Raw genomic sequence first — 57,671 nt, forward strand, 5'->3', positions numbered from 1 at the left:
AAGAGCTTCATTAAACTTAATCTGTTTAATGGTTGGTAGGCTGGAAGTCATATCGTTAATACTTGACTGCAGCGTTTTAGTATTCGTAGCATCTACATGATCTTTCTTACATGCTGTAAAAAGCAACAGACTGAAAACAAGTAGAAAAGAAAACTTTTTCATTTTTATTTGGTTTGTTGCAAATTTAGTAAAACCTTTATTAATAGTTGATTTTATTTTTTGTTTTGTTTTTCCTGTAGGTCGTCTTTAAAGAAACTGCTGAAAATAGTCTGCATATTTGGGAATGAAGCGTCTTGCCAGTATTGCGTTTTATAATTGCTTATTTCCGTATTGAATTTTACACTTTCCATCTTATTTTCATTGCTGAAGCTTATTTCAGTAGTGTAAAAATTTTCATAGGAAATAACTTGATTATAGTCTTTCTCGCTTTTATGTTTTAGCTTAATAAATTCTATTTCATTAAATTCAAGAAGGTCTTTTAGTGTTTTCTGAGAATTTTTTTCAAAAGCAATATTTTGAATGCCTCTTAAATCAAAAAAACGGAAGCCAAATAATGCAAATTCTTTTTTCTGAAGATATTCTCCTATAACTTCTATTTCATCTTTTGAAGCTCCTTTAAGTTCTTTAATTCTTGTATTCTTCTTTTTAAATTCTTCAAGATTACCTACCTTTTTCAGTTTAGGAGGATTCAGTGAATTTCCGTAGTCCCAGCTTGCTGTTTGTTTTTTTTCCTCTTTTGGATCATTCAGTCTGAAAATTCTGTATTGTTCAACATTTGTACTTTTTAATTTTTTTGTTTTATTATCAAAAATATAGGTAATGACTCCATCCGCATAACCATTTAATTTGCTGTTGACCGTAACATAAGAATTAAAGTTTCCTTTAATAAGAATGTATTTTGCCGGTTTATTATTCTTGATCACGACAGTTTCGATTTCCTTTACCTGATCATTGATTTTCATGACAGGCTCAAATTCTGAATATGAAAGAGTAGCAACCGGAAAATTATTATAGACTAATTGAAATTTCTCTTGGGAGGGTACCAATGTTTGTTTTTCAATTTTACCATCAATATCTGAATAGGCAAGGATACTTCCATCTCTGCCAAATACTGAAACTTTAGAAAGTGGTTTATTGGTCTTTTCTGATATAAAGGTAATAGTCTGCGCACTCGTAAAGACGGAGATCAAGCTAAAGATAATGTAGAACAGGTAAATTCTTTTCATAGAGGGACTTTATTTTGGTATTAAAGTTTGAGCAGCTTTAATGTAAATGATATAAAGAGCAATTATTCACATCACGACATAAAAAAAGACTGATCGTTTGAACAATCAGTCTTTTAGAGTTTTATTTTGTTACAAGTTCCTTAGAAAGGATACTCATAAATTTCAGATTCGTGTAAGAATGGGTTTCCTGTAGGAATCAGTTTAAGCTTAGTTAACGCTGAAAGTACAGTAAACATAAATAATCCAGCTACGAATAGGATTGCTCCTAAAACTAGTAAGAATACTTCCGGAGTTTTCCAGTATGGTCCTACTGTTCCTGGCATTACCATGTTGAAGTAGTCTAGGATGTGCCCTAAAATAACTACTACAGCCATTGTAGTAACTACTTTGTAGTTTCTCTTGATGCTGCTACTTACTAATACCAATAGTGGTAATAAGAAGTTGATGATCAACATCGGTAAGAAAGTAGGAGAGTAGTGTTGGAATCTACCGAAGAAGTAGTTAACCTCTTCCGGAACGTTTGCATACCAATAAAGCATGAACTGAGCGAACCATGTATATGTCCAAAGCATACTTGTAGCGAAAAGGAATACTCCTAAATCGTGTAAGTGGTTATCATTGAACTGTGGTAAGAAACCGTTCTTCTTAAGGTAAACACTTAGTAAGATGATTACAGCAATACCACTTGATAGGCAGCTAACCATTGAATACCAGATGTACATTGTAGAATACCAGTGAGGGTCAATAGACATCAACCAGTCCCAAGCCCAAGCAGCAGAAGCAAATCCGAAGAATGCGATATAACCTACCGACCATCTGTAAAGCATTTGATACTCTACTTTAGACTTAGTCTCGTCTACTTTTTTAGATTGAGCTTTTAATTTCCAAGCGAAGAAAGAAGCACCAATCACATAGATTAGAGTTCTAACTGCATAGAAAGGAATATTTAAAAACTTTTTCTTTTCGAATAAGATCACGTCAAAGTGTGGATTATCTGGATCTGTTAAAGCTGGATCCATCCAGTGGAATAAGTGTCCGTTATGAGTGATGTTTAAGATCATTAAGATAACCAGGATTGCACCACCATAAGGGATAAAAGAAGCGATAGCTTCCATTACTCTTGTAATGATAATTGGCCATCCTGCGTGTGCAGCGTGCTGGATAGAATAGAAGAATAATACACAGCAGCTTACTCCAAAGAAAAATACAGCTACAAAATGTATTGCTGCTAAAGGCTGGTTATGAACCTGCATTTCTGCGTGCTCTAGGTGAGCAGCGTGGTCCTGTGGTCCAACCATTTCACTTGAGTGTGTAGGAGCAGTATGACCAGAAGCATGAACAGCTTCCATCATATGTTCTATTTTCTCAGTAGAAAGTCCTTTATTCATAAAGAAACCAATACCAAACAGAACTAAACCTACAACAAGAAGTATTATAGAAGTTGATTTTAATTTTGGTGAAAAACTATACATTTCTTTTCTTATTTTTTAGTTTCGGTAGTCGTTTCAGTTGCTGGCGCTGCGGCTGCCGGTGCTGCTGCTCCTTTTTTGAAAGCACTCATCACATACATAGCCACTCTCCATCTATCACCAGGGTTTAGCTGTCCAGCATAAGATCCCATCGCGTTTCTACCGTTTGTTAATACATAATGAACAGACCCTACAGTAAGCTCTCTGTCAGCATAGTTTGGTACTCCAGAGAATGCTCCCGTTTGTACAATTGGTCCTTGTCCATCACCTCCTGTTCCGTGGCATGCAGCACAAGTGTGGTCAAACAATACTTTTCCTCTTTCAAGATCCTTAGCTGCGTTAGCTGGGTTCAGAGGAGAAGCTGTTAGTTTTTTAGAAGCATCATACCCTGCGTTGTACTCGTCAACGTTCTTTGGTTTTAATCCTTCTTCAAAAACACCATCTTTATTCTGAGCAACTGATCCTTCTACTGGAGAAAGACCTGTTGCACCATTATTTTTAACAAAAGCAGGAATCTCATTTTCATGATCTGAATACGCATCCTGAGCTTTCATCAATGGATCATAAGCTACCGGAAAATACATGTCCGGGAAATATACCAATGGAGTATTCTCCTTTGGTCCGCAAGAGTTAAGTAAAACTGTTGTTAAACCTAAAACTGCTGTAATTCTTAATACATTCTTTTTCATTTTAAGCGTCTTTAACAGTTATTTCTTCAACTCCAGTTTCAATTAGCAACTGCTTTACAGATTCTACATCTTCAGTTACGAATTCCATCATGAATTTATCATCAGTAGTTCTTGGATCTGGGTTCTGAGCTGGAGCTCCTGGATACATTTTGTTTCTAACTAAGAAAGTTAAAGACATCATGTGAGCAGCACAGAATACCATTAATTCGAACATTGGAACTACGAATGCCGGCATGTTGTGTCCCCAGTCAAAAGCTGGTTTACCACCGATATTCTGAGGCCAGTCGTGGTTCATTACATACCAAGTCAAAGTAGCACCGATAGTAACCCCATAACAAGCATAGATGAAAGCAGCATCAGAAATTCTAGTTTTCTTTAATCCTAAAGCCTTATCTAGTCCGTGAACCGGAAACGGAGTATAAACCTCGTTTATTTTGATTCCTTTATCGTTGAATGCTTTAACGCCGTTCATTAAATCGTCGTCGTCAGCATAAAGTCCGTATACAATTTTAGTGGTGCTCATCTCCTTCTTTTGCTTTATAAGTTTCACCTGAGATTTTCAAAATCGATTTTAATTCAGCCTGTGCAATTACAGGGAATGTTCTTGCATATAATAAGAATAATACAGAGAAGAATCCGATTGTTCCTAAGTATACACCCACATCAATGATCGTTGGCTTAAACATTGTCCATGATCCTGGTAAGTAGTCTCTAGAAAGGTTGATAACGATGATATCAAAACGCTCGAACCACATACCGATGTTGATGATCAAAGCAACGATGAACGTCCAGATAATATTTGTTCTTAGTCTCTTGAACCAGAATGAAGCTGGAATAACAAGGTTACAGATGATCAATGACCAGAATGCCCACCAGTAAGGTCCTACAGCAGCACCTGGAGAAAGATATGTAAAGTCTTCAAATCTAGATCCTGAGTACCATCCGATGAAATATTCAGTTGCATAAGCTACAGTTACCATACCACCAGTTAAGATAATTACGATGTTCATAATTTCGATATGATACATTGTAATATACTCTTCCAAGTGACAAACTTTTCTTGCTACTAACAATAGAGTCTGTACCATTGCAAATCCTGAGAAGATCGCACCTGCAACGAAGTAAGGAGGGTAGATAGTTGAGTGCCATCCTTTAATTACTGAAGTCGCGAAGTCAAAAGATACGGTTGTGTGTACCGAGAATACAAGTGGAGTTGCTAAACCTGCAAGAACCAAAGAAAGTTCTTCAAATCTTTGCCAGTGTTTTGCTTTACCACCCCAACCGAATGCAAGGAATGTATAAATCTTTTTAGTCCAAGGAGTTTTTGCTCTATCTCTGATCATTGCAAAGTCAGGGATTAGTCCCATGAACCAGAATACAGTTGATACTGAGAAATATGTAGAGATCGCAAATACGTCCCAAAGTAGAGGAGAGTTAAAGTTCCCCCAAAGAGAACCGAATTGGTTTGGTAATGGGAATACCCAGTATCCAACCCAAACTCTACCCATGTGAATTACAGGGAAAATAGCTGCCTGTACAACCGCAAAGATCGTCATCGCCTCTGCAGATCTGTTTACAGACATTCTCCATCTCTGTCTAAATAATAATAATACCGCTGAGATTAGGGTCCCGGCGTGACCGATACCTACCCACCATACGAAGTTGGTAATATCCCAACCCCAGTTAATAGTTCTGTTAAGCCCCCATGCTCCAATACCTGTCCCGATAGTATAAGCGATACAGCCGAATCCATAGATGAATAGAACTAGTGCAGCATATAATGAGATCCACCATAATTTACCTGCTCTTTCTTCGATAGGTCGTGCAATATCTTCTGTGATATCGTGATAAGTTTTGTGACCAATAATTAGAGGTTCCCTTATCGGAGCTTCGTAATGTCCTGACATTTTTTACCTATTTATTATTTAAACTTTATTTTTCTACTCTGTTTCTTACTTTAGTATGATAGAACACATTTGGTTTTGTTCCGATCTCCTCTAGTAAATAATATCTTCTGTTAGAGGCATACACCTTTCTAATTGAAGAATCTTTATCATTCATGTCTCCAAATGTCATTGCACCAGTAGAACAAGCTTTAGAACATGCAGTCTGGAATTCTCCATCCTTAACTCTTCTTCCTTCTTTCTTAGCCTCAAGAATAGTATTCTGAGTCATTTGGATACACATTGAACATTTCTCCATTACCCCTCTAGTTCTTACAACTACGTCAGGGTTAAGTACCATTCTTCCTAAATCGTTGTTCATGTTGAAATCGAACTTATCGTTTAGGTTATAAGTAAACCAGTTGAAACGTCTTACTTTGTACGGACAGTTGTTTGCACAATATCTAGTACCGATACATCTGTTGTAAGCCATGTGGTTCTGACCTTGCTTACCGTGTGAAGTAGCCGCTACCGGACATACAGTTTCACATGGAGCGTGGTTACAGTGCTGACACATTACTGGTTGGAAGATTACGTCTGGATTATCAGCCGGGTGGTTCAATGCTCCTCCGTCTCCGAATGCAGTACCATATAATTCAGGTACAGCCATTCCTTCTTTTAATCCTTCGTATACTTCTACTTTCTGTCTTGAAGAATAATAACGGTCAATTCTTAACCAATACATATCTCTAGACATTCTTATTTCTTCTTTACCTACTACAGGAACGTTGTTCTCAGCCTGACAAGCAATAATACATGCTCCACAACCTGTACAAGAGTTCAAGTCAATAGATAAGTTGAAGTGAGGACCGTCAGTATCATCAAATGCATCCCAAAGGTCAATTTTTCTTGCTGGAAGAGCTCCACTGATTGTGTGGTATTCCAAAGGCTTATTCCATCCTTTGTGCTCATCATCGAATGGTACGTTGATGAATTCAGCTAAAGGAACTTCCTTAGCGATTTCGTAACGACCCATTAATGTATTTTGAAGCTGGATACCTGCGAATTCGTGATCTTCTCCTGTTTTCTCGATTTTAACACCTGAAACAGCAAGGTTAGAACCATCGAATAGAGGATAAGCATTTACTCCTGTATCTGCAGTAGCTCCTGAGTTTTTCTTACCATATCCAAGAGCAAGACCTACTGATCCTTCCGCTTGTCCTGGTTGTACGAATACAGGAACATCTTTTATTGTAACTCCATTCACAGTAAGGTTTACGATAGAACCATCTAACTGCATTCTCGCATTAAGATCGTTATCAATACCAAACTTTTCTGCATCTTTTGGAGAAATTGTCAAGTAGTTATCCCAAGCCATTCTAGTGATCGGGTCAGGTAACTCTTGTAACCAAGGGTTGTTTGCCTGAGTTCCGTCTCCCATAGAAGTCTTAGTGTATAATACTAATTCTAAATCAGAAGCTTTGAAATTTCCTAATTCAGCAACAGCCTGAGCAGCGTTTCCTCCTGCATAAGATAATGTTGTTGAGTTAGTAGAAGGGTTAATACCGTTGTATAATGCTTTGTTGAAAGAAGTACCACCTAAAAGAGAAGCAGAGTTCGCTTTTAAATAATCGTAGTAATTGTTTGCAGCATTGTTTTTGCCATTCTTCCAAACCAATAGAGATTCTTCAATCTGTCTTGATTTGTAGATCTTCTGGATCGTAGGCTGCATTAATGAATATACTCCTGTCTGTGGTTCGATATCTCCCCAAGACTCTAACCAGTTAGCTACTGGAATAACAGCCTTAGCTGCTTTGTACATTTCATTTTTCTTATCAGCAACAGCGATTACGTAAGGAACTTTAGATAAAGACTTTTTGAAGTCTTCTCCTTTCGGGTGAGCATAGATAGGGTCTACGTTGTTTGTAACTAGTACACCAACTTGTCCTCCGTTTACCCATCCTAGGAATTCCTGGTATCTAGCACCGTTGAATTCTTTTAGGAAGTTTGCTTTACCAGTGAAAGCAACTGAACCTAATTTTTGGTTAATTAAATGAGCCAAAACTTGTGCTCCTTTAGAACCGTCAGCGAAAACTACAGCTTTGCTGCCTTTTGCTTTCAGTTCATTGGCAATTTCAGTTGCAGTCTTATCAGAAGTACCACCACCTACAATTGCGTTGTAAACTTCAACTAAAGTTTTGTTTACAGCACTTGGTTTTAATCTATATCTTGAGTCAGCGTTAGCACCAGTTAATGACATGTTAGATTCCACTTGGATGTGTCTCAACATGTTTGCTCCTGGTTTTCTAGCTGCTGCATAAGAAGACTCTAAGCTTGAAGCGTTATAGTCTCCTAAGAAATCAGCTTGGAAAGAAACTACCAATTCAGAACCGTTAAGATCATAAACAGGTAATGCTCTTTGTCCGAATACTTCCTGAGCAGCATCTAGTCCTGCAGAGTAAGGGAAAGCATCGAATGTTACTAATTCAGCTGTAGGATATTTTGCTTTGAATTCAGCAAATAACTTTTTGAAAGTTGGTGAAGCAAAAGAGTGTGATAAAACCACAATCTTTTTGCCTGACGCTTTTGCTTCTTCTAAACCTTTAATAACAAAACTGTCTACTTTATCGAAAGTCTCATCTTTACCGTCTAGTTTAGGCTGTTTTACTTTATCATTATCATAAAGAGAAAGTACACTTGCCTGAGCTCTTGCGTTTGTTTTACCTAAATCACCACCAGCTGGGTTTGGCTCAATCTTGATTGGTCTACCTTCACGAGTTTTTACTAAAACACTAGCAAAGTCGAAACCATCAAAATATGTTGAAGCGTAATAATTTGGGATTCCTGGAATAATATCGTGTGGTTTTACCACGTAAGGAATCGTTTTGATTACCGGAGCTTCGCAGGCAGCTAATGTTACTGCTGCTGTAGAGAACCCTAGTAATTTAAGGAAATCTCTTCTTGAAGTACTTGATCCGTTTGTCTCAGCATCTCCAAGGAAATCTTCTACCGGAATTTCTTCCTGAAACTCTTTCTGAGCCAGCTTATTATTTAAAGCTGGATCTTTAAGTTCATGAATACTTCTGAATTGTATTTTGTTTGAAGCCATTTATACTTCTAATTTTTTAGTTATTAATAATGACATTTACCACACTCAAGACCTCCAATTGCATCTACAGTGATCTTACCTCCATCTTGTGGATATTGTTTTTTCAACTTGTCGTGTAGATTCTTGAAGTACTCTTTATTATAACCGTTGTTCATATCAACCTCAGTCGTTCTGTGGCACTCGATACACCATCCCATAGTAAAGTCGTTAGCCATCTGAACAACATTCATTGTATCAATTTTTCCGTGACAAGCTTTACAAACAACATCAATTTTGTTGTTAGGGTTCTTCTTGTTGAAAGAATTGATGATTGCTTGTTCACCAGCAATTACGTGCTGAGAGTGGTTGAAGTAAACGAAGTCTGGCATGTTGTGGATTCTTGTCCATTCAACCGGTTGTGTTTTTCCTGTGTACTGTTGTTTAGCAGGATCCCAACCTGTAGCCGCATAGATCTTCTGGATTTCTCCGTCATAGAATGCCTTGTCTTTTCCTGGCTCCATGTAGTGATCTGCGTTGTATTCAGAAATTGTTCTGTGACAGTTCATACAAACGTTCATAGAAGGGATTTCAGATACCTTTCCGTATTTAGCACTAGAGTGACATAATTGACAGTCAATTTTCTGTTCTCCAGCGTGGATTTTGTGAGAGAAGTAGATAGGCTGCTCAGGCTTATAACCTTTGTAAACCCCGATCCACATTAGCCAGTTCCAAACTCCGTAAGCAGCAAGAATAGCAAGAATAGCTAATAATGCTTTTCCAACGTAGTGGAACTTCTCGTACATTTCACTGAAAGAACGAACTCTAGTCTCGTTAAGACCTGTTAACTCTTCAGATTGACCTAGTTTAACTAATTGTCTTAGTTTTACCAAGATCCATACTAATAGACCAGCAATGGCTAAAAGTGAAATGATAACGATGTTTGTTGTGCTTTTGTCTGCAGGAGCTGCAGTAGCTGAACCTTCACCGGCTGTTGCTTTCGCATCATCTTTCTTTGGTTCTGGTTCTGGTGGATTAGTAGTGAAAGCTAAAATGTCGTCTATATCCTTATCTGTAAGATTTGGAAAGACCTGCATTTCAGTCTTGTTGTACTTTTCAAAAATCTCATTGGCGTATTTATCCCCAGAAGCTCTAAGAGCTTTGTTGTCTTTGATCCACTTGTGAAGCCAATCTTTGTCTACACCACCTTCTGTCTTTACACGTTCTACAACCCCTTTTAATGGAGGTCCAACAACTTGTTTGTCCAGCGCGTGACATGCAGTACAATTCGCTTTGAAAAGTTTCTCTCCGTTTTTAGGATCGCCGTCTTGCCCGTAAAATGAAGCACTGGTTGATAGCAATAAGCCTATTGCGATCAACGTTTTTTTATAATGCTTTCTCCAACTAATCATTTAAATTATCTTATGTTAGTAAATTATTGAACATTCAATCAATTCCGCAAAAATAATATTTTTAACAGAAATTTAACGGCATATCCAAAAGGGAAAATATCATTTACGTTTAATTTGTATTGATTCTAAATAACCTGTTTGGTATAGTTTTTTAATTTGTATAAATTTGCGGAAACAAGTTTAAATGAGAAATTTGATCAAAATATTTTCGATATTATCATTATTTGGTTTTTATAGTATTGAAGCCCAGCAGGTTGTTAAAAAAGATACGCTTTCGGGAACGGAGCTTGTCATGACAATGGATTCTAAAATAAGTGCAGCCTTGGAAGGAATCGAAGGCAAATGTTCTAAGGTGGCTACAAATAATTCCACCAAAGATTATAGCAATAATGATTCTGGAATCTCTTCAGGAGCGATTACCAAACCGCCAAAGATTTATGTACCGAATAGGGAATTGACGAACGCTGAAATCTGTAAGAAAAACCCTAGAATTTTAGGCTATAAAATTCAGATTACAACGGTGAAAAGTAATGAAGAAGCGAACGAAGTGAAGTCTTATTTCAGGAAGAGATTTCCTAACCTGAAAGTAGAAACAGATGCATCTTTAAGACCGAATTATAAAATACTGGCAGGAAGTTATTTCACTAAGCAAAGTGCTTCAGGTGATCTTTCAAGGATCAGAGAATACTTTAAATCTGCAGTTGCTGTACAGTATAGAATTTTCTGTGCTGAAGCAAAATAGAATTATAAAACTTCTATATAAGAAATACAAAAGCTGAGAATTTTCTCAGCTTTTTTTATTGATAGTAGGTTTCTAAAAACCAAAAGAATTCTAACATTCTAGAGATATTATTTGAAAGTAAATAAACGAATAATATACTGACTGTTAAGGTTAAGAATGCGGTTGTTTTTGGTGAAGATCTGTAAGCATAGAATAGCCATCCTATGAGAAGTGGATATACGAAAACAAAGTGTCCGCCATAGATATAAGAAGTATGCAATCCGAACCTCATGATGCAATGAATGATAACGTCTATGAAAAATGAAATGGCAATTATCTGTACCCATTTATTTTTAAAATTCTTTAGATAACTCCAACTTATAAGCAGTAATAGTATGGCTATAAAAACATAAGGAAATACTGATGAATAAAGGTCCATATAAAGGGCTTTAAAGTGAAACCCTTTCATATTATGCTTATCCGAAATGGTGAAGCTTGGGAATAATATATTTCCTCCGAAAAAGAAAGAAATAATCATATCCCAGGTTGGCATAGATTCTACATTGGAAAACTTTTCATACTGTTGATTGGTCTTCGAAAAAATATTCTGATACTTGAAATCGATTCTGTTGAGATAGAGTAATGCGTATATGATGATTGCGATTGATCCTCTTAAAATAACGCTTGCGATTTTCTTCCAATCTTTAAAAAGTCCTTTTTCAAATAGTACAGGAATAAAAACCTTTACAATGTTTGTGACGGTAAGTCCTCCGATTGTAATACTAGCAAGTGATAATGCTGCTGCGGGTGTTTTTTGATCCCTTTTTAGCTTTATGGCAGCGTAGTAATTGTAAAGTGAAAGTAAAAATAGAGTGTAAGTGAAATTTTCAGGAGTAAAAGAAAGAATAATATTTGTTGAAAATATTCCGAAGAATAAAATGATCAAAAGACTGTAAAATAAGGGAAGTCTGATGATGTTTTTTAAGTATTTAAAAATCTGAACAATATTTAACGTAATGATAATATTGCTTAACCATGCTAATGTAAGTCTGAAATTGACATCCATTTTTCCACCTGAGATAAAAAGACATAATTCTCTGATCCAAGTGAAAAAGTAATAGGAGAGTGGATGTCTTTCAAAACTACCTCCGGTCATCAGAATGGATTTATTATCAAAGCTGAAATAGGCATCCCATGGAATTCTACTGTCGAAGATGATTCTGTAATGGATAGCAATATAAGAGCCTAGGATTCCATAACAGGTAATAAAAAAGAGGAAAACAGCTAATTCGGTATAGGAGGATGGAAAAACCAACCTGAAAAAATGAATGAATTTTGTTTTGATAAGAGACACGTGTCAAATTTTTTGCAAAAGTAAAATAAAAAACCACCAAAGTAGGTGGTTTTATTAATATTGTTAATTACTAAGAGCTGCATGAAAGCGTAGAACATCCGGCAGTGTCGTCGTAACCGGAAGGTCTTTTGGTCGAAAAATCAGGGAATAATTCCTTATAAGGGTTCTCAAGTGCCTTAGTTAATTTTTCGAGCATCTCTGTTTTTCCGTTTTCAATTTCTTCAATGCATTCATAAAGAAGGTAATTTCTCAAAGTGAATTTCGGATTGGATCTTTCCATCATTTTTAGAGATTCTTCTCTTGAAATTGTATTTGATTTCAAACGCGTTTCATAGTTTTCAATGAAGTTTTTAAGCTTACTAATATTTTCTTCATTCAAAAAAGTGTAGGAAGCGTTACTGAAATGTTCTTTGATGTCCATGTTTGATGTTAATTTTTCCAATTGATTAAAAAATAAAGTGTAATCAAACTGAAGTTCCTGCATCAGCCCCTGCCAATTGGTGAAAAAGTCTTCATCTTCTTTTTTCAGTTCATCAAAACCGAATTTTCTGCAAAGCATTTTATCATGAGCTTCCCAAAAATAATTGCCATATCGGTTTAAAGTATCTTCTAAGAATTTTTCATCTTTGATTATAGAATGGAGAGCATTGGCGAGCTGCCAAAGATTCCACTGGGAAATCTGCCCTTGTTTTCCAAAGGCATATCTTCTTCCTGGAAGATCGGTAGTGTTTGGGGTGAAATTTAAATCATATTCATCCATCATAGAATAAGGACCGTAGTCGATCGTCAATCCTAAAATTGACATGTTATCGGTATTCATAACACCATGTACAAACCCTACTCTGAACCATTCTACCATAAGGTTGGCAGTTCTCGTACACACATTCTCAAAAAAGTCCTTGTATTTTTGAGTGTCTGTGGAAGTAATTTCAGGAAAATAATTTTCGATGGTAAAATCCAGTAATTCTTCTAAAGTATTATATTCTCTTTGGGCAGACATGAGCTCGAAATGACCGAAACGCAAAAAGCTTTCAGCTGTTCTTATGACTACCGCTCCTTTTTCCAATTGTGGATTTCCGTTATACATGATGTCACGAACGACCTCTTCACCTGTGAATGCAAGGCTTAAAGCTCTTGTTGTGGGAACTCCCAAATGAAACATTGCTTCACTCATCAGATATTCTCTTACTGAAGATCTGAGAACTGCTCTTCCGTCTGCATGTCTTGAATAAGGTGTAGCGCCAGCTCCTTTCCATTGAATTTCTGTTCTTTTTCCAGAATTATTAGTGATCTCTCCTGCTAAAATAGCCCTTCCGTCTCCAAGTTGTCCTGCCCAGTTTCCGAACTGATGTCCCGCATAGGCTGTAGCATAGGTCTGAACGTTTTCAGGAAGATGGTTTCCAACAAGGAAATCAATATCTTTTTCTTCATACCTGCCTAATCCTATTTCTTCTGATAATGCTTCATTAAAAGCTATTAGCTGTGGTTTTTCAAAACCAGCCGGCTTGACTGTGGAGAATAAGACTTTGGGAGTATTTCTCTGCATTGGATTGTTGGAAGTATCCCCTGGAAATATTTTAATGAAAGGCTGTTGGATGCGTTCGATATTCATACATCAAAGGTATTAATTATAAAAGAAAAGACCTTCCAAATTATTGAAAGGTCTTATGTATATCTAAAAGAGAATTTATTTATTAAAGTCTACCTCATCGTTAGAATGAAGGTTTTCATTAATGTTTTCTTCTTTCTTTTCTGTAGGCTTTTTAGGTGTAGGATCTGCTGCTCTTGGGTTTTTGATTTCGTCAATCGTTTGAAGACTTCCGTCATCTCCGTATCCGCCGCCTAATCCTTTAAGATTTGAACAACCATCTTTCCAGTCAGAAGGTTTGACAAACTTATCATCAGGGGTTACTCCCAGAGTCTTGTCTGCCCAAACTTTCTTCATGAAGATTGCCCAGATTGGTAATGCCATTCTTGCACCCTGACCTTCACCGGTTCCAAAGAAGTGAGTTGCTCTGTCTTCCCATCCAACCCAAGCTCCTGTTGCCAGTTTTGGTGTGATTCCCATGAACCAACCATCTGAGTTGTTCTGTGTGGTCCCCGTTTTAGCAGCAATTTCAACTGCTTTTGAGATTCCTCTTCTTCCAAGCTCTCCTGATGCAGTACCATATTGTGCAACACCTTTCATCAATTCAATCATTGTGTAGGCGTACATTGGGTTCATTACTTCTTTAGGTTCTACGTTTACTTCTTTGATAACTCTACCATTGGCATCTTCAATTCTCCAGATCATTTCTGGCTTGTTGTAGTTACCATAGTTTGCGAAAGTACTGTAGGCACCTAGCATCTCATAAATTGTAATATCTGATGAACCTAATGCGATAGTATTGTTTCTAGGGATATCCTCAGTTACTCCTAAATCTCTTGCTGTCTGGATAACAGCATCTACGCCTGTCATTTCAATAAGTCTTGCGGCGATTGGGTTTTGAGAGTGTGCTAATCCATCTTTTAAAGTAAGCATTCCTCCTCTTCCTGGTACGTGCCATCCGTTATGGTCGTAAGTTCCGTTAGAAACTGTAGAACAAGGAGTCATACCTAATTTCATAATTGCTGTTGCATATACGAAAGGTTTGAAGGTAGATCCTACCTGTCTTTTACCTTGTTTAATGTGGTCATACTGGAAGTGTTGCCAGTCAATACCACCTACCCAAGCTTTGATTTCTCCGGTTCCTGGAACCATTGACATTAAACCTGCCTGTGCAATTTGTTTGTGGTATCTGATAGAGTCCCAAGGTGACATTTCCACTTCTTCCTCACCATTCCATGTGAATCTTGAAGTTTTGATTGGTTTTTTGAATTCCATCATAATGGAATCATCAGGCATCCCATCTGCTTTTAACAGCTTGTAACGTCCGGTTCTTTTCATTGCCTGAACCATTACATCCTTGATCTGTTTATCAGTAAGGTAATAGAAAGGTCTGTTCTTTCTTCCTCTTTGTTCAGCATCAAATCTTTTCTGAAGATCAGTTAAATGTTCCTTGATTGCCTCTTCTGCATACTTCTGCATTTTAGAATCAAGAGTAACATATATTTTTAAACCGTCTTTATAAAGATTAAGTTTCTTTCCTGTTTCTTTTTCGTGAGACTCAAGATATTTATCGATCTCTTTTCTAAGATAGAACTTGTAATAAGCGGAATATCCGTCAGTAATGCTTTTAATAGGGTGGAAATCTACTTCAATCGGAGTGTTTGCTGCTTTTTCATAAGTTTCTGCATTGATATATCCGGTTTTCTGCATCTGATCCAATACTACATTTCTTCTTTCCTTTGCTCTTTCAGGATATCTGTAAGGGTTATTTTTTCTTGGGTTTTCAAGCATTGCTACAAAAGTTGCAGCTTCCGGTAATGTAAGCTCAGAAGTTTTCTTATTAAAGTAAACTCTCGATGCCATTTCAATACCATTTGCATTAAATAAGAAGTCGAACTTATTGAAATAAAGAGTGATAATTTCCTCTTTAGTATATCTTTTCTCAAGACTTACCGCTACTACCCATTCTTTTAACTTTTGGAATGCTCTTTCAAATTTATTTTGAGAAGCTGTTCCTGTGAAAAGAAGTTTAGCAAGCTGCTGAGTAATGGTAGATCCTCCACCACGACCACCACCGTAAACAACGGCTCTGGCAACTGAGTATAAGTCAATTCCTGAGTGCTCTTTGAATCGCTCATCTTCTTTAGCCTGAAGGGCATAGATAAGGTAAGGAGGAAGGTCCTTATAAACAATAGGCTGAGTTTTTTCTTTCTCAAATTTACCTAATGTTACCCCGTCTGAAGAAATAATTTCAGAAGCGACAAAGATATCCGGGTTTTCAAGTTCTTTTACATCTGGCATTTCTCCAAGGAATCCCTGAGAAACAGAAAAGAAAAGTCCTGAAACTCCTAAAACTACCGCAATGAGTGCAATCCAAATAAATGAAACCCATTTTTTCCAGGAGGTGTCTTTCTTTTTTTTGGGAGGCAGAGGAAATGTTTTCCCCTTGCTTCCTGCATTTTTTTTGTTTTCTTCCATTTATGGTTACGGTTTAGCCGTTTCTATTTTTATCCCAACATCCTCAATTCCTGGTAAATTATCATTTCTCATCGCTTGTGTAAGCCCGATTTCATATTTTCCTTTACCTGGGAATCTGTAATTTACTTTGTACTGAAACAAAGTTTCCTTCGTATCACCAAAGCCTGTACCAAGCCATTCTCCGTTTGGTTTTGCCAGAACATAATTTAAGGTATCTGTTTCCTTTTTCTTGCTCTGCAGGTTCGTGAAATTTACAATAAACCTTATATTACTGTAAGGATAATCATTGTTATTTCTTACGACAAATATAATATTTTTAGGATTCTGCGGATCTGAAATTTCAAGATTAAATTTCTGTTCACTTTTCTTATTCCACTTATTGTCAACGGAATTCATGATTACATCTTCTCCTGAAGAAGAGTTGCAACTAAAGAAAAGAATAAAGGTCAGTAATCCTAAAAATTTACTCATTTTTATCTTTTTTTGGAGGATATTTCTTTTTAAATTTTTTCTTGTTCGGATTGCTTTGTGGAGCTTTTTCAGCACCATGATTAGCTTCAGATTTTACCTTTTCCACAGGGGCTTTAGGCTGTTGCTGTGGTTTTGGCTGTCTAGGCTGATTTCCCGAATTAGCATTAGGATTTTCGGACTTCTCAGATCTTTGAGTTCTTTCCTGTCTTTCAGGTCTGTTTTTCTTAGGTCCTTGTCCTTGAGGTTGTCCTCCTTGTCCCTGATTGCTATTGTTGGGCTTATTCTGATTGTTTCTGTTTCTGTTGTTTCTGTTTTTCTTTTCAAAACGATCCACATTGTTTTCCTGAATAAGGTCAATGCTTTGAGGTGACGTTTCAGGCTGTTTCAGGTCTTCTAAAGGAAGTGTTTTTTCACCTCTTTTATTTTTTGAAATCAGTTTTTTAACAAGATCAATATCAAAATCGTACCAAGCAATCGAGCTGTCTACGTAGGCAAACCACATTTTCTTTTTAAAGACATCTATTTTGATACAAAATGCTTTTCCTTTTTCTGTTTCCAGAGTGGTAGAAGAAGAAGGGAAATTGCTTAATGCATCCAAATAGCTGTCAAGTTCGTAGTTAAGACAACATTTAAGTTTACCACATTGCCCTGCAAGTTTCTGAGGGTTGATACTTAATTGTTGGTATCTTGCTACATTGGTGTTTACAGATCTGAAGTCTGTAAGCCATGTTGAACAACAAAGTTCACGTCCACAAGACCCGATTCCGCCTACTTTTGCAGCTTCCTGCCTGAACCCGATCTGTTTCATGTCGATCTTCGTTCTGAAGGCTCCGGCGTAATCTTTAATCAGCTGTCTGAAGTCTACTCGGTTATCAGCTGTATAATAAAAAGTAATCTTTGATGAATCTCCCTGATATTCAACATCAGTAACTTTCATTTCAAGACCAATTCTTTGAGCTATTTTTCTAGCCTCCAGCTTTACTGCGTCTTCTTTTTTTCTAACTTCCTGCCATACCTCAAGATCCTTTTGGTTGGCTTGTCTGTATATTTTAAGTGCTAATTCTTCAGAAAATTTCTTCTTTTTCATCTGAATTTTTACTAATTCTCCCGTAAGGCTTACTACGCCTACATCGTGTCCCGGACTAGATTCTACTGTAACTACGCTACCTATATGTAAAGGAATATTATTTACATTCTTATAAAACGATTTTCTGTCATTTTTAAATCTAACTTCTACAAAATCACACCTGTTAGGTGCTGGGTTGTTGATGTTAGAAAGCCAGTCAAAAACACTTAATTTATAACTATTCCCGCAGGTATTTACATTTTCACAACCAGTTGCAGTTTTTTTAGGACCGCAAGAATGTGCAGAATCGCCGGATGTTTTACATCCACAACTCATATTACTATTATTTATAATCTTGCAAATTTATGTAATTTTATCTTTATGCGATTCTAAAATACTTAAATAACCTGAATTCGAATAAAACATTTCTATATTTTAAGGAAAGACAAAAGTTTGAATTTGGTAAAAATCAAGTTGTAAGTACTTTACAGATATATTTACGCTTTGTAATTTTCCATGATTTTTAAATCTCTATTAGATAAATCGATCATTTATAATTTCCATTAAGAGTGATATTAAGGTTTCAGGAAAATATTAACACTATTTTGTTAAACTCTAGTTTAATATTAAACAGGTGAGTATTATTTATTATACTTCTTGATTAAATGTCTATTATATATTATTTTACATCTTATTATGTTTAGAATGTTATTTTAAACATAGTTTTCTTTTGGCATATTGTTTAAAATATTAGGAAATATTAACAGACGTATTCAAAATAATTTTATATTTGGATTATATAATAATAGTCTATGAAAAAAATATTAGTATCAACTGCTTTATTGGCGGGCGTTCTATCTTACGCAGGAGGCTTCAGAGTTTCCCTGCAAGGGGTAAAACAATTGGCAATGGCGCATACTAGTGCTCATGCCGAAGATGCAAGTGTGACATTCTTCAACCCAGCAGGTATGTCATTTATCCCTACAAAGCTGAGCGTAGTAGCTGGAGGGTTTGGTGCAGGTAATAAAGTTACTTTTCAAAACTTAAATACCTTACAGAGTACAGAGACGGACAATCCAATAGGAACCCCAATCTATGCAGCGATTACTTATAAACCAATAGAAAATCTTTCCGTAGGTTTTAGTTTTTCAACTCCTTTTGGAAGTACAATTAAATGGCCTGAAAACTGGGAAGGTAAAGAGCTTGTACAGAAAATGGAACTGAAGAGTTACTACTTCCAACCAATGGTTTCTGTGAAACTTGCAGATTGGGTGTCTTTCGGGGCGAGCTATATCTATGCAAGAGGAAAGGTAGACTGGGATAAGGCTGTTACACAATTTAGCGGGCAAGTGAATATCAATGATGAAAAAGCAACCGGACATGGATATGGATTTGGTTTCTATTTTAGACCTGATCCAAAATTAGATGTGAGTATTGCATACCGTTCAGCAATTGATATGAAAGCTAAGAACGGAACGGCTACATTCAAATTCCCAACGCAATCCCCTTATTCTTTATTAAAGTTAAACGCTGCAGGACAGGATGCTTTCACGGCAACCCTTCCATTAGTTGAAGAATATACAATTGGTTTAACGTATAAAATTACTCCAAAATGGTCAGTATCAGCAGACTTTAACTATCACGGATGGGAAAGATACAGTAAGCTTACTTTAGATTTTGCAAATGCACCTATTGGAAACCAACCTTCAGATCCTACGGTTCTTGTAAATCCTAAGAATTTTAAAAATTCCAAAACATTCAGATTGGGTACTCAGTATGCATTCTCTAATATAATCTATGGACGTTTAGGAGCTTATTATGATGAAGCACCTTATACTACAGACAATTTTATTCCGGAAACACCTTCATTTGATACGTTTGTACTTACAGGTGGGGTAGGATTTAAGTTGAAACAATTCGGAATTGATGTAGCAGGAGGATATGCAATGCCTAAGTCCAGAGATGTGAACAATGCTAATATTGGATTCTATGGACAGGCTAAGGCAACAGCATTTTACTTTGGTCTAGGTTTATCTTATAACCCTTTTTAAATTAAAAGAAAGACTATGAAAAAAATTATAATGTCAACAATCGCAGTATCTGCAGTTCTTTTTACTCTATCCAGCTGTAAAACAGATTTTGATACTGATGTAAAAGATATTCAGGTAACAAGCGGAGAAGCTGATTTTTCAAGATATGTTTCATTGGGGAACTCTTTGACAGCGGGATATAGAGACGGTACGCTTTATAGTAGTGGACAAAGTGAATCTTATCCAAGTATGATTGCAGGACAAATGCAATTAGCAGGAGGAGGAGCTTTCAAACAACCTATGATGCCTAATGACGTAGGAGGGTTTACTGGAATTCCTGGTTTTTCAGGAAAATTGACTCTTCAGATGGTTAACGGAAGCTTAGTACCAGTAGAAAGTGCTCCGGCAGCAGCATTAGATAATGTTACAGCGGGTGGTCCATACCAAAATATGGGTGTACCAGGGGCTAGAGTAGCGCATTTATTAGCTGATGGATATGGAAACCCTGCGGGATTAAATCCACTTGCGCCTACTGCAAATCCTTATTTTGTAAGATTTGCATCTACACCTGGTACTTCAGTGGTGAAAGATGCTTTAAAGCAGGATCCTACTTTTATTTCTTTATGGATTGGTAATAATGACGTTCTATTATATGCTACTTCCGGGGGAGCAGATCCTAATGTGCCGATCACTCCTGTAGATGGACCGGTAGGAGTTGGATTTAGCAATACATATGCATTTTTGGCAGATCAATTATTCCCTGCAGGAACAAAAAGAAAAGGTGTTGTTGCAAATATTCCGACTGTTACCAATGTACCTTACTTTACAAGAGTTCCGGCTATGCCACTTACTGGATTAACTGACGCTCAGGTAAATCAATTGAATACAGGCTATGCTACATATAATGCAGGTTTGCTTCAGGCAAAAAGCTTAGGAGCTATCAATGATGCTGAATATCAAAAAAGACTTATCAAGTTTACCGCAGGGGCTGTAGCTAACGGTGCTGTTATTGTAGATAAAGATTTATCAACTGTTCCTGGACTTCCAAAATACAGACAAACTACAGTTAAAGACTTAATTCTTTTACCAGCAAGTAAAGTTCTTACTCCGCAAGCAGGAGGAGGGACATCAGTTCCTTTAGATGATAAATATGTATTGACTGAAGTTGAAACAGCAAAAGTATTGACAGCTACCACTGCATATAATGCTGCTATTAGAAAAGCTGCTACAGATAAAAATCTGGCTTTTGTAGATATGGATGCTAAAATGAAGGAGTTGAACTCTCAGTCCGGGATTATCTGGGATGGTGTAAGATATACTGCAGCATTCGTTACAGGAGGAGCTTTCTCTCTTGATGGAGTTCACCTTACAGGTAGAGGATACGGAATTGTTGCGAATGAATTTATCAAAACGATCAACATGAGGTATAAATCTACATTACCACAGGTAAATCCAAGTAAATATTCAGGAGTTACATTCCCATAATTATTTGATTAAATAAAAACTTAAAAACCACAGGAGTAAATCTTGTGGTTTTTTTTTAAATTTGCAAAATCTTTTAAAAAGTAAAAATGGCCGATCAGTTAAGTTATCTATTTTGTACAAGAACCAGCAGGGACTTGGCAGAGAAAATTGCCCAGAGTTATGGGAAAGAATTAGGAAAAATCAACTTTCAGGAGTTCAGCGACGGGGAATTTGAGCCTGTTTTGGACGAATCTGTAAGAGGAGGAAGAGTTTTCCTAATCGGATCTACGTTCCCACCTGCAGACAATCTTTTAGAGCTTCTTCTAATGATTGATGCAGCGAAAAGAGCTTCTGCAAAGAGCATTACCGTTGTAATTCCTTACTTCGGACTTGCCAGACAGGACAGAAAAGACAAACCAAGAGCGCCGATCGGTGCTAAGTTAGTTGCGAACCTTCTTACTGCAGCAGGAGCAACAAGAGTGATGACAATGGATCTTCACGCAGATCAGATTCAAGGGTTCTTCGAAATTCCTGTAGACCACCTTTATGCTTCTACAATTTTCGTTGATTATATTAAATCCTTAAATCTTGACAACCTTACCATTGCTTCTCCGGATATGGGAGGTGCGAAAAGAGCGAAAAACTATGCCGGTCACCTAGGTGCAGAAGTAGTAATTGCTTATAAAGAAAGAAAAAAGGCAAATGTTGTAGAAGAAATGTTCCTTATCGGTGATGTTACAGGTAAGAATGTTATCCTTATTGACGATATGATTGATACTGCGGGTACACTTTGTAAAGCAGCAGACATCCTAATTGAAAAAGGAGCAAAAACAGTAAGAGCAATGGCAACTCACGGAGTGCTTTCAGGAAAGGCTTACGAAAATATTGAGAACTCAAAAATCTTGGAAGTTATTGTAACTGACTCAATTCCTGTTAAAAATAATTTGTCATCTAAAATAAAAGTGCTATCTTGCGCCCCGTTATTTGCAGACGTTATGACAATGGTTCATGAGCACAAATCAATTAGTAGTAAATTTGTTATTTAATTGATTTCAAATAGCTTGCAAATTAAAATTAGAACAATTTTTTAAATTTTTTATAAATGAAATCTATTACAATTCAAGGTACAAAAAGAGAAAGCGTGGGCAAAAAGTCTACAAAAGCTTTACGTGATGCTGAATTAGTTCCTTGTGTTGTTTATGGAGGTGAGACTCCTTTAAACTTCTCTGCTGAAGAGAAAGCTTTTAAAGGATTAGTATACACTCCTGAAGCACACACGGTATCTATTGAAATTGACGGGGAAACTATTCCTGCAGTTCTTCAAGATATTCAGTTCCACCCAATTACAGACAAAATTCTTCACATTGACTTCTATCAATTATCTGACGATAAGCCAGTTGTTATGGAGGTTCCAGTAAGAATTACAGGACGTTCTAAAGGTGTTGTTGCTGGTGGTGTTTTACGTCAGTCTTTCAGAAAACTAAAAGTAAAAGCTATCCCTGCTAACCTTCCTGACGAAATCGTTGTTGATGTTACTCCATTGAGAATCGGAAACAAACTTTATGTAGGAGGAATCAAAACTGAAGGATATTCTTTCATGCACCCAGACAATGCAGTAGTAGTTGCTGTTAAGATGTCTAGAAATGCAATGAAAGGTGGTGCTGCTGCAATGGATGATGAAGATGAAGAAGAAGCAGAAGAAGTTGCAACTCAATCTCCTGACGTTCCAACAACAGAAGAGAAATCTGCAGAATAAGAATTGCTTATTTCAACAAAATAGAACCCGTCATTTTTTGACGGGTTTTTTTATTGAATTGACAATAAAAATAAAAGGAGATTTTATAGGAAAAGATTGTAAATGTAAAAAGGATTTTATTGAAGCAGTATTTTATATTTCTTTCTCTCATCAGCTTTCTTTATTATAAACCATCGAATATTTCTATCAGCTGACAACTATCACCCTTCAACTCCATGCTTCCTTTCGAAAAAAAAGCCGTAAATTTGAAGAGTTCTAAATAAGAACGGTTTAATTTAAAAAATAAATAAATGTTTGACATTCAGGAAATAAGAAGCCAGTTTTCTATATTGGACAGAGAAGTGAACGGTAAACCATTGGTTTATCTGGATAATGCAGCTACATCTCAAAAGCCAAATTCGGTTTTGGAAGTCTGTCACGCATATTATACGGAGCTTAATGCAAATGTTCACAGAGGAATTCACACATTAAGTCAATTAGCAACAGAAGAAATGGAGCTTTCCAGAAGAAAGATCCAGAAGTTCATTAATGCTGAACATGATTTTGAAGTAATCTTTACCAAAGGGACAACAGAAGGGTTGAACCTTATTGCCTATATTTTAACACAAAAATTGCAGAAAGACGATGAGATTATCATTTCATATCTTGAGCATCACTCTAATATTGTTCCTTGGCAAATGCTTTGTGAAAGAACAGGTGCAAAACTTCGTGTTATTCCTATCGATGAAAACGGAATTCTTCAATTAGATTATCTTGACCAATTCCTAAGTGAAAAAACGAAGGTTGTTTCAGTAAATCAGGTTTCTAACGCACTGGGAATTGTAAATCCTATTGAAGAGATTATTGCTAAAACCAGAAAGAATTCAGATGCATATATTGTAATTGATGGTGCTCAATCTGCTCCACATTTCAATATTGACGTTCAGAAAATGGATTGTGATTTCTTTGTTTTCTCAGGGCATAAAATGTATGCTCCGATGGGAACAGGTGTTTTGTATGGAAAACGTGAAATTCTTGAAGCTTTACCACCATTCCATGGAGGAGGAGAGATGATTGCAACATGTTCTTTTGAAGGGACAACATATGCAGGACTTCCATTTAAATATGAAGCCGGTACTCCGAACGTAGGCGGGAATATTGCTTTAGGGGCAGCCGTTGACTTTATGCAGAAAGTGGGGCATCAGAATATTCAGAATCATGAAAATGCATTGTTGGAATATGCTCAAAGACAGCTTTTAGAACTTGAAGGAATTAAGATCTATGGTGAGAAAGCTCACAGAACGGGAGTAGTTTCCTTTAATCTTGAAGGAATCGGTATTTCTTCCGATGTAGGAATGATCCTGGATAAAATGGGAATTGCAGTGAGAACAGGACACCATTGTACACAACCGATCATGAATTTCTTTAATATTGCAGGTACGGTAAGAGCGAGTTTTGCCGTTTATAATACTTTTGAAGAGATTGATGCTTTGGTAGAAGGTGTTAAAAAAGCTCAGAGAATGTTAAGCTAGTTTTAGAGAAACTATATAAAAAAGCCCTGTCAGTAATGATAGGGCTTTGTCTTTTTATTTTAAACTCTCTTTTTGAGAGTTAAATTTTATTTTATAGAGTTGGTTTCCAGTCCACAACTGCTCTGATGAATGCCTCAGCATTTTCTACAGGTACATTTGGAAGAATTCCGTGTCCTAGATTGGCGATATATCTGTCCTTTCCGAAACGGTTGATCATTTCTGTAACCATTTTCTTGATCGTTTCAGGAGTAGAGTGTAGCCTTGCAGGATCAAAGTTTCCTTGAAGAGTCATCGTATGGTTTGTTAAAGTTCTTGCGAACTCAGGTTTGATTGTCCAGTCAACTCCAAGAGCAGAAGCTTTAGACATCGTCATATCTTCTAATGCAAACCAGCATCCTTTTCCAAATACGACAACATGAGTAAGCGGGCTTAATGCTTCAACAATCTGATTGATGTATTGCCAAGAAAATTCCTGGTAATCCGTTGGAGAAAGCATTCCACCCCAAGAATCAAAAATCTGAACTGCAGAAACACCTTTTTCTACCTTTCTCTTTAAATAAGCAATAGTAGTATCAGTGATCTTTTGAAGTAATAAATGAGCTGCTTCAGGCTGTTGGAAACAGAAAGATTTTGCAATATCAAATGCCTTACTTCCTTTTCCTTCCACACAATAGCAAAGAATCGTCCATGGAGATCCGGCAAAACCGATCAATGGAATTTCATTGTCTAATTTCTGAAGAGTAAGTTCAATAGCATCAAAAACGTATCCTAAAGTATCATTCACGTCCGGAGTTTCAATATTCTGAACCTGTTCCATTGTTCTGATCGGAGTATCCAACCAAGGACCAACGGATTCTTTCATTTTGAAATCGATTCCCATTGCCTGAGGAACTACCAAAATATCAGAAAACAGAATCGCAGCATCTAAAGGAAATCTGCGGATAGGCTGTAATGTAATTTCAGCAGCAAGTTCAGGAGTCTGACATCTTGTAAAGAAATCATATTTGTCTCTTAAGGCAATGAATTCCGGCAGATATCTTCCAGCCTGCCTCATCATCCAGACAGGAGGTCTTTCAACGGTTTCTCCGCGAAGTGCTTTTAAATATAGGTCGTTTTTTATCATAATCTATTTAAACTAATATTACCGTGATTTCCGGTAACAGATATTTTAAAATCTACTTCCAAATTCCTTCTTTATCAACTCAAAGATTGATGCTAAAGTATTTTCCTCAGAAGTAAAAATATTATCATGAGTATATTTTCTCAATTCCCCTGATGTAGTTTCTCCTATCGAGAATAGCTTCATGTCTTTCAGGGAATTTTGCTTTGCAAAACTACGAACTCCGCTTGGACTAAAAAATACTGCAGCATGATATTTTTCAGGTATTAAAGGATTGATTTCCTCCGTGTTGTAGATTGTAATTTTTTTATACTTAATATTTTGAAGCGGAAGCTCCTTGTCCAGAACATTGATGGCTAAATTACCACAAAAGTGAAGAAACTGTTCGTGCTGGCAGTTCCCGATAATGAATCTGGAAAGAGTATCAGCATTTTTCAATACCTTAAATGTTCCAAAGCCGTGTCTTCTCAATGCTTTCTTTGTCTTCTCACCCACGCAGTAAATCTTATTGTAATTTTTTGCCGTGAAATTTTCATTGGGCTTGAATCTGTTTTTAAAAAACGAAGCAACACCATTCACGCTAGTAAAAATCAGGGAATAATTTTTAAGATCAAAAGGACTGATCATAATAGGTTTTGTCTTAATTACCTCAACACAGTCAACCAAGGTATCCTCTCCTAATTCTTTGGATATAATTGATGGGTCTATATTTTTGGTAAATAAGATTTTCATGACTGTTGGGTTAGAAAATAAGAAGGAATTGATAAGTGTAAGGTAACCCTTAGATCTGGCTTTTGATTTCCGCCATTAATTCTTTTCCACCATTTTCAAGAACAACTTTCGCAAACTTTTCTCCAAAATTTTCTGATGGATCATATTCGAAATTCTCATCAATAGCAATACAGTTTTTACCATCTAAAGAGCAAAGTGCTGCTGTAAAGCGAATCTGATCTTCGATAATCTCAGCAAAAGCTCCGATAGGCGCAGTACATCCTCCTTCTAAAGTGCTTAAGAAGTTTCTTTCGATTTCTACGCAGATTTGAGTAGGTGCGTGGTTGATCTGTTTCAGTATTTCATTGATCTCTGGCTTATCAGAATGTCCTGCAACGGCAATTACACCTTGTGATGGTGCAGATATCATTACCGGAAGCATTTCGTAATCGATCTCCATTTTCATTCTTTTGATTCCTGCCAAAGATAATATGGTAGCATCAAAATCACCATCTTCAAGCTTTTGAAGACGAGTCTGGATATTTCCGCGAATGTCTGAAAAATCGGTAGTAGGGTAGTGTCTTAGCCAGAAAGCTCTTCTTCTCAAGCTGCTGGTGGCAAGTTTAAGTTCGTGAAGCTCTTTGTTTTTAGCTGATTCTTTTCTGATCAGGATATCTTGAGGATAGTCTCTTTCCAGATAAGCAATCATCTCAATATTATGAGGCAATTGAGTTGGGACATCCTTTAAAGAATGAACGGCAATGTCTATTTCATCATTCAATAAGGCCACATCAAGGTCTCTTGTGAAAACCCCGGTGATTCCCATTGAATATAATGGCTGATTAAGGTTCTTATCGCCAGAAGAAACGATAGGAACGATTTCCGTTAAATAATTATTGTTCTGAAGATGCCTCGCAACTTCTCTAGCCTGCCAAAGTGCAAGTGCGGAATTTCTTGTTCCGATTCTAATGCTTTTCATTGAATTCGTTGTTTGGTTGTTCAACTAATATTTCGTGCATTAATTTACTAATTTCTTCAGCTTTTAAAGGATTGTCTATGATATATTTTGCAAAACGGTTGGTGATTTTCTGGATCATTTTGTCTGAAAGTTCCATATCCGTGATACCTATATACTTGTTTTTCTTATAAAAGTTATGCATTTCATTGCGTTCCATGTTCTTTAAAACCGCTTTGAAATGATGAATATTTGGTGCTAGTTTTCTTTTTTTCTCCCATTCAATGAAGTCTTTCATCAGTTCCTTGATGATTTTTTCAGCTTTTGGAATTTCTCTTTCTCTTTGCTGAATTGTTTCCTGGATCTGTTTTGAAAGCTCATCTACATCAATGAGCGTTACATTTTCATTTTCCGTCACATTCTTTTCAACGTTATGCGGAATAGAAAGATCAATCACTAATGTTTCCTTTCCGTTAGGGAAATGAGACTGATTGATGATCGGGTGTTTTGCTCCCGTTGCAACGATAAGAATATCTGTATTTTTTAATTCCTTGTCAAAATCAGAATAATCAACGTGAGGAATATTATATTTCTCGGAAATCTTTTCTGCTTTCTCCTGAGTTCTGTTCGCAATTTTAATCTTTGGCTGATAAACATGCTTTACCAGATTATCGACAGTATTCTGTCCGATTTCACCAACACCTAAAAGAAGAATGTTTTTTTCAGTAATTCTCTTCTGGCTGTTTAAAATATAATGAACTGCTGCATAGGAAACAGATGCCGCTCCATTGGAAATTCCAGTCTCATTCTTGATCCTTTTTGAAATCTGAATAGCTGCATTAATGGCTCTTTCAAGATATGGATTAGAATTTTGTCTTTCTTTTTTAAAGCGGTTGTATGCTTTTTTGATCTGACCGATGATCTCAAAATCCCCAATAATCTGGCTTTCAAGTCCGGCAGCGACTCTGAAAAGATGAATCAAAGCCTCTTCTTTGGTAAGGATATTGGCAAACTGAAGAAAATCCGTAAGATTTACCCCGATTGTTTTACAATATTCTTCAGCCACTAAAAGATAATTGGAAGATGTTGTATAGATTTCGGTCCTGTTACATGTGGAAACCACAAATGCATCTCCCAGATCTTCGTTGTGAACCCTGGAGACAAAGTTTTTGATGTTTTCATCAAAGAATGCAAATTTTCCTCTCGTTTCTACATCAGCCTTTTCGTAGCTGATAGAAAGCACGGCAAAATTCGATGTTTGATGGATGTTGGAATACTGTAACATAAGCAGTCGCAAATTTACGATTTTTTTAATTAATCACCCTCTGAAAGTGTATATGATAATTATCGTAAAAAACTATAGTGTGAAAAGTAAATTTTGTCAAAATGAAAAGCTCAAAAGTAAAGCTGGTGAAGGTCTTTTTCTAAATTTGTGTATTGAGCCGTTTGTTTTCTTTGTTTTTCTTCATGTTTTCACGGTCAACATCCTTCGTTAATTTTGGTTGAAATCAAACTCTGTAATTGTCTAAACAGAAAGTTAATAAAGAATTATAAATTTTAATAAAATTTTAACCAAATTATGTTGTGTGGAAATTTCTTTCGTAGTCTTAAATTTATATCTTTGTAAACTTAAAATCAGAAGAAAAATATGAGTTTATTTGATATGTTTACGCAAGAAATTGCGATAGACCTGGGAACAGCTAATACCCTTATCATCCATAATAATAAAATTGTTATAGATCAACCTTCGATTGTTGCAATCGAACGTTCGTCGGGTAAACCTATTGCTGTGGGTGAACAGGCTAAACATATGCAAGGGAAAACTCACGAGGATATCAAGACCATCCGCCCTTTGAAAGATGGGGTAATTGCAGATTTTCACGCTTCTGAACATATGATCAAGGAGTTTATCAAAAAAATTCCTGGAATCAAAGGTAAATTCATACAGCCTGCATTGAGAATTGTAATCTGTATCCCTTCTGGTATTACTGAAGTTGAAAAAAGAGCGGTAAGAGACTCGGCTCAAAAAGTAAACGCAAAAGAAGTAAGATTAATCTACGAACCAATGGCTGCTGCTATAGGTGTGGGGATTGACGTACAGAAGCCTGAAGGAAATATGATCATCGATATAGGTGGAGGTACTACGGAAATTGCTGTGGTAGCTTTAGGAGGTATCGTATGTGATAAATCTGTGAAAATTGCAGGAGATGTATTTACGAATGATATCGCTTATTACTTAAGAACTCATCATAACCTTTACATCGGAGAAAGAACTGCCGAAAGAATCAAAATTGAAGTTGGTTCAGCTGTGGAAGATCTTGATGTAGACATCGAAGATATCCCGGTACAAGGTAGAGACCTTATCACTGGTAAGCCTAAAGAAATTATGGTTGGATACAAAGAGATTGCACGTGCATTAGATAAATCTATTATCAGAATTGAAGATGCAGTAATGGAAACTCTTTCTCTTACTCCACCGGAGTTGGCTGCAGATATTTACAAAACAGGTATCTATCTAGCAGGAGGAGGTGCATTGCTAAGAGGTCTTGCGGACAGAATTCACAAAAAAACAGGTCTTCCTGTATTTGTAGCTGAAGATCCGTTGAGAGCCGTAGTTCGTGGAACTGGTATTGCACTTAAGAATATGGATAAATTCAATTTCTTGATTAAATAATTTTAACTTTTTACGACTATATATCTGAATGGGATTTTTGCTGAGACTATTTTCGAAGAACACACTCTTTGTCTTCTTTATATTCCTGCAAATTATTGCTCTGGTTCTGATATTCTCCAGAAACGCCATGCAGAGATCCTGGATTGCCGGGCAGACAGCTGCATTTAACTCATGGGTTTCCGGATATATTGATGAAGGAGTTTCTTATCTGAAGCTAAAACAGATCAATGAGGATCTTGTGGTTCAGAATAAAACCCTGATGACTGAACTTTATGGAAAAGATGGAGCCAAAAATCCGGTTTTCAAAAGAGTTCATGATACGATCGGAGGTGGTCAGATCTATACTTTTGTTGATGGAGAAATTGTTTTCAACAGTATCAACAGAAGAAATAATTACTTTACAATCAACCGTGGTCGAAGAGACGGTGTATTCCCACAAATGGGGGTAATGGCACCAAGAGGGATTGCGGGAATTGTTATTAATTCTACAGACAGTTATGCATTAGTACAATCTGTATTAAGTGTAAACAAGATCAGGATTAATGCTGCACTGAAAAACTCAGGATATTTTGGTACTTTAACCTGGAATGGAGATAATTCAAGGGTAATGCACCTTGCAGATATCCCAAAATATGTTGCTTTGAAAGTAGGTGATACCGTTGTTACAGACGGAAAATCCGCTATCTTCCCGAAAGGAGTTACAATAGGAACTATTGCCGGATACTCAGTAGATAATAAAACCGGCTTCTGGGATATTTCTGTGGAGCTGAGTGAAAAAATGGGAGCGTTAAATAAAGTGTATGTAGTAAAGAATCTTAAGAAAGCAGAAGTGCAGAAGATTCAGGATACTATGCAGGCTGTAATAAAAAAAGAAAATGATTAGCAGGACTTTATTTACTGATATATTGATTATGATTTTTCTTGTGGCATTACAAGTTTTTGTATTGAACAGGATTACTCTCTTCGGGAAATATACTCCGGTACTATATCCTGTCTTTGTCATGTTTTATCCTTTCTTTAGAAATAAATTCCAGTTTCTTGCCTTAAGTTTTTTAATGGGGTTGGCTATTGATGGATTTCTTTATTCATGGGGGATTAATGCTTTCGCGACAACCTTAATTGCTTATTTCAGGACGTTGATATTCAGAACGTCTACAGATACGTCTACAGACTTTTTCTCTTTTCAGTCCCTTCAATGGGCGCAGTTTTTGCTGTTTTTATTTTCAAGTATTTTCCTGCATCAGCTTTTAGTACAGTATATTGAGTTCTTTAAGTTTAGCAGGTTTTTTGAAATATTATTTAATGTGTTGGTGACAAGTGTAATTTCATTTATATTTATAGTTATTTACGCATTAATATTTAAAATCAAACAAAAAGTTTGAACACACGTTATTTAAAAATCTTTTCCGTCCTGGTTGTAATCGCCCTTATTTTTGTGGCGAGACTTGCGTATTTGCAGTTATTTACAGATCGTTATGCATTAAATGCGGCTAATACTTCCATTAAAATTGAATATGTAATTCCTCAACGTGGAGTTATTTTTGACCGAAACGGGAAGATCATGGTAGGGAATCAACCTGCTTACGAAATTTCCTTTACTCAGGCTTTAATGAAACCTGATTTTGATACATTAGGCTTTTGTAGTCTGATGAAGATCAGCAAAACAGACTTTATCAACAAGGTCAATCTTATAAAAAAAGAAAAATACTATTCTAAGCTGACTCCTATGACTTTTTTAAAGGATCTCAGCAGAGAAGATATTGCAAGAGTACAGGAGATTATTTTTAAATACCCTGCATTTAATATTGTACAGAGACCTCAGCGTCAATATGAAGTTTCTACTTCCGGAAACCTTTTAGGGTATACCAGTGAAGTAAATGAAAGAGAAATTAAAAAAGATTCTACTTACTATTTACCCGGAGATTTTATCGGGAAAACGGGAGTGGAAAAGTCTTATGAAAAGGAGCTTCGTGGCGTAAAAGGAATGAAGTATATCCAGAAGGATATCAGACTTCGAAACATTGGATCCTATAAAAACGGAGCTTTGGACAAAGATGTAATTACTGGTAAAGATATTACATTAACTATTGATTATGATCTTCAAAGAACAGCTGAAGAAATGTTGGTTAACAAACACGGCGCAATTGTAGCTATTGACCCTAATAACGGGGAAGTATTAGTTGCTGCTACCGGACCGGATATTGATCCCAATCTATTTACCGGACCATATAAATCTAAAAATTTATACGCCTTATCAAAAGATACACTTTATGAGAATAAACCTACTTTTGATCGTTCTTTACAGGCGGGCTATCCTCCAGGTTCTACCTTCAAACTGTTAACTGCTTTGGCAGCTATGCAGATGGGAGTAATGGATGAAAAGACTATTTTCCCTTGTGGTGGAGGTTTCTTCTATAAAGGTAAAAGAATCAAAGGTCATGGTGGAGCAGATCCGCTTATTCCTTCTATTCAGGTTTCCAGTAACTGTTTTTTCACATATGCATTTATTGCAATCATCAAAAAATATCCGGGCAATCCTTCAAAAGGTGTTGATGAATGGAAGAAGATCATGAGCAGTTTTGGAGTTGGAGAGTTTTTAAATAATGACTTTGCAGTGGGAGCGAAAGGAAGAATCCCTTCCGGAGATTTTTATGAAAGAAGGTTTAAAGCGATCATGAAAGCAAGCGGTTCCCAAAGAACAGATTTTAAAAACTGGGATGAAATGTCAACCGGAGCTATCTATAATGGAATGGGGCAGGGTGATGTTTTGGTAACTCCTATTCAGCTGGCAAATTATGTGGCTGCTATTGCTAACAAAGGATGGTATTATACACCTCATATCGTAAAAGCAATTGACGGAAAAGCAAACCCTGATCCAAGATTTAAGGTTAAACATAAAACTCTGGTAGATCCAAAACATTTTGAGCCTGTTTTAAAAGGGATGGAAGCCGTAGTTCTGAGAGGAACAGCAAGAGGATTGAAATCCAACGATTTTACACAATTAGCCAAGACAGGTACAGCACAGGTTCCACAGGGAAAAGATAACTCTATTTTTGTATTGATCGCCCCTGCTGATAAACCGAAAATTGTTGTGGTTGCAGTAATGGAGCATGCAGGATTTGGAGCAACTTGGGCAGGTCCGGCTTGTACAGTAATTGCAGAAAAATATATTACAGGTGATTTGAAGAGAGAGAACCTGTATAAGAAAATGATTACTTCGAGTTTCATGCCAGAGTACAAAAGGCAATGGATTGCAGATTTGAAGCGTAAAGGACTTTATAAAGATCCTAAACCGGATTCAATAAAACAAAAAAGAATAAAAGATAGTCTGGAACTCGTTAAACAGCAAAAAGCAAAACTTCAAAAGAAAATAGAAGACGAAGCTAAAAATAATAAAACTGCTAAAAAACCTACTAAGCAATGAAATGGACAGAAGGAATAGATAAATTAGGTCTTGGACTGTATTTCCTGCTTTGCATTTTTGCTATTGCCAATATTTACAGTGTTGATCAGAAGCTGGGAGAAAAACAGTTGATGTTCTTCTGTATATCCGTTTTTGTAGGACTGATCATATTTGTAGGAAGAAGTAAATTTTTCGAGAATATGGCTGGGATTATTTATATAGGCGGAGTTCTTTTGCTAATTGGTCTTTTCCCTTTCGGTAAAGAAATCCTGGGGCAGAAGAACTGGTACAAATTCGGAAGTTTTACCATGCAGCCGGTAGAGTTTGCAAAAATTGGAACGGCATTGATGCTCGCCAATTATGTTTCAGGACCGGATTTTAATCTTAAAAACAGAAAGTCTTTATTGACAGCTTTGGGGATTATCGGTATTCCGGCAGTAGTAGTACTTGCTATTCCGGATGTTGGATCGATGCTGGTTTTCATTGCTTTTTTCATTGCTTTATATAGAGAAGGATTGAGTGGGCTGCTGTTTGGTATAGGGTTCATTTTTGCCTCAGTCTTTTTAATAGCATTGGCAATTCCTCCTGTATATGTAGCTGTCGCTATTCTGGTTATTGCTGGGGTTTTAATTGCGATGAACTATCATAGAATGTCCTGGGATGTAATCTCTATTTCTGGGATTTCAGGATCTATTCTTTTACTTTGCGGGCTGGCATTCGGTTCTCCGTATATTTTAGAAAAACTACCAAAGCACCAGAGAGAAAGAATTGAAGTTCTTTACAAAGGTGAAAAAGCATTTAGAGATACATCAGGGTATAACTTATTATATTCCAAAACGGCGATTGGTTCCGGAGGGCTTACAGGAAAAGGATATCGTGAAGGATCCGTTACTCAGGGGAAATTTGTTCCCGAACAGGAAACCGATTATATTTTCTGTACAGTAGGAGAAGAATGGGGGTTTATAGGAAGCGCTGTCCTTATTTTATGTTATATGGTCTACATTGGGAGAATCTATTACCTGGCAGAGAGGCAGAAATCTGCTTTTAACCGTGTATTTGGGTATTGCTTTGCGTCGATCTTGTTAATGCACTTTTCGATCAATTTAGGGATGGTTATGGGGCTTTTCCCAACGGTAGGGATTCCTCTTCCTTATTTCAGTTATGGAGGAAGTTCATTGCTTGCCTTTTCGATCATGACTTTTATTTTCTTTAAACTTAATTATTCTGATAAAAACAGTTTAGTATAATTTTCAGACTTATTATTGGAAATTATTTTAATCCGCAATGTGTGGAGTGTATTCTTATATCCATTAATCATTTATAATATTATGAAAGAAGCTTATATCGTAGATAAGGATTTTGAAAATACAGATTTTGTTCAGGTTCCCTTGGAAAAAGGAGAGTATGAAAATTGTACTTTCAGAAACTGCAATTTTGAATTTTTAGATCTGTCGGGTTTCAGCTTCCAAGGTTGTGAATTTATAGAATGTAACCTCAGCATGACAAAACTTGCAGGGACGGCATTTCGTGATGTTCTATTTAAAGAAAGTAAGATGCTGGGACTACAGTTTAATGATTGTAATGGCTTTGGTTTATCATTCAGATTTGATGGTTGTATTCTTAATAATTCAGTTTTCTACCAAACAACAATAAAGAAAACGACTTTTAATAATTGCAGGTTGGTCGAGGTCGATTTTACTGAATCCGATTTGTCAAATTCAATATTCTGTGGCTGCGATCTGTCAGGAGCTATTTTTGATAATACAAATCTTGAGAAGGCTGATCTGAGAACATCTGTCAACTATATGATAGATCCTTCTTTAAATAGGCTTAAAAAGGCAAAATTTTCCCTTTCTGAAGTATATGGACTCCTCTATAAGTTAGATATTGAGATAGACAGGAATAGCTAGGTTCTAAACACAGATGCTGGATACGGATATTTTTGAAAATTTTTTTTAACAGGAAGGTATATAAATGTTAATGATCGAATTCAATAGAAGCAGGCTTTAATCTGCTTTTTTATATCTGTATATTTATTGACATTAGCCAAAGTTCAATAGGAAGTATGATATATAAAAAAGCCATCAAAATCTTGATGGCTTCATTATTTAAATCAATTATTTATAAAATTAAAAATTTGCTGGTGTAGCTGAAGTAACAGCGGCTAGGTTGTTGTAAGCTTCTCCTTGCTCGTTAATCACTCTTTTTGCGAATCTGTACTTAGGTCCCCAATAAGAATCATTAAGTGAAGAGATCATTACACCTTTAGATGTTGCTGCATGGATAAATTTAATCTCTCCTTCTTCAGTAACACTTTCTACAATACCTACGTGAGAAATTCTTCTTCCGTGAGAAAAGAAAATCAAATCTCCTTTCTGTAGGTTTTCTTTTTCAATTCTTTCTCCCTCCTGAGCCTGAGAAGCAGCTACTCTTGGTAAAGTAAGACCTGCAGCAGCCCCGAATACAGAAAGAACAAAAGCTGAACAATCAATACCTCTTCTTGTAGTTCCTCCATATCTGTAAGGAGTTCCAAGGTATGTTTCAGCTTCAGTAAGGATACCATCAATGGTTTTATTGTATTTGATTGCTTTTGCAATCTCAGAATTATTAATAGCTTTCTTAGCGTTTGCTATAGATGCTGCCTTTTCAGCAAGGAAAGAGTCGATAAGTTTCTGCTTATCCTGCTCCATTTTTTTGTTATCTATAGAAGCTAGTTTGGCATCTGTTTTGTATTCTTTTGTGTAAGTTGCTGGTTTTGAAACCACATAATTTGTAGCACACGATTGCAATGATACTGTAGTAACTAAAGCAACTAAATAAAACAAAACTCTTTTCTTCATATATATTTGATTATCCGTGTTAAAAAGGAATATTTATTTTCAAAAGCATTACAAAAGTAGAGATTCCGAGCAAAAGACCCCTGATATGATAATTGTCAGGAACTTATTTTAACACTATTTAACATATTATTTACATATGTTAAAGAAAAATAAACCGCAACAGCCTATTTTTGGTAAGTGTGCGGTTTTTTTTATTAAGATTCTTTAACAAACTCTATCGATATTCTTCTATAAATCACGTTTTGTAATCTAAAACTCTAATTTTCAAGGGTGTTAAAAAAACAAAATTAATTTCTTGAAAACCTTGAATTAATGCGGCTTTTAAGGTTGTTTTGTCTGTTGGATTAAATTATATGTCTTTAATGTTAATGATTAGAATTTGGAATAGTGCTTTTGTTTAAAGAATAGTAAATATCTTAACAATTAGTATCTCATAGAAATTGGAATTGGGTCATAAAAAAAATTCCTCAGAAAAACTGAGGAATTTAAACTAATATGGAACTTTACAGATGTTATTTTGTAAACAACATTTCTCTGTATTTTGTCATTGGCCAAAGCTCGTCATCTACCATCATTTCAAGGTTATCAGAAGCATCTCTGATCCCGTCAAATAAAGGTTTTACTTTGTTACAATATGCTTCTGCCTGCTTTTGGCTGTCTGTTATGCTTTTTGCTGCTTCTCTGGCTTTAAGAAGCTCTTCAACGCCAAGTTTAATTATAGAAACATTTTCAGAAATGCTGGTAATTAAACTCATTTGTTCTTTTGCTAAAGATTTGAATTCTTTATCTCCGAAGATTTCTTTAAGACCTTTTACGTTTTCAATTAATCTGTTCTGATAATTTAAAGCCGAAGGAATGATGTGGTTTCTTGCAATATCACTTAATACTCTCGCTTCAATATCGATTACAGTAGAGTACTTTTCTAATTTGATTTCATTTCTTGCTTCAACTTCTCTATGGTTGAAGATTCCCATTTCCTCATAAAGGTCAAGGAATTTTTTATCCATTTCCTGTTTTAAAGCTTCAGGAGTTGTTTTAAGGTTGTTCAAGCCTCTTTTTTCGGCTTCTTTTGCCCAGTCATCAGAATACCCATCTCCTTCAAACATAATGTTTTTACACTGCTTGATGTATTCTCTCAATACATTAAAGATAGCTTCGTCTTTCTTAAGACCTGTTTCAATTAAAGCATCAACTTCTTTTTTGAAATCATTAAGCTGTTTTGCAGCGATAGTATTCATAACCGTCATAGATTCTGCACAGTTTGCAGATGATCCTACCGCTCTGATCTCAAATTTATTTCCTGTAAATGCAAATGGAGAAGTTCTGTTTCTATCTGTGTTATCTAATAGAATTTCAGGAATCTTTCCAACAACATTTAATTTTAATTCTGTTTTCTCTTCCGGAGATAGTTTTCCGTTTGTTACTTTTTCAAGTTCTTCCAATACGCTGAATAACTGGCTTCCGATAAATACAGAGATAATTGCCGGAGGAGCTTCATTAGCACCTAATCTGTGATCGTTGCTTGCAGATGCGATACTCGCTCTTAGAAGATCAGCATATTCATGTACAGCTTTAATAGTATTTACGAAGAATGTTAAGAACTGTAGGTTTTTCTTAGGGTTTTTTCCTGGGCTTAATAGGTTTTCCCCCGTATCGGTAGCTAAAGACCAGTTGTTGTGCTTTCCGCTTCCGTTTACACCAGCAAATGGTTTTTCGTGGAAAAGGATATGGAAGTGGTGTTTGTGAGCTACTCTTGCCATGATATCCATCAATAAAGAGTTGTGATCCACAGCAACGTTTACTTCTTCAAACATTGGAGCCAGCTCAAATTGGTTTGGAGCTACCTCGTTGTGTCTTGTTGTTGCCGGAATTCCAAGCTTCATACATTCGATTTCCAATTCTTTCATGAAATTCATTACCCTTGTCGGGATAGAACCGAAATAGTGGTCATCCAATTGCTGTCCTTTTGCAGGAGAGTGTCCTAATAAAGTTTTACCTGTTAATACAAGGTCAGGACGAGATTGGTATAATGCTGAGTCAACCAGGAAATATTCTTGCTCCCAACCTAAAGTAGGAGTTACTTTCGTTACATTTTTATCAAAATACTGCATTACATTAGTTGCAGCCTCATCTACAGCATTCAAAGCTCTTAATAACGGAGCCTTATAATCTAATGTTTCTCCCGTATAAGAAATGAAGATCGATGGAATACATAAAGTAGTTCCCATGATAAATGCAGGAGATGTAGGATCCCAGGCAGTATACCCTCTTGCTTCAAATGTATTTCTGATTCCTCCGTTCGGGAAAGAAGATGCATCCGGTTCCTGCTGAATCAATAAGTTTCCACTGAATCTCTCGATCGCTCTACCTCCTTCAATAGGTGTAAAGAATGAATCATGCTTTTCAGCAGTTGTACCTGTCAAAGGCTGAAACCAGTGAGTATAGTGAGTTACTCCTTTGCTCATTGCCCAATCCTTCATTGCTACAGCAACCTGATCTGCAATGTGTCTCTGGATTTTAGTCCCTTTTTTTACTGCATCCATAATAGACTGGAATGCTTCTTTCGTTAAATATTCTCTCATTGTTTCTTCTGAGAAAACATTTTGGCAGAATAGTTCTGATAATTTTGCAGGGATTTCGACATTGTTGTCTTTTCTGAAATCCTTAAATGGTAGGGTTTCTAATGCTTTGAATCTTAAGGTTGACATATTTGGATGAATTTTGATAGGGCAAATTTACAAAAAAAATGAAACAAAAATGATTTTACCCTAAAAAATTAAGGGGTATTTTGAAATTTTATACAAATTAAACAATTGTTTGGTGGGTTTTCGATAGGGGTTGTCTATTGTTTCTTGTTTAAAACTAAATATCCAGGACACTTTTGAAAGAGACGAGGCTGGTAAATACATTTTACATGATACATCGTGGAATCCTGTGCGAATTAGGCGGCTGAATTAAAAGATAGTTAAAATAAAATGGGCAAAGATTTTGTATATTTGTGTGAAATTTATTTTATGACAAATTCTAGAGCAAGAGAAACAACAGAAGCTATTGAAAGACTATATATCTCTATGAGGCACTTATTTTATAGAGGATTTTTCAAGCCGGCAGGGGTTTCAGGAGAAAGTATCAGAAGCTTGTTAAAAACCATCAATCCGGAAATTTATGGGACTATGAATATTCCGAGTAAACTTGAACTTGATGGTTTAATGTATGTACTAGACAGGCTTCCGGAAGGGATTGAGGAGTGTGCTTTTATTCATCTTACATCAGATGAAGGGTTTGATAAAGGAAGTTTCGAACCTATTGTTCCTAAAAAGAGAAGAAGAAACTGCTATAGAATAGATGAACACCAGATGAATATAGAGGTTCTTTTGGGACGTTCTGAAATTTATGACATTCTTACCCACCTTACCTTCCTATTTATAGAAGCTGATAAAATCCGTAATCTGGCATTCATTCAAGATGAAAACTGGAAACCTACACGTGCTTTCAAGATTATTGAAGAGGTAGTAAAAGGAGAAAAGAAATTCAGCAGAAAGGAAAAAGAAGTGGCATTGATCCACCTTTCTTCTTTAATAGGTAGATCTTTTGATGAAACATTAAGAGCTTACAATACTTTTGGAGATGATAATAATCCTGACCGTTTATTTAAAATCATTTACAACTTAGGAAAAGTAAGTCTTGAAGACGCAAAAGGAACTACGGAAAGAGAAATTCATTTCAGTGCTATATTAAAAGAAAGAGTAGGACACCACTATTTTGGTGAGAAATGGGCGAATAAAGTAAAAGAAGTTTTATTTGAGAATAATCTTCATATGCGTCCATTACATATTATTTCGGCAAATATGCACTCTGTAAAAAATATGCTGTATGCTAATGAGGCTCTTAAAAAGAAGCATCATAATGAAGTGGATTATAAACTGTATGAAGAAATTTCAAATAAGAAAGACCTTCGTGATAAAGTATTAAAATATGCTTTAGATGAAGGAATGATTCATATTGCAGATAAAAGTGGAAGTAATATTGATGTTCAGATCATTGATCTGAGTAAAACAGACCTGAAAAATACTCCATTCGCTGATTGTAAATTTTCCGGAGATGATGTTGTCATGGTATTTGATTACGCATTCGGAGAGCAGGCTTTTGAAGTAATGGATGAGCTGTTGAAACCTTTTGAACATAAAGGAGAGGTATACATGATGCATGTGAAATCTGTATCCATTATGGGGAAAGCAGGAATTCTTACAGGAGAAAAAGGAGATATCATGATCCCGACTTCTCACATATTTGAAGGAACTGCGGATAACTATCCTTTTGAAAATGCATTGAAGCTTGATGATTTTGTAGATGATGAACTGAAAGCTTTTGAAGGTCCTATGATTACCGTTTTAGGAACATCACTTCAGAATAAGGATATCCTTTCTTATTTTATGAATACTTCTTGGAGAGCGATAGGTCTTGAAATGGAAGGAGCGCATTATCAGAAAGCAATTCAGGTAGCATCTAAGATCAGGCATCATATCTCACCGGATTTATTCGTTTGTTATGCATATTATGCTTCAGATAATCCATTGGAAACGGGAAGTACACTATCTTCAGGTGGTTTAGGTCTTACGGGTGTAAAACCAACTTATCTGATTACTTTAAGAATTCTTGAAAAGATTTTAAGAAGCGGGAAAAAAGAAGCTTCTGCAAAGAAGTAATCTTAATTTTCTATTAAAATACAAACCTCAGCTGTAGAAACAGCTGAGGTTTTTTTGTTGCTACTTTATTCTATGTAAAATAAGTAAGGATTTAAAAAATACACAATCTTATTTAACAAATCAAATAAAAAAGTATCTAAAACCATATTAAAAAGAGAACAAAAACCTTGTTATAACTCCGCGTTTGAGGGTTTTGTTTAAAATACCTACCTTTAGAAAAAATAAAATTTTAAATGAGAAAATCGGCTGCAATCATTTTTGCGTTTATCATTTCACAATTTCAGGCTCAGCAAGGAGCTTATTATCAGCAGGCTGCGAAGTACAAGATGGATATTGATGTCAATGCTGAAAAATTTACCTACCAGGGAAAACAAACCTTAGAATACACGAATAACTCACCCGATGAGTTGAATGTGGTATATTTCCACCTGTATTGGAATGCTTTTAAACCAAATTCTATGATGGATCAGAGAGTTTCTTCGCAAGGGAAAAATGGTGACGGAAGATTGCAAAAAAACGGTATTTCAACACTGTCTACAATTCCAAAAGATCAGGAAGGAGCTCAAAATATTCACTGGATCAAGCAGAATGGGAAAGATCTGAAATTTGAAGTTCAGGAAACTATTATGAAGGTTTATCTTGCTGAATCTATTAAGCCAAATTCTACTACAACTTTTACGATGGATTGGGATGCTGTAATTCCTCAGCAGATCAGAAGAAGCGGAAGAAACAACAGAGAAGGGGTAGATATGACGATGACGCAATGGTATCCAAAAATTGCAGAATATGATTATGACGGATGGGCTACTTTTGATTATCTGGGAAGAGAGTTTCATGCACCATTCTCAGATTTTGATGTAACCATTAAAATTAATAAAGACTATGTTGTTGGAGCAGGAGGAATCCTTGAAAACCCAACAGAAGTAAAAGGATATGATGCTGCAGCTAAAATTAAAGCAGAAAAAGATAAGAAAGCAACCTGGAAATGGACTGCAAAAAATATCCTTGACTTTGCATGGAGTGCAGACAGAGATTATTCTGTGGAAAGTTTCAATGTTCCGGAAGGTCCTAAAGTATATTTAGTATATCAGAAAAATGATAAGACTAAAGCTTGGGGAGAGTCTCAGCCTTATATCACTAAGTATTTCCAGATCATGAACAATCATTTCGGGAAATATGTATATCCTACGTATGCTTTCATTCAAGGAGGTGATGGCGGAATGGAGTACGGAATGTGTACGATGATTCTTGGAGAAGCTAAAAATATTAAAGACTTAATGGGCTTAATGGCTCACGAAGGTTCTCACTCTTGGTATCAGCAAATGCTTGCTACGAATGAATCTGTACGTCCATGGATGGATGAAGGTTTTACAAGCTATGCAGAAGGTTATACAATGCACCAGTTGTTTCCAGAGGAATTACCTAATCCTTTCATTGAAAGATTGAATGCTTACAGAAACTTTGTTAAAAAAGGAATCGAAGAACCAGCGGTATGGTTAGGAGATCACCATGACAACGGAACAGCATACACGTATGCATCTTATGTGAAAGGTGAATTGTATCTTGTGCAGTTAGGTTACATTATGGGTGAGCAGAATCTTGCAGAAACATTAAAGCAATATTATGATCAGTGGAGTATGAAGCACCCATCAGACAGAGATTTCCTTCATATTGCTCAGAAAGTTTCTGGAATGGACTTAAAATGGTTCCATAATTACTGGATCAATACTACGAAGACAATTGATTACGGAATTAAAGATGTAAAATATGATGATAAGTCTACAACGATTACGTTGATCAACAAAGGGCAAGTTCCAATGCCTATAGATTTCAGTGTAATGACTAAGGATAAAAAAGTAGTTACTTACCAGATTCCGTTAAATATGACCCATACATGGAAAGAAAAAGATATCTATGGTGAGTTTAAAACAATGCCATACTGGGCATGGACGCAGAAGGAGTATACCATCACAGTTCCTTATACAAAATCACAGTTAGCTGTATTGGGAATAGATTTCAGCCAGAGAATTGCTGATGTAAATCCTGAAGATAACTTTGTAGAAGTAAAATAAAAAGATAAACATATAGATAAAAGGAGTATTTAGAAGTACTCCTTTTATTTTTTTATAAATTTGGGATTCAAATTTTTTCAAATCATAGCCTGCTAAAATATAAATGAATTCAATTGTAATAAACGTAGGAAACAGTAATATCAGATTTGGTCTTTTTAATGGCGATAATTGTGATATTTCCTGGGTAATCAACACGAAGCCCTACAGAACGGCTGATGAACTGTATGTACAGATGCTGATGCTTTATCAGACTTATAAAGTAGAGCCTAAAGAAATTGATAAAGTAATTATCGGATCTGTGGTACCTCAGCTTACCAAAGTGATGAGCTCTGGAATTAAGAAGATTCACGGAATTACTCCAGTTATTGTTGATAGAACTACTCCGTCAGCCGTAGTGGCAAAATCAAAACAGATGGGAACAGATATCTATGCCAATCTTGTGGCAGCTCATAATCTGTATCCTAATAAAAAGAAAATCGTTATTGATTTCGGTACTGCTCTTACCGCAAGCTGTGTTGCTGAAACCGGAGAAACATTAGGAGTGATTATTGCTCCGGGAATTGTTACTTCTTTAAATTCTCTTATCAGCCAGACGGCGCAACTTCCGGAAATAGAACTTAAAAAACCCAAAACAGTGCTAGGTTTAGATACTGTTACCTGCATGCAAAGCGGCATGGTATATGGTTTCCTTGGAATGGTAGAAGGATTTATTGACCGTATTAACGACGAAGTAAATGAAGACTGCTTTGTTGTAGCAACAGGAGGAGTATCACATGTTTATAAACCTTTAACGGATAAAATTCACGTGATGGATAGACTTCATACTTTAAAAGGACTTTACTTCCTTGGAAAGGATTTATAAGTATTGTCATTAACATTAGTCACGAGTATAATGCAAGAATTAACAGAATTTCCCGGTATAGAAACGGAAAGACTTATTCTCTCTCAGTTGGAAGAGAAAGATATTCCTTTTATTGTTGAGCTTTTACAGCATAGGATTTTTTCAGATCTGACATCCAATATTCCATATCCTTACACGGAAGATGACGCAAAATTTTGGTTGAAAATGTCTAAAGAAGCCTTTGACGAAAAAAGCGGTTATACTTTTGGAATCCGAAATAAAGAAGGACAGCTTATTGGTGCGATAGGGCTTCATGACAGAGAAGATGATAAAGCTGAACTAGGCTATTGGATGGGAATTCCTTATTGGAACAAAGGATATGTGACTGAAGCTGCCCGAACGATTATAGATTTTGGTTTTAAAGAATTAAAACTTAATAAAATTTTTGCAACTCACTTTCCTCATAATCCTGCTTCCGGTAAGATAATGGAAAAGATAGGAATGGAAAAAGAAGCCCTTTTAAAAGAACATGTAAAGAAAGATGATGAGTATTTTGATCTTGTCATGTATTCTATCTTTAAAGATTAATTTATATAAGATTTTATAAAAATGAAAAACAGCCGGAAAGGCTGTTTTTTTATCTGCATGGCTGGCACTCTTGCCCTGGAGTAGGATATGTCCATCCCCCACAACAATCAGGAACTGGGCGCAACAGGCATCCTAGTTTTGAGTGTCCCGTTTCTGGATCTGTATAAATACATTGACCGATTCCAACGCTACCATTAATTTTGGCAGCCTCTTTTCTTGTTAACTTTTTCATTGTTGTTTAAATGGAGTTAATTTATTGATATTTAAAGACCTCCTGTACATGGCTGGCATGCATATTCAGGATTTGGGTAAATCCATCCTCCACAACAGTCTGGAATAGGTTCCAATTGGCATCCAAGTTTTCTTTTTCCTGTATTAGGGTCTGTGTAAAAACATTGTCCGGGTGCGATACCACCGTTGATCTTAGCTGTTTCTTTTCTTGTTAACTTTTTCATATTGTTTTAATTTGAATGTATATCAAATGTAATTAATTATTTGATTACTTGTATCTTATTTATTCAATATGTGGTGAAGAAAAAGAAAGATTTATCTTTTGCTTTTGAAAAAGTTTTTAACAATAGCAGAGCATTCATTTTCCATAACGCCGGTGACTATTTCTGTTTTTGGGTGTAAAGTAAGATGTTTATTGATAAAGCCTCTCTGCTCATCTCTGGCACCAATAACGACCTTTGAAATCTGTGACCATGAAAGAGCCCCGGAACACATAACGCATGGCTCCATGGTAACATAAAGGGTACAGTCTTTTAAATATTTTCCACCTAAAAAGTTGGCGGCAGAAGTTATAGCCTGCATCTCTGCATGGGCGGTAACATCATTTAATGTTTCAGTAAGGTTGTGAGCTCTGGCAATAATACGGTTATTGGAAACTACTACACACCCAATAGGAACCTCATCCTGTTCCAATGCGGCTTCTGCCTCCTGCAGTGCCATTTTCATATAATATTCGTCAGTAAACATAATTAAATCAATCAACCATCGTTAAAGTCAAAGGAATTCTGAAACGGAATCTAGCCGGATCGCCTTTTATCAAAGCTGGGGAAAATTTTTCGGTAATAGAGTAGAGGGCAATCTCTGCCTGTCTGTTAAAAGTAAAATTGTCTCCTTGCGCATGAACATTGCTCACGCTTCCATCTTTTTCTACAACGAAGACAACATCTGTTTTCACGGTTTTTAAATCCGAATTTACCCCGTCTACATAAAGTAAATCTGCAACTTCCTGTCTCAGTGTATTTATTCCACCAGGATAATCTGCAATTTTTTCTACATCAGCAGGTTTATCTGTCAGGGTTTGAGAAATTTTCGTCGTTTTTAAAACCTCAAGATCTTCGATATTTCGAACTCTTAATAAAGCACCAATTAAAGCGGTATTTTCAATACTATCCATCTTTTTCATAAAAAAGACAAAATCTCCTTTAATAGCTTCTTTCTTAAAAGTATTGGTTTCTGCATCAAATTTTTTCTTGAATTCTTTATTCAGCATGCTTCTGTGCTGGTTGTAATAGTTTTTTACAAGCCGGAATTCTTCTTTCTGCTGTGATAAACAAAACGAAGAAATAATACAGCAAATACAAATGAATAAAGTTCTCAATAAAGGTATATTTATGTAAATATACTTAAAAAATGTGAGAAATATTTAAGATATATTAGCTTTCCAGATAACGGTTTAAGGATTCCTGAAGATGGTTTCGTATGTCATCTACTAAAGCTTTCGGCTCCAGAACAGTTACTTCTTTTCCATAGGATAAAATCTCCTGCATAAAGTCGTAAGTAGGATGGAGAAAAAACTCGAAATAGATTTCTTCCGGGGTTTCTTTAGTCTCTTTTTGCGACTGATGAAGAGGAAAACTTCTGATATATTCTCCTTGATGACGGCTGCATTTTAGTACAATATTCTGTGGTTTCTGTTCTGCAAGATTCATCACTCCAAAAGCGTTTTTGAAATGTTCTCTGAAATTATATTTATACTTTTCTCTGAATTGATTTTTTGCCACATCCAGATAATTGATTCTATCCAACCCGAATGATTTTAAAATTTTATCCTTAGTATCAATGGCGATGAGGTACCATCTGTCTTTAGATTCTTTTAATGCTAAAGGATGAACCTTTCTGGAAGTCATCAGCTTATTTTTATAATTGTAATGCTCAAAGCTTACCACTCTTTTATTACGGATCGCAAAGAACAGATCATAAAAATGCTCTATACCAGTTGGTTTACGACTTTCAAAGAAAATAAAGTCTGAAAAATCCGGGTGAAGGTTCAATGCATTGCTTACCTGGAAAGACTCAAGAAGCTTTTGGTTGTATTCATCTACTTCCATGATCGGGCGACTTTCTATATAATATCGGTTGTCACCCTTTTTCTTGTTGTGGATAGAAAGATTGAAAAGATCGGATATCTCACGGATGTCTCTTTGCAAGGTACGGATAGAGTAGCTTTTGATATCCGCATCCTGGAACTCAAAAGAATTTAAAAGATATTCCTCCATCTGCGAATAAGTAGCAGGAGAACTTTCTAATCTTTTAATAATTAAGGCATATCTTGTCAGATAAAAATCTTTCTTCATTTTTCTATTTTTATGTTGCAGCAGAACTGCGTTTCATGGTAAAGTTTTATAAGACAAATATATGCGGTTAATGCGACAAAACGTGTCGTGTTTTATTTTTTTTGAAGAAGAAATATTGAAAACTAATATCATTGTATGCTCTTCAGTGATCTGAAAACTGTTGATATTTTACTTATTGTCCATAATCAATAAAAGAATTCTTATCAATAAATAAATGGAAGGTAATTGGCGTAACTTCTATTTTTGTGATAGGGCTGTTGGCAATAGTGAGAATAGTTTTATCATGTAAGGTTTCTTCAGTAAATGATTTTCCTTTCAAACCAGTCTTTATCATACTTTTTAATGTTTGTAACGGTTCTGGAAATTCCATGAATACATTATCCAAATATTCAGTATTGGCTCCAAAGACAGTTTCTACACCATATTTAAAATCAAATTGTATTTTCTTAATATCTTTTCTTTTAGAAGACTCTTTTTTTGTTTTTATTTCATAGTCTACAATTCCTGTCCAGACAGGTAATGGGTTGGCATACTTTTCCTTGAAAATTATTATTAAAGTAGAAATTAATTCAGAGAGCGTGCATTTTAATAATAATTCCTCCAATACCTCTTCTTTATTTAAATTCTCCATTGCTTTGGGATCATGTTGTTGTTGATCTAATGCAGTAGCTCTGTATTGTTTTGGTGTTACATAATATAACACGTCATAATCTTCATCTGTGATCATTATTTCTCGATTTTATAGTTCATCATCATCTTCCCATTCTTCAGCATAGCCATGCTTGGTATAGGTACAATGTACTTCACCTATTTCTGCATCTACAATAACAAATTGAGGGATAGGTTCTTGATAACCTTCAAGGTAGTAAGTTACCACAAAAATATTCCTTATCTTATCTTCATACTTTCCATAATTTATCATTTTTTGTTCTTGATAATAAATCTCATCTTTCTCATCAATAGAAATATATTCTCTCTTGCGATCTTGTAAGTATTGTTTGACGATTTTTAATGCTTTTTCTTTATCAATGCTCATGCTTTTCCTTGTTTTTCACCAACCTTCTTCCCATATTTTAAAGGCTGTGTCTATTTTTTTCTCAATAAAAGTACTGAAATTTACCTTTAAAGATTTAACATCTTTTTTATTATAATCTGCTGCGGAATAGTCTGCTAGATAAACGGTTGGGTCGTCCCCTTCATCTAAATAAAAAAAATAAAATTGTTCACATCCGTTACTTTCTGCAAAGAGCCAGAAAGGGCGGACTAGTGTATTATTTAATCCCGTTTCCTTAATTTCGTCCTGCATTATTTCATAGTGCCAGTCTGAAGAAATAGTTTCTAAATCTGATGTATCCATGATGGGCAGCGCTCCGCACGAGTTTCCAGCTAAAAAAAGAAATTCGGAGTAAGCCAACGGGAACTGTATATTGAACTTTTGTTCAACTTTTTTAATTTCATCTCCTGAAACTCCTTTAATTTCCCTGATCCCAATTTTAGGGGTTGCATGGAGCTTTTTTAAATATTCTATGGTCATAACAAAATATACTATTTCCAAAATTCCTGAAAGAAATCCTTTTCAATTTTTAAAGCCTCCTCTTCAGTCATTTGAATTGTTTCTTTATTGCTTAAAACCTGTTTTACAAATTCAGGGTTAAGCTTTATATTGGGATATTTTTTTATATATTCAATGATGTACTGTGGCCATAACCATATTCCATCAGTATAGATTGTATAGTAGGCTACAAAGCTTTTATCGTTGTAGTGATCCGTTTCAAATAAGGGATCTTTTGCATTTTCAACACATCCCATTAAAGGAATCACCATACTTCCCTTTTGTAAATACTCAAGTACTTTATCTTTATTGCCATCTATGTGAGTATAGCCTGAAATAAGATCATGAATACTTTCTGATATAGGGAAATCATCATGTTCTTTTATAAATCCAAAATATTTCATTTTACCAGAATGATTAAAGGTAGTTTTTATATCGTGAAAGGTATGGTATTCCAATCTTATTTCGGATATCATTTTTACAATAAGTTTTGTAAAAAAATAAGCCACAGATTTACTGTGGCTTATCGGTTATTAGTCAAGGTATTATTCTATCCAATATTAGGAAAGAAGAGAATTGTTATTTTTTAGACATAGTTCTGGCTGTCCAGCATTTTGTGAATGGTGAATTCAAAGGAAATTGAGAATGTTTAATGAGACTGCTTGCGCGGATTATTGAGCTTTCAAGGTATTAGTGGACAGCGCAGAACTTGTCATATGTAGAAAATATATTAGAATGTGTCTTCTTCGATTACGTCATTTTCAAAATCTTTTCTGAAGAAGTTTTCAATGTCATTGAGATAATTTTCATAATCCATCTCAGCATTTTCGATATCGCTCCACTCGATGGTGTAAAGGTCTTCATTGAAGACTGTGTCGGGATTGTGATCTGGTGTTTTCATGTTTTGTGTTATGATTGGGTGTTGGTTATATTTTGAACACGCTTTTGGCTGTTCTGCATTAATGAATGATGTATTCAAATGTTATCTTGAGTTTTATGTTTATTATTTTTTTGTGACTTTATTTATACTCCAAAAGTAGTAGGGAGAAGCGTCAAAACTTGACGTATTAAAAAAAGATTTTATTTTTTTATATTATAATCTTTAAAGCTTATATTGAGTCTTTATAAGTTAAAAAGCTTATATTTTATTTTTGATGAGCTTCTGTACAATCTGATTCAGTATTTCTCTGTTATCATCAATATAGCTTAATCCGGCTTGTATAAGATTTTCAATATTGGATCGTTTTACATTATCCATTGCAGGAGAAGCATTTTTCAGAGATGGATTCAAACGATAATAATTCTTTTGATTTCTTAAACCTAAAGTCTGGAACATTTGAGCCAGTTGATAATCCACTGTTTCCGCATTAGCAGACATCAGAATATCAATAATTGGGTTTACCCAGCCTATTTTCCCTGCTTTTTCCAGTTTTTTAAAAGAATAAGATTTTGCCTCAATTCCCGTTCCGATTGAGATGATAATCATATCATTCACGCTGGGATGATTCGTTTTCTGATGATTTTTTAAAACCTCTGCAAAAGGTATTTTTCTTGCCTCTGCGTAAGCGCAAAGTGCCGGATTATTTGCAAACATACCACCGTCAATCAGGCTGAAAATCTGTCCGTACATCGATTTGATCTGTACCGGGCTAAAATAAGTGGGTGCGGCTGAAGTCGCTCTGCAAATATCTTTTACATAAAAATTGTCAGTGCTGAGATGAGCTTCCCAGGAATTGAAAAGCTTAGCTCTTCTGTTTTCTATATCATAACTTGTTATCAGACATGGTTTTATTAATTCTTTTAGTTCCAGATTTCCAAAAAAGTCGTTGAGGTTTTTTTGAAGTGCTTCCTGAGAAATCTTTTCATTCAATAATCCGAATGGATTCACCAGTTTTTCCCAAAAAGAAACCTGGAAGATATCACCGCCTTTTTCAGCGTACAGTTCTAATCCCTTTTGAATAGAATATTTTGCTTTACGCAATTCGTCAGGACACAGAATAATAGATGCGATCAGACCTCCTGTGCTGCTTCCAGCTACCAAATCAAAATAATCTCCAAGCTTGGCACTCGGTTTATCATAATACTGGAGCTGTTCTTCTATGTAGCGGAGAATAATACAGGTGATAATTCCTCTTATTCCGCCTCCGTCTAAAGAAAGAATGGTTGTCTTTTTCATGTGATATTTTTAATTGTTTTTTTAAGAATACATTTAAGGTTGAATCAATGGATCTATTGTTTATTAAAAAAATATTTCATTTTAAACAGTTGATTTTCATTGTCTTTTGCCTGTTTTCTTATAAATCAAAGATAGGACGGAGAAGCGACAGAACTTGACGCATTATATAAAAACGATTAAAATTTTCAAAAAAAATAACTCTGAAAATGAATAGTTTACATTTTATTTTTACGATGTCTTTGAGAATTTTCTTCAAATAAAATTGAGTTAGAAAATGACACTGCCAAAGGTTCTGTTTTGTTATAATACAACATATCCGGATTTATCTCTGGACATCTTTATAAGTGCTCTCCAGCTGGTTTTTATCAATCCTTTTTTTGATGGAATATTTTTCTTTTCAAAATGAGGTAAATCTTTGAAGGTTTTCCAGTTTCCGCCCCAGTCCCAGCCGTGTTTTGCGAAGATTTTTACACATTCATACCAATCGGCAACTTTATCATTATCCCAGTCTTTTACAGTGTCCCAGCTTGCTGTTTTTCCGTTAATCATTAAGCAGATATCCACGGCAAGTCCATAGTTGTGAATACTTTGCCCAGCTTTTGCGTTTGTTACCTTTTTTCCTGAAGTAATTCTTCCGATGGCATATAATTTCTCCTGTTCTTCAAAAGACCTTAGCCCTTGGGTAATCCTGATCTTTGCTCTTCCTGTAAGCGCATCATCACATTCTTTAATGATTTGCTTCATTTCATCCCTTACAAACGGATGGAGTTTCTGAATTCTTTCGAGTGTTACTTTGTCCATAATTTTTATTGCTTTGAGACAAAAGTAGGAGTGGATAGCGTCAAAAATTGTCGTGTTTTAATAAAAGATTAATTGAAGAGAAATAATTTTTAAAGAAATGTTTTTGAATACAAAGCTATAAGGCTAATGCGACAAAAGATGTCGTGTTTTAAAATATTATTCATTTGTTTTTCAGGTTGTTAAATATGATGTTAAAACTTGATTAAAAGAAGATTTTATTCTTTAAAAACGATAATTTTGTACATATATTTCCAATACAATCATCATGTATGCGCTGGTAGATTGCAATAACTTTTTTGTTTCCTGTGAAAGGACTTTGTATCCTGAGCTTGAAGGGAAGCCTGTTGTGGTTCTTTCGAACAACGATGGATGTGTTGTGTCCAGAAGTAAGGAAGCAAAAGACCTGGGAATTCCGATGGCAGCACCAGCTTTCAAATACAAGGAACTCTTTAAACAGCATGATGTGAAGTGTTTTTCTGCAAAATTTGAACTCTATAACTACAAAAGTCAGAAGGTAATTGATATTGCCAAATCTTACGTTTTAGATTATGAAATTTATAGTATAGACGAGCTGTTTCTTGATCTTACCGGTTTTAAATATATAGATATTCACGAGTATTGTCTTAAAATTAAGGAGGAAATTTTGGAAAAAGAAAATATTCCGGTGAGTATAGGAATTGCACCCAGTAAAACGCTATGTAAAGTGGCAAACAGAATTGTAAAGGAATTTCCTGAACAGTTTAATGGTGTTTATATTATGGATACTCCTGAGAAAATAGAAAAGGCATTGAAATGGCTCAATATAGGAGATGTTTGGGGAATTGGGCGAAAACTTGCCGTGAAAATGAATGATAGCGGGGTGTATAAAGCTTGGGATCTTCTTCAAAAACCAGAAATGTGGGTACGAAAAATTATGGGAATTCACGGAGTAAGAATGCTGAATGAATTAAAAGGAATTCGTCAGCTGGATCTGGATGCCCCATCACCTAAAAAATCAATTGCAGTTACCCGAAGTTTTATGGAAATGCTTACCGATAAAGAATCTGTTCGGGAAAGAGTGGAAACTTTTGGAATGTATTGCTCGGAAAGACTGCGAAAGCAGAATACCTGCTGCAAAATGATCACCGTATTTGTACAAACCAACCGTTTCAGAAAAGATCTTCCTGAATACAGAAATGCTATGACTCAAATTCTTCCAAATCCTACCAATTCATCTATTTTAATAGGAAGAGTAGTCAACGAACTTTTTGAGGCTATTTATAAAGAAGGATTTCATTATAAAAGGGCAGGAGTGATGGTCAATGATTTTGTTCCGGAAGATCAGAGACAGATCAGCCTTTTTGAGGATGATATTCAAAATCAACACCTTCCTGTAATGAAAGCAATGGATGCCATGAATCGCAAATTCGGAAAAGATAAAGTACGTTTGGGGAGTATGAGTGGTGAGAATACATTTGGGCGAGCTCAGCTATCACCAGAATACGAAGCTTTTTTAAAAAATAATACTTTACCTGAAGCGAACTTTAGATTTCATTAAAGAAAGGATCTGGTTTTAAAACCTGAAAATGAGAATCTACTTTTTCTCATACTTCCAGTTTCTTCCTTTACCTTCCGCAATCCATTCTAAAGCCTGTTCCATTCTTTTATTTCTGGTGGCTTCTGTTTTTGCTTCTGTGATCCAGGTGATATATTCTTTTCTAAATGAAGGAGAAGCTTTTTCAAAAATCTGCAATGCTTTATTGTTTTCACTCAGAGCTGACTGGAAATAATCCGGGATTTCAACTTCTGTTTTTGATGGAGCCGCTTTCTTTAAAGTTACTCCCATATCTGTAAGTTCCATTGCCTCTTTGATCGCTTTTTTAAGCTGAGGTTTTGAGGGAAGATCTTCAACCTTTGTGATTTTTCCTAAACTAAACATAGACGTTTTCTCGATATCCCTGGTGATATCCTGCATGGTTTTCATTTCTTTTTCCAGCCAGAATCCAAAGGTGCAATGTTGCTTGAATGATGCCATTGCACAAAGGTTTTTATCCTTGTAAATAAAATGTGGAAAGCTCCATTTCATCGTTTCTTCTGCATCAGGACAAAATTCATGAACGGTCTCACGAATATAAGTGAGAATAGGTTTTGCAAAATCCTGAGATTTTTCAATGTAAGTGTCTATTTGTGAGCTGTATTTATCCATGTTTTTTTATTGAAATAACTGAACTGTTTCATTGACAAGGAACTTTACCTGATCCGGTCTTCCTCTATCGTTTTTAGGGTTATTGATATAGCTTCCTGTTTTTACAATTACCATATTATGTTCCGGTACCATAATGATATACTGACCTTGTAAGCCAAGAAAATAATAATGCTTTATAGGATTGTCATGATTGATCCAAAGTCCCATTCCATAGATGTTTTCAGATTTTTCTGTTGGAGTTCTCATTTGTTCAATAAATTCAGTATTAAGAATCTGATCTTCTCCCACTTTACCATCGTCCAGGAACAATTGTCCTAATTTTGCAAAATCTCTGGCATTAGAATGAATACAGCAATATGTCTTTTCCATTCCATAATTATCTGTGCTCCATTTTGCATTCTGTTCCATTCCCAAAGGAATCCAGAATTTTTCTGATAAATAATCTGATAATGGTTGTTTTAATGCTTTTTTCAGAGCAAAACCAAGAAGTTGAGTTGATCCGCTTTGATATTCGAATCTGGTTCCGGGCTGCTCTTTGAATTTTCTTGAAAATACTGCTTTTACAAGGCTTTTCCCGTAATAGGCTTTGGCGTTAGGAAGAAAAGGACTGTTGTAATTTTCATCCCAATCAAGTCCGGCTTCCATCTGGGCTAAGTTTTTTAAGGTGACTTCATTACCCAATGGCTTTTCTTTAAACTCAGCATAAAAATCTGAAAACTTTTCATCAATATCATGAATTGTTCCCTCTTCAAGAGCTTTACCCAAAAGCATTACTGTAACTGCTTTTGCCATGGAAAAAGAATTGGTTTGAGAAAGCTGATTATATCCATCCCAGTATTGTTCATGAAGGATTTTTCCATTTTTAATGACAACAAAAGCTGCTGTTTTGGAGTGTTTTAAATCTTCAACTAAATGTTTAGGTAATTCTTTTTTATTATATTCTGAATCCTCTTCCCAAAGTTTAGGAGATCCGGTGGTAATAGGATTGCTGGGAAACAGGTCTCCATCATTAATATAAGCACTTGATTTTCCTTTAAGGTAAGTTTTGGAAATCCCACTGAATAAATAATCATATCCAAAAAAATAAGCCGCTGCTGCTCCGGCTACAGCGCCTCCTATCATGTACTTTAGTATTCTCATGTTGTATCAATCGATCTTTAACAAATTTAAAATAATTTGGTTGAAAAAATAAGAATGAATCATTAAATAAATTGTTTTTGTTTCATTGATGAAAATGATCTTGAAAAACTTATGAGAATCCCTGATCTTCAAATGTTGAGGTTATAACGTTTTACTCCTTAGCTAGAGAAAGTATGGGCACAAAAAAGCCTCGAATAAAATTCAAGGCTAAGTATGATAAATAAGGAATCTTATTATTTGTTGTATTCGTAATTATAAGTATGATTGTTAGATCCAAAAGATGAACTTGTGTACTTCATAATCACTTTAGTTGGATATTTGGCACTGTTAAGTGTATATTCTCCTTTTATTGAGCTTGATCCTGTTAATGAACCTATGTAGTTACGGTTTTGGCTTATCAGGTTATTGTGTCCAAGTTCAGTGTCGTGAAACATATTAATTTTTACATAACCTTTTACATTCCTCATAGGGTTGTTATCATTATCAAAGGTATTGTTCAAATAATAAGTTGTCCCATTATTAGTATATTTAGTGGAAGCTAAATTACCATTGCTTGATAAAGAAGCTTCTACATCATCAAAAACAGCAGTATAACCTCCTGACGGATTTACAGTAGCTCCAGCATATCGATTAAAATTAACTTGAGTACTAGTAAGATACTGATAATTGACTGTATACACTATCATTTGTGAGCTGGTAGGATCTGCTTTAGAAGTCACTTTCTCAGCAGTAAGTTTTCCATTCAGATAAGTAAATTCTCTCTTTTGTTCTAAAGTTGTTCCAGCATATGTTTCTGCTGTTGCAATATTATCACCGGCATATGTGTAAGCAATTCTTCTGTTTTGGGTGATATTTTTCTCTTCAATGATTTTGTCTCCGTCGTATTTGTATTCAGTTACAATAACTTGGTTGTCCTGAGTAGTTTCAGTAAATTTTTTTACAAGATAAGGAGTATTGATCGTATTATCGATACCGTTGATGATTTCAGATACCTCATGTAGAGCTACAACTTGTCATCACTGCTATTGCCAGTGACGACATTATTAATTTTTTCATGGTTAACTTTTTTAAGTTTTTAGTCAGCTAAAATTAATAATTTTCATGACATATCATTCAATAATATTAAAATAAAAAAACGCCCTGAATTTCAGGGCGTTTTTGATTATATTTTAGAAAGTAAATTTCTGAAGTTAGTCTTCTCATCAATGATTCTTCTTAACTCTGAAACCGGAACTCTTTCCTGCTGCATCGTATCTCTGTCTCTGATGGTTACTGTGTGATCCGTCAATGAATCGTGATCTACCGTGATACAGTATGGAGTACCGATCGCATCCTGTCTTCTGTAACGTTTTCCGATCGCGTCTTTTTCTTCGTAGAATAAGTTGAAATCGTATTTCAGATCGTTGAAAATTTTCTCTGCATATTCTGCTAATCCGTCTTTCTTCATTAATGGAAGAATAGCAGCTTTAATTGGTGCTAAAGCTGGAGGTAAAGATAGTACTGTTCTTTCTGAACCGTCTTCCAATACTTCATCTTTCAGGCAGTGAGAGAAAATAGAAAGGAATAATCTGTCTAAACCTACAGAAGTTTCCACTACATAAGGTACATAGTTTTCATTTCTTTCAGGATCGAAGAACTGTAGTTTTCTACCTGAGAATTTTTCGTGTGCTTTTAAGTCGAAATCTGTTCTTGAGTGAATCCCTTCCAATTCTTTGAAACCAAATGGGAAGTTGAATTCAATATCAGCCGCAGCATTCGCATAGTGAGCTAATTTCTCATGATCATGGAATCTGTAGTTGTCATTACCTAAACCTAATGCTAAGTGCCAGTTCAGACGTTTTTGCTTCCATTGCTCGTAGAATTCAAGTTCTGTACCCGGAGCTACAAAGAACTGCATTTCCATTTGCTCAAATTCACGCATTCTGAAGATAAACTGTCTTGCAACAATCTCGTTTCTGAATGCTTTACCAATCTGTGCAATACCGAAAGGAAGTCTGTGACGTGAAGTTTTCTGAACATTTAAATAGTTCACAAAAATACCCTGAGCCGTTTCCGGTCTTAAGTAAAGATCCATTGCGCTGTCTGCAGAAGCTCCAAGCTTAGTTCCGAACATAAGGTTGAACTGTCTTACTTCCGTCCAGTTTTTAGAACCAGTATCAGGGTCAGCAATTTCAAGTTCTTCAATCAAAGCTTTAACATCAGCAAGATCTTCGTTTTCCAGAGATTTAGCCAATCTTGAAAGAATAGCCTCTCTTTTCGCTCTGTATTCTAAAATCTTTGGATTTGTAGCCACAAACTGATCTTTATCGAAAGCCTCTCCGAATCTCTTCGCAGCCTTTTCAATTTCTTTATTCTCTTTATCTTCAATTTTAGCACAATAATCTTCCACCAAAACGTCTGCTCTGAAACGCTTTTTAGAATCTTTATTGTCAATCAATGGATCGTTGAAAGCGTCTACGTGACCCGATGCCTTCCATGTTGTAGGGTGCATAAGGATTGCCGAATCAATACCCACAATATTTTCGTTAAGCTGTACCATAGCTTTCCACCAGTATTGTTTGATATTATTTTTAAGTTCAGCCCCGTTCTGTCCATAGTCATAAACAGCGGATAAACCATCATAGATCTCACTAGAAGGGAAAATAAACCCGTATTCTTTAGCGTGAGAAATTACTTTCTTGAAAACATCTTCTTGCTTTGCCATAATTTTTTTACGTCTGAAATGCAAAAATATGAATTTGGAATCAAAATCATGAGTTTCAATAAAAAAAGCAGTTAATAAACAGACAAATATTTACATTTTAATTTTACAAGAGCCGGGAACCTGCTTTTCACTATATCTTTTGCTTGGCAAAAGGATGCCGTTACAATCAGGGCTAGATCAGTTGAAAATTTCTACTTTTGCACTATGTTAGAAATTCTTTATCGTGACGAGCATATAATTGGCATCAACAAACCCAGCGGATTACTGGTTCATAAATCTTTCTATGCGGGAGAAGCCGATACATACGCTATTCAGGAGTTGAAAAAACAAATTGGGCAAAAAGTGTATCCTGTACATCGCTTAGATCGAAAAACTTCGGGTGTTCTGCTGTTTACGTTAGATAAAGATACCCTTA

53 protein-coding genes (2 of these 53 running past the window's edge) are annotated in these 57,671 nt (G+C 35.7%); 18 read left to right on the forward strand and 35 right to left on the reverse strand.

What is annotated here, in order from left to right; genetic code table 11:
* The 8 genes from BBI01_RS16160 to BBI01_RS16195 form a co-directional block, all read right to left on the reverse strand.
* A protein-coding gene (locus tag BBI01_RS16160) for an NTF2-like N-terminal transpeptidase (protein WP_065395677.1) crosses the window boundary here: on the reverse strand, positions 1–162 show its 5' portion. The gene continues 1,044 nt to the left of window position 1, outside the view; 162 of the gene's 1,206 nt are visible here — the first part of the coding sequence; the start codon lies at positions 160–162; the stop codon falls past the left edge of the window.
* A 50-nt stretch (positions 163–212) separates the two neighbouring features.
* Positions 213–1,226, reverse strand: a complete 1,014-nt coding sequence (locus BBI01_RS16165) for a hypothetical protein (RefSeq protein WP_065395678.1) — start codon at positions 1,224–1,226, stop codon at positions 213–215.
* 140 nt (positions 1,227–1,366) lie between these two features.
* A complete protein-coding gene (locus BBI01_RS16170) occupies positions 1,367–2,698 on the reverse strand; it encodes a quinol:cytochrome C oxidoreductase (RefSeq protein ID WP_065395679.1) in 1,332 nt (443 codons plus the stop codon).
* Between the two features lie 8 nt (positions 2,699–2,706).
* Positions 2,707–3,384 (reverse strand): c-type cytochrome, encoded by a 678-nt coding sequence (locus tag BBI01_RS16175; protein WP_065395680.1) that lies wholly within the window; start codon positions 3,382–3,384, stop codon positions 2,707–2,709.
* A gap of 1 nt (position 3,385) precedes the next feature.
* A complete protein-coding gene (locus BBI01_RS16180) occupies positions 3,386–3,907 on the reverse strand; it encodes a DUF3341 domain-containing protein (protein ID WP_047098680.1) in 522 nt (173 codons plus the stop codon).
* The gene (gene nrfD, locus BBI01_RS16185) at positions 3,894–5,291 is read right to left on the reverse strand and encodes an NrfD/PsrC family molybdoenzyme membrane anchor subunit (protein ID WP_065395681.1); all 1,398 of its coding nucleotides are present in this window, start codon (positions 5,289–5,291) and stop codon (positions 3,894–3,896) included. The genes BBI01_RS16180 and nrfD overlap by 14 nt, the downstream gene beginning before the upstream one ends.
* 25 nt (positions 5,292–5,316) lie before the next feature.
* The gene (locus BBI01_RS16190; protein WP_065395682.1) at positions 5,317–8,376 is read right to left on the reverse strand and encodes a TAT-variant-translocated molybdopterin oxidoreductase; all 3,060 of its coding nucleotides are present in this window, start codon (positions 8,374–8,376) and stop codon (positions 5,317–5,319) included.
* Between the two features lie 23 nt (positions 8,377–8,399).
* Positions 8,400–9,764, reverse strand: coding sequence for a c-type cytochrome (locus tag BBI01_RS16195; protein ID WP_065395683.1), 1,365 nt, complete (start codon positions 9,762–9,764; stop codon positions 8,400–8,402).
* Between the two features lie 184 nt (positions 9,765–9,948).
* Between BBI01_RS16195 and BBI01_RS16200 the strand changes: the two genes are divergently transcribed.
* A complete protein-coding gene (locus BBI01_RS16200; protein ID WP_065395684.1) occupies positions 9,949–10,506 on the forward strand; it encodes an SPOR domain-containing protein in 558 nt (185 codons plus the stop codon).
* Positions 10,507–10,561: 55 nt separating this feature from the next.
* On the opposite strand, the gene BBI01_RS16205 is transcribed toward BBI01_RS16200, so the two are convergent.
* The 5 genes from BBI01_RS16205 to BBI01_RS16225 all read right to left on the reverse strand — a co-directional run bounded on the left by BBI01_RS16205 (position 10,562) and on the right by BBI01_RS16225 (position 17,778).
* The gene (locus BBI01_RS16205; protein WP_228394025.1) at positions 10,562–11,839 is read right to left on the reverse strand and encodes a DUF6080 domain-containing protein; all 1,278 of its coding nucleotides are present in this window, start codon (positions 11,837–11,839) and stop codon (positions 10,562–10,564) included.
* A 70-nt stretch (positions 11,840–11,909) separates the two neighbouring features.
* Positions 11,910–13,451 (reverse strand): protein adenylyltransferase SelO, encoded by a 1,542-nt coding sequence (locus BBI01_RS16210; protein WP_065395685.1) that lies wholly within the window; start codon positions 13,449–13,451, stop codon positions 11,910–11,912.
* A gap of 75 nt (positions 13,452–13,526) precedes the next feature.
* Positions 13,527–15,905, reverse strand: a complete 2,379-nt coding sequence (locus BBI01_RS16215) for a transglycosylase domain-containing protein (RefSeq protein ID WP_065395686.1) — start codon at positions 15,903–15,905, stop codon at positions 13,527–13,529.
* A 6-nt stretch (positions 15,906–15,911) separates the two neighbouring features.
* Positions 15,912–16,376, reverse strand: a complete 465-nt coding sequence (locus BBI01_RS16220) for a gliding motility lipoprotein GldH (RefSeq protein ID WP_065395687.1) — start codon at positions 16,374–16,376, stop codon at positions 15,912–15,914.
* Positions 16,369–17,778, reverse strand: a complete 1,410-nt coding sequence (locus BBI01_RS16225; RefSeq protein WP_065395688.1) for a PSP1 domain-containing protein — start codon at positions 17,776–17,778, stop codon at positions 16,369–16,371. Before BBI01_RS16225 ends, BBI01_RS16220 begins: the two co-directional genes overlap by 8 nt.
* Before the next feature lie 476 nt (positions 17,779–18,254).
* Between BBI01_RS16225 and BBI01_RS16230 the strand changes: the two genes are divergently transcribed.
* The 5 genes from BBI01_RS16230 to BBI01_RS16250 all read left to right on the forward strand — a co-directional run bounded on the left by BBI01_RS16230 (position 18,255) and on the right by BBI01_RS16250 (position 24,203).
* Positions 18,255–19,493, forward strand: coding sequence for an OmpP1/FadL family transporter (locus BBI01_RS16230; RefSeq protein ID WP_065395689.1), 1,239 nt, complete (start codon positions 18,255–18,257; stop codon positions 19,491–19,493).
* Positions 19,494–19,508: 15 nt separating this feature from the next.
* A complete protein-coding gene (locus tag BBI01_RS16235; RefSeq protein WP_065395690.1) occupies positions 19,509–20,957 on the forward strand; it encodes an SGNH/GDSL hydrolase family protein in 1,449 nt (482 codons plus the stop codon).
* 86 nt (positions 20,958–21,043) lie between these two features.
* Positions 21,044–21,982 carry a ribose-phosphate pyrophosphokinase gene (locus tag BBI01_RS16240; RefSeq protein ID WP_047098691.1) on the forward strand — a complete coding sequence of 313 codons (939 nt, stop codon included), beginning with the start codon at positions 21,044–21,046 and terminating at the stop codon, positions 21,980–21,982.
* 56 nt (positions 21,983–22,038) lie between these two features.
* Positions 22,039–22,692: a 50S ribosomal protein L25/general stress protein Ctc gene (locus BBI01_RS16245; RefSeq protein ID WP_065395691.1), complete on the forward strand. Its 654-nt coding sequence runs from the start codon at positions 22,039–22,041 to the stop codon at positions 22,690–22,692.
* A gap of 290 nt (positions 22,693–22,982) precedes the next feature.
* The gene (locus tag BBI01_RS16250) at positions 22,983–24,203 is read left to right on the forward strand and encodes an aminotransferase class V-fold PLP-dependent enzyme (protein ID WP_065395692.1); all 1,221 of its coding nucleotides are present in this window, start codon (positions 22,983–22,985) and stop codon (positions 24,201–24,203) included.
* 91 nt (positions 24,204–24,294) lie between these two features.
* On the opposite strand, the gene hemE is transcribed toward BBI01_RS16250, so the two are convergent.
* From hemE to hemA, 4 genes are read right to left on the reverse strand one after another with little or no spacing between them, the layout of a single operon-like run.
* Positions 24,295–25,326, reverse strand: coding sequence for a uroporphyrinogen decarboxylase (hemE, locus tag BBI01_RS16255; RefSeq protein WP_065395693.1), 1,032 nt, complete (start codon positions 25,324–25,326; stop codon positions 24,295–24,297).
* Between the two features lie 45 nt (positions 25,327–25,371).
* Positions 25,372–26,055: a uroporphyrinogen-III synthase gene (locus BBI01_RS16260; RefSeq protein ID WP_065395694.1), complete on the reverse strand. Its 684-nt coding sequence runs from the start codon at positions 26,053–26,055 to the stop codon at positions 25,372–25,374.
* A 49-nt stretch (positions 26,056–26,104) separates the two neighbouring features.
* Positions 26,105–27,013 (reverse strand): hydroxymethylbilane synthase, encoded by a 909-nt coding sequence (gene hemC / locus BBI01_RS16265; protein WP_065395695.1) that lies wholly within the window; start codon positions 27,011–27,013, stop codon positions 26,105–26,107.
* Entirely contained in the window at positions 27,000–28,274 is a 1,275-nt protein-coding gene (hemA, locus tag BBI01_RS16270) for a glutamyl-tRNA reductase (RefSeq protein WP_065395696.1), read from the reverse strand. Before hemA ends, hemC begins: the two co-directional genes overlap by 14 nt.
* A 363-nt stretch (positions 28,275–28,637) precedes the next feature.
* Here hemA and BBI01_RS16275 point away from each other — a divergent pair, with 363 nt between their 5' ends.
* The 6 genes from BBI01_RS16275 to BBI01_RS16300 all read left to right on the forward strand — a co-directional run bounded on the left by BBI01_RS16275 (position 28,638) and on the right by BBI01_RS16300 (position 34,976).
* On the forward strand, positions 28,638–29,663 hold the full coding sequence (locus BBI01_RS16275) for a rod shape-determining protein (protein ID WP_002982450.1): 1,026 nt from the start codon (positions 28,638–28,640) through the stop codon (positions 29,661–29,663).
* 28 nt (positions 29,664–29,691) lie between these two features.
* Entirely contained in the window at positions 29,692–30,546 is an 855-nt protein-coding gene (mreC, locus tag BBI01_RS16280) for a rod shape-determining protein MreC (RefSeq protein WP_065395697.1), read from the forward strand.
* Positions 30,539–31,045, forward strand: coding sequence for a rod shape-determining protein MreD (locus BBI01_RS16285; protein ID WP_065395698.1), 507 nt, complete (start codon positions 30,539–30,541; stop codon positions 31,043–31,045). Before mreC ends, BBI01_RS16285 begins: the two co-directional genes overlap by 8 nt.
* Complete coding sequence (locus tag BBI01_RS16290; protein WP_065395699.1) at positions 31,042–33,087, forward strand: peptidoglycan D,D-transpeptidase FtsI family protein; 2,046 nt, start codon at positions 31,042–31,044, stop codon at positions 33,085–33,087. The genes BBI01_RS16285 and BBI01_RS16290 overlap by 4 nt, the downstream gene beginning before the upstream one ends.
* Complete coding sequence (gene rodA / locus BBI01_RS16295) at positions 33,084–34,313, forward strand: rod shape-determining protein RodA (protein ID WP_065395700.1); 1,230 nt, start codon at positions 33,084–33,086, stop codon at positions 34,311–34,313. The genes BBI01_RS16290 and rodA overlap by 4 nt, the downstream gene beginning before the upstream one ends.
* Positions 34,314–34,394: 81 nt before the next feature.
* Positions 34,395–34,976 carry a pentapeptide repeat-containing protein gene (locus BBI01_RS16300; protein ID WP_065395701.1) on the forward strand — a complete coding sequence of 194 codons (582 nt, stop codon included), beginning with the start codon at positions 34,395–34,397 and terminating at the stop codon, positions 34,974–34,976.
* A gap of 219 nt (positions 34,977–35,195) precedes the next feature.
* On the opposite strand, the gene BBI01_RS16305 is transcribed toward BBI01_RS16300, so the two are convergent.
* Positions 35,196–35,906 (reverse strand): C40 family peptidase, encoded by a 711-nt coding sequence (locus BBI01_RS16305; protein WP_065395702.1) that lies wholly within the window; start codon positions 35,904–35,906, stop codon positions 35,196–35,198.
* Positions 35,907–36,418: 512 nt separating this feature from the next.
* Complete coding sequence (locus BBI01_RS16310; protein ID WP_065395703.1) at positions 36,419–38,614, reverse strand: glutamine synthetase III family protein; 2,196 nt, start codon at positions 38,612–38,614, stop codon at positions 36,419–36,421.
* Between the two features lie 306 nt (positions 38,615–38,920).
* On the opposite strand from BBI01_RS16310, the gene BBI01_RS16315 reads away from it, so the two are divergent.
* The 4 genes from BBI01_RS16315 (at position 38,921) to BBI01_RS16330 (ending at position 44,113) form a co-directional block, all read left to right on the forward strand.
* Positions 38,921–40,612 (forward strand): DUF6909 family protein, encoded by a 1,692-nt coding sequence (locus tag BBI01_RS16315; protein ID WP_065395704.1) that lies wholly within the window; start codon positions 38,921–38,923, stop codon positions 40,610–40,612.
* Positions 40,613–40,845: 233 nt separating this feature from the next.
* A complete protein-coding gene (locus BBI01_RS16320) occupies positions 40,846–42,684 on the forward strand; it encodes a M1 family metallopeptidase (RefSeq protein WP_065395705.1) in 1,839 nt (612 codons plus the stop codon).
* Between the two features lie 103 nt (positions 42,685–42,787).
* Positions 42,788–43,546: a type III pantothenate kinase gene (locus BBI01_RS16325; RefSeq protein ID WP_065395706.1), complete on the forward strand. Its 759-nt coding sequence runs from the start codon at positions 42,788–42,790 to the stop codon at positions 43,544–43,546.
* A gap of 30 nt (positions 43,547–43,576) precedes the next feature.
* On the forward strand, positions 43,577–44,113 hold the full coding sequence (locus BBI01_RS16330) for a GNAT family N-acetyltransferase (protein WP_065395707.1): 537 nt from the start codon (positions 43,577–43,579) through the stop codon (positions 44,111–44,113).
* Between the two features lie 49 nt (positions 44,114–44,162).
* Here BBI01_RS16330 and BBI01_RS22580 read toward each other — a convergent pair whose 3' ends face one another.
* From BBI01_RS22580 to BBI01_RS16380, 12 genes are all read right to left on the reverse strand, one after another.
* Positions 44,163–44,345, reverse strand: coding sequence for a hypothetical protein (locus tag BBI01_RS22580; protein WP_123862161.1), 183 nt, complete (start codon positions 44,343–44,345; stop codon positions 44,163–44,165).
* Positions 44,346–44,376: 31 nt separating this feature from the next.
* Positions 44,377–44,568 carry a hypothetical protein gene (locus BBI01_RS16335; protein ID WP_065395708.1) on the reverse strand — a complete coding sequence of 64 codons (192 nt, stop codon included), beginning with the start codon at positions 44,566–44,568 and terminating at the stop codon, positions 44,377–44,379.
* Positions 44,569–44,659: 91 nt separating this feature from the next.
* Positions 44,660–45,091 carry a nucleoside deaminase gene (locus BBI01_RS16340; RefSeq protein ID WP_065395709.1) on the reverse strand — a complete coding sequence of 144 codons (432 nt, stop codon included), beginning with the start codon at positions 45,089–45,091 and terminating at the stop codon, positions 44,660–44,662.
* A 7-nt stretch (positions 45,092–45,098) separates the two neighbouring features.
* Positions 45,099–45,614: a hypothetical protein gene (locus BBI01_RS16345; RefSeq protein WP_065395991.1), complete on the reverse strand. Its 516-nt coding sequence runs from the start codon at positions 45,612–45,614 to the stop codon at positions 45,099–45,101.
* 163 nt (positions 45,615–45,777) lie between these two features.
* On the reverse strand, positions 45,778–46,698 hold the full coding sequence (locus tag BBI01_RS16350) for a helix-turn-helix transcriptional regulator (protein WP_065395710.1): 921 nt from the start codon (positions 46,696–46,698) through the stop codon (positions 45,778–45,780).
* 172 nt (positions 46,699–46,870) lie between these two features.
* Entirely contained in the window at positions 46,871–47,425 is a 555-nt protein-coding gene (locus BBI01_RS16355) for a hypothetical protein (protein ID WP_065395711.1), read from the reverse strand.
* 12 nt (positions 47,426–47,437) lie between these two features.
* The gene (locus tag BBI01_RS16360; RefSeq protein ID WP_065395712.1) at positions 47,438–47,734 is read right to left on the reverse strand and encodes a hypothetical protein; all 297 of its coding nucleotides are present in this window, start codon (positions 47,732–47,734) and stop codon (positions 47,438–47,440) included.
* Between the two features lie 15 nt (positions 47,735–47,749).
* The gene (locus BBI01_RS16365) at positions 47,750–48,232 is read right to left on the reverse strand and encodes an SMI1/KNR4 family protein (RefSeq protein WP_065395713.1); all 483 of its coding nucleotides are present in this window, start codon (positions 48,230–48,232) and stop codon (positions 47,750–47,752) included.
* An 11-nt stretch (positions 48,233–48,243) separates the two neighbouring features.
* On the reverse strand, positions 48,244–48,726 hold the full coding sequence (locus BBI01_RS16370) for a hypothetical protein (protein WP_065395714.1): 483 nt from the start codon (positions 48,724–48,726) through the stop codon (positions 48,244–48,246).
* A gap of 254 nt (positions 48,727–48,980) precedes the next feature.
* Positions 48,981–49,151, reverse strand: a complete 171-nt coding sequence (locus BBI01_RS22875; RefSeq protein ID WP_165602266.1) for a hypothetical protein — start codon at positions 49,149–49,151, stop codon at positions 48,981–48,983.
* Positions 49,152–49,388: 237 nt separating this feature from the next.
* Positions 49,389–50,426 (reverse strand): patatin-like phospholipase family protein, encoded by a 1,038-nt coding sequence (locus BBI01_RS16375; protein WP_065395715.1) that lies wholly within the window; start codon positions 50,424–50,426, stop codon positions 49,389–49,391.
* A 300-nt stretch (positions 50,427–50,726) separates the two neighbouring features.
* On the reverse strand, positions 50,727–51,227 hold the full coding sequence (locus BBI01_RS16380; RefSeq protein ID WP_065395716.1) for a M15 family metallopeptidase: 501 nt from the start codon (positions 51,225–51,227) through the stop codon (positions 50,727–50,729).
* Positions 51,228–51,492: 265 nt separating this feature from the next.
* Between BBI01_RS16380 and BBI01_RS16385 the strand changes: the two genes are divergently transcribed.
* Complete coding sequence (locus BBI01_RS16385) at positions 51,493–52,764, forward strand: Y-family DNA polymerase (protein ID WP_065395717.1); 1,272 nt, start codon at positions 51,493–51,495, stop codon at positions 52,762–52,764.
* Positions 52,765–52,800: 36 nt separating this feature from the next.
* Here the strand turns inward: BBI01_RS16385 and BBI01_RS16390 are convergent, their stop codons facing one another.
* The 4 genes from BBI01_RS16390 to BBI01_RS16405 form a co-directional block, all read right to left on the reverse strand.
* Positions 52,801–53,412, reverse strand: coding sequence for a YdeI/OmpD-associated family protein (locus BBI01_RS16390; RefSeq protein WP_065395718.1), 612 nt, complete (start codon positions 53,410–53,412; stop codon positions 52,801–52,803).
* 6 nt (positions 53,413–53,418) lie between these two features.
* A complete protein-coding gene (locus tag BBI01_RS16395) occupies positions 53,419–54,552 on the reverse strand; it encodes a serine hydrolase domain-containing protein (RefSeq protein ID WP_083190129.1) in 1,134 nt (377 codons plus the stop codon).
* 233 nt (positions 54,553–54,785) lie between these two features.
* Positions 54,786–55,271 carry a hypothetical protein gene (locus tag BBI01_RS16400; RefSeq protein WP_065395719.1) on the reverse strand — a complete coding sequence of 162 codons (486 nt, stop codon included), beginning with the start codon at positions 55,269–55,271 and terminating at the stop codon, positions 54,786–54,788.
* 443 nt (positions 55,272–55,714) lie between these two features.
* Positions 55,715–57,256: a glycine--tRNA ligase gene (locus tag BBI01_RS16405; RefSeq protein WP_065395720.1), complete on the reverse strand. Its 1,542-nt coding sequence runs from the start codon at positions 57,254–57,256 to the stop codon at positions 55,715–55,717.
* A gap of 204 nt (positions 57,257–57,460) precedes the next feature.
* Here BBI01_RS16405 and BBI01_RS16410 point away from each other — a divergent pair, with 204 nt between their 5' ends.
* A protein-coding gene (locus BBI01_RS16410) for a pseudouridine synthase (RefSeq protein ID WP_065395721.1) crosses the window boundary here: on the forward strand, positions 57,461–57,671 show its 5' portion. Its footprint extends 485 nt past the window's final position; 211 of the gene's 696 nt are visible here — the first part of the coding sequence; it begins with the start codon at positions 57,461–57,463; its stop codon lies beyond the right edge, outside the window.

The organism is Chryseobacterium artocarpi, from assembly GCF_001684975.1.
GTDB classification, from domain to species: domain Bacteria; phylum Bacteroidota; class Bacteroidia; order Flavobacteriales; family Weeksellaceae; genus Chryseobacterium; species Chryseobacterium artocarpi.

What these genes read in the sequence shown, in the direction of transcription:
- BBI01_RS16320 (WP_065395705.1), top strand. Translation starts at nt 40,846, where the DNA reads ATGAGAAAATCGGCTGCAATCATTTTTGCGTTTATCATTTCACAATTT.
- BBI01_RS16340 (WP_065395709.1), bottom strand. Translation starts at nt 45,091, where the DNA reads ATGTTTACTGACGAATATTATATGAAAATGGCACTGCAGGAGGCAGAA.
- BBI01_RS16250 (WP_065395692.1), top strand. Translation starts at nt 22,983, where the DNA reads ATGTTTGACATTCAGGAAATAAGAAGCCAGTTTTCTATATTGGACAGA.
- BBI01_RS16350 (WP_065395710.1), bottom strand. Translation starts at nt 46,698, where the DNA reads ATGAAGAAAGATTTTTATCTGACAAGATATGCCTTAATTATTAAAAGA.
- BBI01_RS16285 (WP_065395698.1), top strand. Translation starts at nt 30,539, where the DNA reads ATGATTAGCAGGACTTTATTTACTGATATATTGATTATGATTTTTCTT.
- BBI01_RS16220 (WP_065395687.1), bottom strand. Translation starts at nt 16,376, where the DNA reads ATGAGTAAATTTTTAGGATTACTGACCTTTATTCTTTTCTTTAGTTGC.
- BBI01_RS16200 (WP_065395684.1), top strand. Translation starts at nt 9,949, where the DNA reads ATGAGAAATTTGATCAAAATATTTTCGATATTATCATTATTTGGTTTT.
- BBI01_RS16330 (WP_065395707.1), top strand. Translation starts at nt 43,577, where the DNA reads ATGCAAGAATTAACAGAATTTCCCGGTATAGAAACGGAAAGACTTATT.
- BBI01_RS16405 (WP_065395720.1), bottom strand. Translation starts at nt 57,256, where the DNA reads ATGGCAAAGCAAGAAGATGTTTTCAAGAAAGTAATTTCTCACGCTAAA.
- BBI01_RS16240 (WP_047098691.1), top strand. Translation starts at nt 21,044, where the DNA reads ATGGCCGATCAGTTAAGTTATCTATTTTGTACAAGAACCAGCAGGGAC.
- BBI01_RS16355 (WP_065395711.1), bottom strand. Translation starts at nt 47,425, where the DNA reads ATGATCACAGATGAAGATTATGACGTGTTATATTATGTAACACCAAAA.
- BBI01_RS16165 (WP_065395678.1), bottom strand. Translation starts at nt 1,226, where the DNA reads ATGAAAAGAATTTACCTGTTCTACATTATCTTTAGCTTGATCTCCGTC.
- BBI01_RS16395 (WP_083190129.1), bottom strand. Translation starts at nt 54,552, where the DNA reads ATGAGAATACTAAAGTACATGATAGGAGGCGCTGTAGCCGGAGCAGCA.
- BBI01_RS16335 (WP_065395708.1), bottom strand. Translation starts at nt 44,568, where the DNA reads ATGAAAAAGTTAACAAGAAAAGAAACAGCTAAGATCAACGGTGGTATC.
- mreC (WP_065395697.1), top strand. Translation starts at nt 29,692, where the DNA reads ATGGGATTTTTGCTGAGACTATTTTCGAAGAACACACTCTTTGTCTTC.
- BBI01_RS16260 (WP_065395694.1), bottom strand. Translation starts at nt 26,055, where the DNA reads ATGAAAATCTTATTTACCAAAAATATAGACCCATCAATTATATCCAAA.
- hemE (WP_065395693.1), bottom strand. Translation starts at nt 25,326, where the DNA reads ATGATAAAAAACGACCTATATTTAAAAGCACTTCGCGGAGAAACCGTT.
- BBI01_RS16310 (WP_065395703.1), bottom strand. Translation starts at nt 38,614, where the DNA reads ATGTCAACCTTAAGATTCAAAGCATTAGAAACCCTACCATTTAAGGAT.
- BBI01_RS22875 (WP_165602266.1), bottom strand. Translation starts at nt 49,151, where the DNA reads ATGAAAACACCAGATCACAATCCCGACACAGTCTTCAATGAAGACCTT.
- rodA (WP_065395700.1), top strand. Translation starts at nt 33,084, where the DNA reads ATGAAATGGACAGAAGGAATAGATAAATTAGGTCTTGGACTGTATTTC.
- BBI01_RS22580 (WP_123862161.1), bottom strand. Translation starts at nt 44,345, where the DNA reads ATGAAAAAGTTAACAAGAAAAGAGGCTGCCAAAATTAATGGTAGCGTT.
- BBI01_RS16305 (WP_065395702.1), bottom strand. Translation starts at nt 35,906, where the DNA reads ATGAAGAAAAGAGTTTTGTTTTATTTAGTTGCTTTAGTTACTACAGTA.
- BBI01_RS16360 (WP_065395712.1), bottom strand. Translation starts at nt 47,734, where the DNA reads ATGAGCATTGATAAAGAAAAAGCATTAAAAATCGTCAAACAATACTTA.
- BBI01_RS16390 (WP_065395718.1), bottom strand. Translation starts at nt 53,412, where the DNA reads ATGGATAAATACAGCTCACAAATAGACACTTACATTGAAAAATCTCAG.
- BBI01_RS16180 (WP_047098680.1), bottom strand. Translation starts at nt 3,907, where the DNA reads ATGAGCACCACTAAAATTGTATACGGACTTTATGCTGACGACGACGAT.
- BBI01_RS16385 (WP_065395717.1), top strand. Translation starts at nt 51,493, where the DNA reads ATGTATGCGCTGGTAGATTGCAATAACTTTTTTGTTTCCTGTGAAAGG.
- BBI01_RS16315 (WP_065395704.1), top strand. Translation starts at nt 38,921, where the DNA reads ATGACAAATTCTAGAGCAAGAGAAACAACAGAAGCTATTGAAAGACTA.
- BBI01_RS16245 (WP_065395691.1), top strand. Translation starts at nt 22,039, where the DNA reads ATGAAATCTATTACAATTCAAGGTACAAAAAGAGAAAGCGTGGGCAAA.
- BBI01_RS16345 (WP_065395991.1), bottom strand. Translation starts at nt 45,614, where the DNA reads ATGCTGAATAAAGAATTCAAGAAAAAATTTGATGCAGAAACCAATACT.
- BBI01_RS16230 (WP_065395689.1), top strand. Translation starts at nt 18,255, where the DNA reads ATGAAAAAAATATTAGTATCAACTGCTTTATTGGCGGGCGTTCTATCT.
- BBI01_RS16190 (WP_065395682.1), bottom strand. Translation starts at nt 8,376, where the DNA reads ATGGCTTCAAACAAAATACAATTCAGAAGTATTCATGAACTTAAAGAT.
- hemA (WP_065395696.1), bottom strand. Translation starts at nt 28,274, where the DNA reads ATGTTACAGTATTCCAACATCCATCAAACATCGAATTTTGCCGTGCTT.
- BBI01_RS16195 (WP_065395683.1), bottom strand. Translation starts at nt 9,764, where the DNA reads ATGATTAGTTGGAGAAAGCATTATAAAAAAACGTTGATCGCAATAGGC.
- BBI01_RS16380 (WP_065395716.1), bottom strand. Translation starts at nt 51,227, where the DNA reads ATGGACAAAGTAACACTCGAAAGAATTCAGAAACTCCATCCGTTTGTA.
- BBI01_RS16300 (WP_065395701.1), top strand. Translation starts at nt 34,395, where the DNA reads ATGAAAGAAGCTTATATCGTAGATAAGGATTTTGAAAATACAGATTTT.
- BBI01_RS16175 (WP_065395680.1), bottom strand. Translation starts at nt 3,384, where the DNA reads ATGAAAAAGAATGTATTAAGAATTACAGCAGTTTTAGGTTTAACAACA.
- BBI01_RS16275 (WP_002982450.1), top strand. Translation starts at nt 28,638, where the DNA reads ATGAGTTTATTTGATATGTTTACGCAAGAAATTGCGATAGACCTGGGA.
- BBI01_RS16170 (WP_065395679.1), bottom strand. Translation starts at nt 2,698, where the DNA reads ATGTATAGTTTTTCACCAAAATTAAAATCAACTTCTATAATACTTCTT.
- nrfD (WP_065395681.1), bottom strand. Translation starts at nt 5,291, where the DNA reads ATGTCAGGACATTACGAAGCTCCGATAAGGGAACCTCTAATTATTGGT.
- BBI01_RS16210 (WP_065395685.1), bottom strand. Translation starts at nt 13,451, where the DNA reads ATGAATATCGAACGCATCCAACAGCCTTTCATTAAAATATTTCCAGGG.
- BBI01_RS16235 (WP_065395690.1), top strand. Translation starts at nt 19,509, where the DNA reads ATGAAAAAAATTATAATGTCAACAATCGCAGTATCTGCAGTTCTTTTT.
- hemC (WP_065395695.1), bottom strand. Translation starts at nt 27,013, where the DNA reads ATGAAAAGCATTAGAATCGGAACAAGAAATTCCGCACTTGCACTTTGG.
- BBI01_RS16325 (WP_065395706.1), top strand. Translation starts at nt 42,788, where the DNA reads ATGAATTCAATTGTAATAAACGTAGGAAACAGTAATATCAGATTTGGT.
- BBI01_RS16225 (WP_065395688.1), bottom strand. Translation starts at nt 17,778, where the DNA reads ATGAGTTGTGGATGTAAAACATCCGGCGATTCTGCACATTCTTGCGGT.
- BBI01_RS16215 (WP_065395686.1), bottom strand. Translation starts at nt 15,905, where the DNA reads ATGGAAGAAAACAAAAAAAATGCAGGAAGCAAGGGGAAAACATTTCCT.
- BBI01_RS16370 (WP_065395714.1), bottom strand. Translation starts at nt 48,726, where the DNA reads ATGATATCCGAAATAAGATTGGAATACCATACCTTTCACGATATAAAA.
- BBI01_RS16365 (WP_065395713.1), bottom strand. Translation starts at nt 48,232, where the DNA reads ATGACCATAGAATATTTAAAAAAGCTCCATGCAACCCCTAAAATTGGG.
- BBI01_RS16375 (WP_065395715.1), bottom strand. Translation starts at nt 50,426, where the DNA reads ATGAAAAAGACAACCATTCTTTCTTTAGACGGAGGCGGAATAAGAGGA.